This is a genomic window from Selenomonas sp. WCT3 (genome assembly GCA_900100835.1).
GTDB lineage: Bacteria > Bacillota > Negativicutes > Selenomonadales > Selenomonadaceae > Selenomonas_A > Selenomonas_A ruminantium_E.
The window spans coordinates 1-57,671 of record FNCM01000011.1; the positions used below are offsets into that span (position 1 = coordinate 1).

General features: G+C 46.5%; 55 protein-coding genes and 2 pseudogenes (1 of these 57 running past the window's edge). 5 read left to right on the forward strand and 52 right to left on the reverse strand.

Annotated features, from left to right (window positions below; all coding sequences use genetic code 11):
- From BLQ36_RS09775 to BLQ36_RS09915, 31 genes and pseudogenes are all read right to left on the reverse strand, one after another.
- A pseudogene (locus tag BLQ36_RS09775) lies at positions 1–1,292 on the reverse strand (RHS repeat protein); the annotation flags it as partial.
- 148 nt (positions 1,293–1,440) lie between these two features.
- A complete protein-coding gene (locus BLQ36_RS09785) occupies positions 1,441–1,878 on the reverse strand; it encodes a hypothetical protein (RefSeq protein ID WP_143558735.1) in 438 nt (145 codons plus the stop codon).
- Between the two features lie 91 nt (positions 1,879–1,969).
- Entirely contained in the window at positions 1,970–3,196 is a 1,227-nt protein-coding gene (locus tag BLQ36_RS13600) for an RHS repeat-associated core domain-containing protein (protein ID WP_074515421.1), read from the reverse strand.
- Positions 3,197–3,647: 451 nt separating this feature from the next.
- Positions 3,648–4,145, reverse strand: coding sequence for an SMI1/KNR4 family protein (locus BLQ36_RS09795; RefSeq protein ID WP_074515478.1), 498 nt, complete (start codon positions 4,143–4,145; stop codon positions 3,648–3,650).
- Positions 4,146–4,150: 5 nt separating this feature from the next.
- On the reverse strand, positions 4,151–6,475 hold the full coding sequence (locus BLQ36_RS09800) for an RHS repeat-associated core domain-containing protein (protein ID WP_180364859.1): 2,325 nt from the start codon (positions 6,473–6,475) through the stop codon (positions 4,151–4,153).
- Positions 6,476–6,576: 101 nt separating this feature from the next.
- Positions 6,577–6,936: a hypothetical protein gene (locus tag BLQ36_RS09805; RefSeq protein ID WP_074515423.1), complete on the reverse strand. Its 360-nt coding sequence runs from the start codon at positions 6,934–6,936 to the stop codon at positions 6,577–6,579.
- A 100-nt stretch (positions 6,937–7,036) separates the two neighbouring features.
- A complete protein-coding gene (locus tag BLQ36_RS09810; protein ID WP_074515424.1) occupies positions 7,037–7,336 on the reverse strand; it encodes a hypothetical protein in 300 nt (99 codons plus the stop codon).
- 227 nt (positions 7,337–7,563) lie between these two features.
- Positions 7,564–8,337, reverse strand: coding sequence for a hypothetical protein (locus tag BLQ36_RS09815; protein ID WP_074515425.1), 774 nt, complete (start codon positions 8,335–8,337; stop codon positions 7,564–7,566).
- A gap of 188 nt (positions 8,338–8,525) precedes the next feature.
- Positions 8,526–8,678, reverse strand: a complete 153-nt coding sequence (locus BLQ36_RS13440) for a hypothetical protein (protein WP_180364860.1) — start codon at positions 8,676–8,678, stop codon at positions 8,526–8,528.
- An 11-nt stretch (positions 8,679–8,689) separates the two neighbouring features.
- Positions 8,690–9,094 (reverse strand): hypothetical protein, encoded by a 405-nt coding sequence (locus BLQ36_RS09820; RefSeq protein WP_081342308.1) that lies wholly within the window; start codon positions 9,092–9,094, stop codon positions 8,690–8,692.
- A 51-nt stretch (positions 9,095–9,145) separates the two neighbouring features.
- On the reverse strand, positions 9,146–9,559 hold the full coding sequence (locus BLQ36_RS09825; RefSeq protein ID WP_074515426.1) for a hypothetical protein: 414 nt from the start codon (positions 9,557–9,559) through the stop codon (positions 9,146–9,148).
- Between the two features lie 28 nt (positions 9,560–9,587).
- A complete protein-coding gene (locus BLQ36_RS13445) occupies positions 9,588–9,728 on the reverse strand; it encodes a hypothetical protein (RefSeq protein WP_180364861.1) in 141 nt (46 codons plus the stop codon).
- A gap of 121 nt (positions 9,729–9,849) precedes the next feature.
- The gene (locus tag BLQ36_RS09830) at positions 9,850–10,257 is read right to left on the reverse strand and encodes a hypothetical protein (RefSeq protein WP_081342309.1); all 408 of its coding nucleotides are present in this window, start codon (positions 10,255–10,257) and stop codon (positions 9,850–9,852) included.
- Between the two features lie 80 nt (positions 10,258–10,337).
- Entirely contained in the window at positions 10,338–10,700 is a 363-nt protein-coding gene (locus BLQ36_RS09835; RefSeq protein WP_143558739.1) for a hypothetical protein, read from the reverse strand.
- A gap of 41 nt (positions 10,701–10,741) precedes the next feature.
- The gene (locus BLQ36_RS13450; RefSeq protein ID WP_180364862.1) at positions 10,742–10,900 is read right to left on the reverse strand and encodes a hypothetical protein; all 159 of its coding nucleotides are present in this window, start codon (positions 10,898–10,900) and stop codon (positions 10,742–10,744) included.
- Between the two features lie 195 nt (positions 10,901–11,095).
- Complete coding sequence (locus BLQ36_RS09840) at positions 11,096–11,458, reverse strand: suppressor of fused domain protein (protein WP_081342310.1); 363 nt, start codon at positions 11,456–11,458, stop codon at positions 11,096–11,098.
- Positions 11,380–11,679: a hypothetical protein gene (locus tag BLQ36_RS13455; RefSeq protein ID WP_074515429.1), complete on the reverse strand. Its 300-nt coding sequence runs from the start codon at positions 11,677–11,679 to the stop codon at positions 11,380–11,382. Before BLQ36_RS13455 ends, BLQ36_RS09840 begins: the two co-directional genes overlap by 79 nt.
- A gap of 117 nt (positions 11,680–11,796) precedes the next feature.
- Positions 11,797–12,237, reverse strand: a complete 441-nt coding sequence (locus BLQ36_RS09850) for a hypothetical protein (RefSeq protein WP_074515430.1) — start codon at positions 12,235–12,237, stop codon at positions 11,797–11,799.
- A 19-nt stretch (positions 12,238–12,256) separates the two neighbouring features.
- Complete coding sequence (locus BLQ36_RS09855; protein WP_074515431.1) at positions 12,257–12,568, reverse strand: hypothetical protein; 312 nt, start codon at positions 12,566–12,568, stop codon at positions 12,257–12,259.
- A 165-nt stretch (positions 12,569–12,733) separates the two neighbouring features.
- Positions 12,734–13,330 (reverse strand): suppressor of fused domain protein, encoded by a 597-nt coding sequence (locus BLQ36_RS09860; RefSeq protein ID WP_074515432.1) that lies wholly within the window; start codon positions 13,328–13,330, stop codon positions 12,734–12,736.
- 20 nt (positions 13,331–13,350) lie between these two features.
- Positions 13,351–13,929, reverse strand: a complete 579-nt coding sequence (locus BLQ36_RS09865; protein WP_074515433.1) for a suppressor of fused domain protein — start codon at positions 13,927–13,929, stop codon at positions 13,351–13,353.
- An 11-nt stretch (positions 13,930–13,940) separates the two neighbouring features.
- On the reverse strand, positions 13,941–14,714 hold the full coding sequence (locus BLQ36_RS13265; RefSeq protein WP_318260964.1) for a GH-E family nuclease: 774 nt from the start codon (positions 14,712–14,714) through the stop codon (positions 13,941–13,943).
- A 230-nt stretch (positions 14,715–14,944) separates the two neighbouring features.
- Complete coding sequence (locus BLQ36_RS09875; protein WP_074515434.1) at positions 14,945–15,751, reverse strand: hypothetical protein; 807 nt, start codon at positions 15,749–15,751, stop codon at positions 14,945–14,947.
- Positions 15,752–15,753: 2 nt separating this feature from the next.
- A complete protein-coding gene (locus tag BLQ36_RS09880) occupies positions 15,754–16,332 on the reverse strand; it encodes a polymorphic toxin type 50 domain-containing protein (RefSeq protein WP_143558741.1) in 579 nt (192 codons plus the stop codon).
- Positions 16,333–16,376: 44 nt separating this feature from the next.
- Positions 16,377–16,982 carry a hypothetical protein gene (locus tag BLQ36_RS09885; RefSeq protein ID WP_074515436.1) on the reverse strand — a complete coding sequence of 202 codons (606 nt, stop codon included), beginning with the start codon at positions 16,980–16,982 and terminating at the stop codon, positions 16,377–16,379.
- A gap of 162 nt (positions 16,983–17,144) precedes the next feature.
- Positions 17,145–17,741: a suppressor of fused domain protein gene (locus BLQ36_RS09890; RefSeq protein WP_074515437.1), complete on the reverse strand. Its 597-nt coding sequence runs from the start codon at positions 17,739–17,741 to the stop codon at positions 17,145–17,147.
- A gap of 482 nt (positions 17,742–18,223) precedes the next feature.
- A complete protein-coding gene (locus tag BLQ36_RS09895; protein ID WP_081342312.1) occupies positions 18,224–18,358 on the reverse strand; it encodes a DnaJ domain-containing protein in 135 nt (44 codons plus the stop codon).
- A 193-nt stretch (positions 18,359–18,551) separates the two neighbouring features.
- On the reverse strand, positions 18,552–19,511 hold the full coding sequence (locus BLQ36_RS09900; RefSeq protein ID WP_074515438.1) for a vWA domain-containing protein: 960 nt from the start codon (positions 19,509–19,511) through the stop codon (positions 18,552–18,554).
- A gap of 416 nt (positions 19,512–19,927) precedes the next feature.
- Positions 19,928–21,400 (reverse strand): class I adenylate-forming enzyme family protein, encoded by a 1,473-nt coding sequence (locus BLQ36_RS09905; RefSeq protein WP_074515439.1) that lies wholly within the window; start codon positions 21,398–21,400, stop codon positions 19,928–19,930.
- A gap of 314 nt (positions 21,401–21,714) precedes the next feature.
- Positions 21,715–22,095 carry a methylglyoxal synthase gene (locus BLQ36_RS09910; RefSeq protein ID WP_074515440.1) on the reverse strand — a complete coding sequence of 127 codons (381 nt, stop codon included), beginning with the start codon at positions 22,093–22,095 and terminating at the stop codon, positions 21,715–21,717.
- Between the two features lie 139 nt (positions 22,096–22,234).
- A complete protein-coding gene (locus BLQ36_RS09915; RefSeq protein WP_074515441.1) occupies positions 22,235–24,169 on the reverse strand; it encodes an LTA synthase family protein in 1,935 nt (644 codons plus the stop codon).
- Positions 24,170–24,348: 179 nt separating this feature from the next.
- Between BLQ36_RS09915 and BLQ36_RS09920 the strand changes: the two genes are divergently transcribed.
- On the forward strand, positions 24,349–25,275 hold the full coding sequence (locus BLQ36_RS09920) for a ketopantoate reductase family protein (protein WP_074515442.1): 927 nt from the start codon (positions 24,349–24,351) through the stop codon (positions 25,273–25,275).
- Between the two features lie 205 nt (positions 25,276–25,480).
- On the opposite strand, the pseudogene BLQ36_RS09925 reads toward BLQ36_RS09920, so the two are convergent.
- A pseudogene (locus tag BLQ36_RS09925) lies at positions 25,481–25,777 on the reverse strand (helix-turn-helix domain-containing protein); the annotation flags it as partial.
- A 215-nt stretch (positions 25,778–25,992) separates the two neighbouring features.
- Here BLQ36_RS09925 and BLQ36_RS13460 point away from each other — a divergent pair.
- Positions 25,993–26,166 (forward strand): hypothetical protein, encoded by a 174-nt coding sequence (locus tag BLQ36_RS13460; RefSeq protein ID WP_180364863.1) that lies wholly within the window; start codon positions 25,993–25,995, stop codon positions 26,164–26,166.
- Here the strand turns inward: BLQ36_RS13460 and BLQ36_RS13465 are convergent.
- Positions 26,153–26,353, reverse strand: a complete 201-nt coding sequence (locus BLQ36_RS13465; RefSeq protein ID WP_180364858.1) for a hypothetical protein — start codon at positions 26,351–26,353, stop codon at positions 26,153–26,155. The genes BLQ36_RS13460 and BLQ36_RS13465 overlap by 14 nt on opposite strands.
- Between BLQ36_RS13465 and xerC the strand changes: the two genes are divergently transcribed.
- On the forward strand, positions 26,282–27,301 hold the full coding sequence (xerC, locus tag BLQ36_RS09930) for a site-specific integrase (protein WP_074515444.1): 1,020 nt from the start codon (positions 26,282–26,284) through the stop codon (positions 27,299–27,301). The genes BLQ36_RS13465 and xerC overlap by 72 nt on opposite strands.
- Positions 27,302–27,430: 129 nt before the next feature.
- Here xerC and BLQ36_RS09935 read toward each other — a convergent pair whose 3' ends face one another.
- The 18 genes from BLQ36_RS09935 to BLQ36_RS10020 all read right to left on the reverse strand — a co-directional run bounded on the left by BLQ36_RS09935 (position 27,431) and on the right by BLQ36_RS10020 (position 54,236).
- Positions 27,431–28,162 carry a 7-carboxy-7-deazaguanine synthase QueE gene (locus tag BLQ36_RS09935; protein ID WP_074515445.1) on the reverse strand — a complete coding sequence of 244 codons (732 nt, stop codon included), beginning with the start codon at positions 28,160–28,162 and terminating at the stop codon, positions 27,431–27,433.
- Positions 28,163–28,164: 2 nt separating this feature from the next.
- Positions 28,165–28,542 carry a 6-carboxytetrahydropterin synthase QueD gene (gene queD / locus BLQ36_RS09940; protein ID WP_074515446.1) on the reverse strand — a complete coding sequence of 126 codons (378 nt, stop codon included), beginning with the start codon at positions 28,540–28,542 and terminating at the stop codon, positions 28,165–28,167.
- A 55-nt stretch (positions 28,543–28,597) separates the two neighbouring features.
- The gene (locus tag BLQ36_RS09945; protein ID WP_074515482.1) at positions 28,598–29,833 is read right to left on the reverse strand and encodes a glycosyltransferase family 2 protein; all 1,236 of its coding nucleotides are present in this window, start codon (positions 29,831–29,833) and stop codon (positions 28,598–28,600) included.
- A 33-nt stretch (positions 29,834–29,866) separates the two neighbouring features.
- Positions 29,867–30,577 (reverse strand): CDP-diacylglycerol--serine O-phosphatidyltransferase, encoded by a 711-nt coding sequence (gene pssA / locus BLQ36_RS09950; protein WP_074515447.1) that lies wholly within the window; start codon positions 30,575–30,577, stop codon positions 29,867–29,869.
- Positions 30,577–31,209, reverse strand: coding sequence for a phosphatidylserine decarboxylase family protein (locus BLQ36_RS09955; RefSeq protein ID WP_074515448.1), 633 nt, complete (start codon positions 31,207–31,209; stop codon positions 30,577–30,579). The genes pssA and BLQ36_RS09955 overlap by 1 nt, the downstream gene beginning before the upstream one ends.
- A gap of 77 nt (positions 31,210–31,286) precedes the next feature.
- Complete coding sequence (locus tag BLQ36_RS09960; RefSeq protein WP_074515483.1) at positions 31,287–31,964, reverse strand: WecB/TagA/CpsF family glycosyltransferase; 678 nt, start codon at positions 31,962–31,964, stop codon at positions 31,287–31,289.
- A gap of 157 nt (positions 31,965–32,121) precedes the next feature.
- Entirely contained in the window at positions 32,122–33,303 is a 1,182-nt protein-coding gene (locus tag BLQ36_RS09965; protein WP_074515449.1) for an ABC transporter permease, read from the reverse strand.
- On the reverse strand, positions 33,284–34,378 hold the full coding sequence (locus BLQ36_RS09970) for an HlyD family secretion protein (protein WP_074515450.1): 1,095 nt from the start codon (positions 34,376–34,378) through the stop codon (positions 33,284–33,286). The genes BLQ36_RS09965 and BLQ36_RS09970 overlap by 20 nt, the downstream gene beginning before the upstream one ends.
- 92 nt (positions 34,379–34,470) lie before the next feature.
- A complete protein-coding gene (locus BLQ36_RS09975) occupies positions 34,471–34,956 on the reverse strand; it encodes a MarR family winged helix-turn-helix transcriptional regulator (protein WP_074515451.1) in 486 nt (161 codons plus the stop codon).
- Between the two features lie 47 nt (positions 34,957–35,003).
- Complete coding sequence (locus BLQ36_RS09980) at positions 35,004–37,412, reverse strand: ATP-binding protein (protein ID WP_318260966.1); 2,409 nt, start codon at positions 37,410–37,412, stop codon at positions 35,004–35,006.
- 150 nt (positions 37,413–37,562) lie between these two features.
- A complete protein-coding gene (gene aspS / locus BLQ36_RS09985; protein ID WP_033169348.1) occupies positions 37,563–39,368 on the reverse strand; it encodes an aspartate--tRNA ligase in 1,806 nt (601 codons plus the stop codon).
- Positions 39,368–40,633 carry a histidine--tRNA ligase gene (hisS, locus tag BLQ36_RS09990; protein ID WP_074515452.1) on the reverse strand — a complete coding sequence of 422 codons (1,266 nt, stop codon included), beginning with the start codon at positions 40,631–40,633 and terminating at the stop codon, positions 39,368–39,370. Before hisS ends, aspS begins: the two co-directional genes overlap by 1 nt.
- The gene (gene hemZ / locus BLQ36_RS09995; RefSeq protein ID WP_074515453.1) at positions 40,627–42,168 is read right to left on the reverse strand and encodes a coproporphyrinogen dehydrogenase HemZ; all 1,542 of its coding nucleotides are present in this window, start codon (positions 42,166–42,168) and stop codon (positions 40,627–40,629) included. Before hemZ ends, hisS begins: the two co-directional genes overlap by 7 nt.
- A complete protein-coding gene (locus BLQ36_RS10000) occupies positions 42,165–42,614 on the reverse strand; it encodes a Fur family transcriptional regulator (RefSeq protein ID WP_074515454.1) in 450 nt (149 codons plus the stop codon). Before BLQ36_RS10000 ends, hemZ begins: the two co-directional genes overlap by 4 nt.
- Before the next feature lie 182 nt (positions 42,615–42,796).
- Entirely contained in the window at positions 42,797–45,019 is a 2,223-nt protein-coding gene (locus BLQ36_RS10005; RefSeq protein WP_074515455.1) for a RelA/SpoT family protein, read from the reverse strand.
- 12 nt (positions 45,020–45,031) lie between these two features.
- A complete protein-coding gene (gene recJ / locus BLQ36_RS10010; protein WP_074515456.1) occupies positions 45,032–47,002 on the reverse strand; it encodes a single-stranded-DNA-specific exonuclease RecJ in 1,971 nt (656 codons plus the stop codon).
- A gap of 149 nt (positions 47,003–47,151) precedes the next feature.
- Positions 47,152–53,715, reverse strand: a complete 6,564-nt coding sequence (locus tag BLQ36_RS10015; protein ID WP_074515457.1) for an EAL domain-containing protein — start codon at positions 53,713–53,715, stop codon at positions 47,152–47,154.
- A 167-nt stretch (positions 53,716–53,882) separates the two neighbouring features.
- Entirely contained in the window at positions 53,883–54,236 is a 354-nt protein-coding gene (locus BLQ36_RS10020) for an ASCH domain-containing protein (protein ID WP_033169178.1), read from the reverse strand.
- 237 nt (positions 54,237–54,473) lie between these two features.
- Here BLQ36_RS10020 and BLQ36_RS10025 point away from each other — a divergent pair, with 237 nt between their 5' ends.
- Both BLQ36_RS10025 and BLQ36_RS10030 read left to right on the forward strand, forming a co-directional pair.
- A complete protein-coding gene (locus BLQ36_RS10025) occupies positions 54,474–55,187 on the forward strand; it encodes an SIMPL domain-containing protein (RefSeq protein WP_074515458.1) in 714 nt (237 codons plus the stop codon).
- Between the two features lie 35 nt (positions 55,188–55,222).
- Positions 55,223–56,383 carry an acyltransferase gene (locus BLQ36_RS10030; RefSeq protein ID WP_074515459.1) on the forward strand — a complete coding sequence of 387 codons (1,161 nt, stop codon included), beginning with the start codon at positions 55,223–55,225 and terminating at the stop codon, positions 56,381–56,383.
- Between the two features lie 40 nt (positions 56,384–56,423).
- Here the strand turns inward: BLQ36_RS10030 and BLQ36_RS10035 are convergent, their stop codons facing one another.
- Positions 56,424–57,671, reverse strand: the 3' portion of a protein-coding gene (locus BLQ36_RS10035) for a hypothetical protein (RefSeq protein WP_074515460.1). 180 nt of this gene lie beyond the right edge of the window; 1,248 of the gene's 1,428 nt are visible here — the last part of the coding sequence; its start codon lies off the right edge, out of view; it ends in the stop codon at positions 56,424–56,426.

Sequence of the window (57,671 nt, forward strand, 5' to 3'; positions counted from 1 at the left end):
TTGACGGTTTGCTTTGTCAGCCGGTTGTTGACATCGTAGATATACTGTTCTTCGATGTCCTTGACCGTCCGGGTCAGGCGGTTGCCGGCGTTATCGTAGGTGAATCGCTCTGTATACTTCGGGTATTCGGCCTGCTGCAAACGGTTCAAGCTGTCATAGGTGTAGAGCGTCTTGCCTGCAAGTTCCTCTTTCTCGATTCTTTGGCCATTGCCGTCATAGCGATAGGTATTCTGGGCCAGGATTTTATCCGGTGTTGCTACGGTAAGGCTCGTTATGTTTTTATCCGCATCGTAGGCGATGTCCTGCCACATGCCGTTAGCATGGGTTATCTTTTGGATGGCGCCATCGGCATCGCGGGTAAATTTGACAATTGACTTGTCAAGTTCGTTGCATATGTCAACGAGTTGATTTGACTTGTCAAATCGGTAGCTGACTTGCCGGCCTGTAATGTCAGTCTGGCTTATCTTACGCCCCAGCTCATCGTAGGTATAGGCCAGCAGTGTCCTGCCGCTGGCTTTCTTCGTGAGCAGCAGGCCATCTTTGTCGTAGGTGTAGCGGTAGTCCATGCCGCCTGCAATGGCGGCAGTGAGCTGGCCATTGGGTGCATATTCATAGCTATTGCGCAGATTGCCTGCCTTGCGCTCGATAAGACTGCCGTAGACATTCCACTGGTACTCATTCGTTATACCATTGCGGTCTTGGAATTGGATTAGTTTCCCGTCGGCGGTATAGAGATACTCCTCCTGACTGCCATCCGGATAGGTTATGGCTTTCAGCTGGTTGTTGTCATCGTATGCATAGATGCGTTTATTGCCATTGCCATCCACGGCTTCGATGATATTGCCCGCAAAGTCGTAGGCATAGTTTTCTTTGCTGCCATCGGCTTTGCGGATTTCCGTGATGCGGCCCCAGCTGTCGAGGACGTAGCTCGTTTCATTGCCGTTGCCGTCAACGATGCCGGTGACATTGCCCTGCGCATCGTAGTGATAGGTTTGGCTTGCTCCTCCCTTGGTTTCGATATGCGTTTGCCAGCCGGCGGCGGTGTAGGCGTAGCTTGCACCACTGCCGCCAGCTGTCTCGACTTTGATGCGGCGACCCGCACGGTCGTAGGCGACAGTTTCGAGCAGCTTGCCATCGGTGCCGATGACTGCCGTCAGCCTGCCGGCACTGTCGTATTGATAGCGGTAGGACATTTCCTGCGGCAGCTGCCGCTCGGTTATGTTGCCTTCTTTATCGTAGACGAGTTTCTGCGTGCGGCCTTCGCTCGTAGTTGCCTGCGTCTGCTGATTCATCAGGTTGTACGTAAATCTTTCCTCGCGGCCGCAGTCGTCGGTGATACACAGAATGTTACCAGCTTTATCGTATGTAAACCGGGTTGTATTCTGCTGGCCCGTTGCGCTGTCGGTTTCCGGGTCATAAGCCTCGGGATGGACTTTTGAGTTAATACCCTATACTATTAATAAATACCCCATCACCCATATCTCTAACAATAAATCGCAGCTCACTATTTTTAAATATAATTTCTCCCCCTTTTATAGACCAATATATATTATTATTAAATCGTTCCAAGCATTTATATTCTTCAAATATTTCCATCAAGTTTTTAGATGTAATATATGTAACACTAATTTGATTACCTCTCATATTTTCTTTTATAATTTGATTAGAAACAATCTTTGTTAAGTCATTTATAATTTTACCGTAACACACTAATCCAGTTATTTCCACTAGTTCCATAAGCACCCCCCACCAAACATCAGTTTTTAAGTCAGGAATATATATATCACCCATTGCTTTTATATCGCAAATCATTTTTATCATACAAAACACTTTTTCATCAACCCCCATTTTTTCTATATATCCTTCTATCTCATCCACCGAAAAGCATTCATATTTTATCCTATTTTTTATTAATATGTTTTTTATATTTCGTATTTTTTCTAACACTTGACTCTTGTTATATCTCATATTATTCCGTAACATCTTCGATTGCATTATTTCCTCTACCTCCATCAGTTATAATTTGCCATCCTTTTTTTCCATCTCTAGGTATACCATCACCAGCATTTTTAGCCCATTGAGGCTGTGGAGCCACCTTACCTTCTAATAGAAATTGATCACGTGTCAATCTCACTTTTGATTCTATTTGCGCTTTATTACAAGGTGGGAGTGCTAAATTGTTAATTCTTTCAGCCGGCGTGGCCCCAGCTGAACCTCTTGTCACGAAAACGCCTGATGCCAAATGGTCTTTATCATTAGATGTAATGACAAATTCTTCCCCTTTCATTCCGCGTCTAATAAAAATAGGTCCATCGAATGATTTTATAGTATTAGTTGCTATTTCATCGTGCTTTAGCATTCCTTTGTGAGCATAAAATTTTCTAATCCCCTTATGCCCAATTTGTACTAATTGCTGATTTTTACTCTTTGAAAGTGAACATTTTTTATCATAACCACTTGGATCATAATAATCCACTGGGTTATTCGCGCAGTAAGCATATAGATTCAGCCCATCGCCGTGATACTCGTCTTCCTGCGTGAATCTGGCTATTGCTGGATTATAGAATCTGGCGCGCAGGTAGTATTGCTGGGTTATTGGGTCGAATTGCTGTCCTGTGTACTGGAAGCGGTTGGGAATTTGTTCTTCTTTTTCTACGGTGTTGCCGAAGGCGTCGTAGGTGTAGCGATTCTTTACGTTGCCTTCTGCATCTGTGATGAAGATGGTACTTCCCTGTTCATCGCTGGCGTAGTGGTACCAGGTTTTCTCTGGTTCGGATTCCCTTGCCCATAGGTCGCTGGTACGGATTAATCTTGTGATATTGCCGTCTGTTTCTTCGGTTATCACTTCCTTGTTTTCGTTGAAGATAAACTGCACGAGTTTGCCGTTTTCTTCCATTTCATAGCGCAGGCCTTCGGCATCGTAGCGGTTTATTTGGACATCGCCCGCTTTTGTTGTTACTTTGCTGGTTCTGCGGAAGGCGTCATATTCGTAGGTGTTCTTAGCATCTTGGAGCAGGTTGCCAGCATCATCGTAGCGATAGGTTTCCACCTGACCGTTGACGATTTGACTTGTCAACCGGTTGTTGACATCGTAGATATACTGCTCCTCGATATCTTTCGCCGTTCTAGTCAGCCGATTCCCCGCTTGGTCGTAGCTGAATCGCTCCGTATAGGTCGGATATTCAGCTTGCTGCAAGCAGTTCAGACTGTCATAGGTATAGACCACCGACTTTCTTGGCAAGCAGCAGTCAATTGGCCATTTGGCGCATATTCGTAGCTATTGCGCAAATCGCCAGCTTTTCGCTCGATAAAACTGCCGTAGACATTCCACTGGTTCTCATTCGTTATACCATTTCGATTTTGGAATTGGATTAATTTACTACATCTCTTATATCAAAAACAGACCATTGAAGTTCGCATAAAACAATAAACGGCCTGTTTTTTCCTAAGATATGTTGCAGCTAATTTGCCAATTCGTCGGTCTATTTTGAGAAAGTATTGCACTTAGCTTGACAATCCGTCGCCTAAATTATGGCACAGATACCTAGAACGGTGTGCATGAGGTTGCTGTTTCAGCAGCCCTCCCTATGTTACGCTTGATAGAAGTCTTGTTTCGGATGTGCGAAGTTTGAGTAACAACAGTTTTTTCACATATCGTCTTCTATAAAATCAAAATAATAATCATTTTTCTCATCCATACGTTCTAAAAAAGACTGCAAAGATTCCGCTATCATTTCATCATTTAAATACACAGGATATTTTCCCTTTTCCGGAGTAAGACATACTGTCAAAAACAAATCTGAATATATCTCAAAAAAGACCAGTCTTCCATCATTTAAATCGTAGCAATCAACCACCTCATTATATTCATACACATCCTGTTTTAGATAGAACTCTCCAATTTCCATTGGAGGCATAATCCGATCTATACAAGCCTTGTCACACGCACACAAAAATCCATATCCCAACTCTCTGTATATCTCTTTCAACTCCTCAGGAATAACAATACCTAAGTCTCTCTCCGTTTTTTTTACTTCATTATACCAATTATCACGTCTAAAAAAAACATGTTTATACTCTGATGCATTGTATTGTGTATATTCATTAGGTAATACATACTTCTTAAAATTAACGCAAAATGACATAATGTTCACTTACCTTTCCCTCTAAAAAATTTATTCCAAATGCTTCCTGCCCCATGAATTCCACCTTGATGCTCATTTGGATATTTTGCTGGATGAATATTATACCATTCAAAAGGACCCCCAAATCTATTAGGAATAATCTCGTGAGCATCATAGTAATCACCCGCCGATCTAATTTTAATTCCATTTTTAGAATAAACATCTTCGGTATACTTCGGCCATTCCTGCCCTGTATGCTGTTCCCATTCCGTTCTAAGTTTGCTTCTCATTTTTCCAAAAGCCACCCTATGTTTATTGTATTCGCCTACTGCTAGTTTCTGATATCTATTTTTTCTTAAGTCTTCAGCCAGTAAATGAATTTGTTCTCTTGTAAGTTTCCTTCCTGTTTTTGCCTCAATATCACGCACTATCTTTCGTGCATCCCATGCACTATTTAAAGGCTTCCATACCTCTTTATAATACCCACTCGGATCATAATAATCCACAGGGTCGTTCGCACAGTAAGCATAAAGATTCAGCCCATCGCCGTGATATTCATCTTCCTGCGTGAATCGGGCGATGGCTGGGTTATAGAATCTTGCGCGCAGATAGTATTGCTGGGTTATCGGGTCTAGCTGCTGGCCGGTGTATTGGTAGCGGTTGGGGATTTTTTCTTCCGCTTCTATTGTATTACCGAAAGCATCATAGGTGTAGCGGTTCTTTACTTCGCCATTCTTTCCCGTGATGAATACAGTACTTCCCTGTTCATCACTGGCGTAGTGGTACCAGGTCTTCTCGGGCTCAGCTTCCATCGCCCAAAGGTCGCTGGTGCGAATCAGTCGGGTGATGTTTTCCCCTTCCTGTTCCGTTATCACTTCCTTGTTTTCGTTAAAGATGAACTGTACAAGCTTGCCGTTTTCTTCCATTTCGTGACGCAGGCCTTCGGCATCGTAGCGGTTTATTTGCGTTATGCCTGTCTTGGTGGTCACCTTGCTCGTCTTGCGGAAGGCGTCGTATTCATAGATGTTATTTCCATCTTGGAGCAGATTACCTGCGTTATCGTAGCGATAGTTTTCCACTTGACCGTTGACGATTTGACTTGTCAATCGGTTGTTGACATCGTAGATATACTGCTCCTCGATGTCTTTCGCCGTTCGGCTCAGCCGATTCCCCGCTTGGTCGTAGCTGAACCGCTCCGTATAGGTCGGATATTCTGCCTGCTGCAAACGGTTCAAGCTGTCATAGGTGTAGAGGGTCTTACCCGCCAGCTCGTTTTTCTCGATTCTTTGGCCGTTGCCGTCATAGCGGTAGGTGTTCTGCGCAAGGATTTTATCGGGCGTGGCTACCGTCAAGCTCGTTATGTTCTTGTCAGCATCATAGGCAATATCCTGCCACATGCCGTTGGCATGGGTTATCTTTTGGATGGCACCATCGGCATCGCGGGTAAATTTAACAATTGACTGGTCAATTTCGTTGCATATATCAACTAAGTAATTTGACTTGTCAAACTTATAGCTAACCTGTCGGCCGGTGATGTCGGTCTGACTGATTTTACGTCCCAGCTCATCATAGCGATAAGAAAGAAGTGTTCTGCCACTGGCTTTCTTGGCGAGCAGCAAGCCGTCGCGGTCATAGCTGTAACGGTAATCCATGCCGTTAGCTATCGCGGCAGTCAATTGACCGTTGGGCGCATATTCGTAGCTATTGCGCAGATTACCTGCCTTGCGCTCGATAAGACTGCCGTAGACATTCCACTGGTACGTATTCGTTATACCATTGCGGTCTTGGGATTGGATTAATTTTCCATCGGCAGTATAAAGATACTGCTCCTGCGCTCCATCTGGATAGGTTATGGATTTCAGCTGGTTGTTGTCATCGTATTCGTAGGTACGTTTATTGCCATCGGTGCCGATGACTGCCGTCAGCCTGCCAGCGCTGTCGTACTGGTAGTGGTAGGACATTTCCAGCGGCAGCTGCCGCTGGGTAATATGGCCTTCCTGGTCATAGAATATGTTTTGGGTGCGACCTTCGCTGGACACAGCCTGGATGCACTGATTCATCAGGTTGTACGTGAATTTTTCCGCACGGCCGCAATCGTCTGTAATGCTCAGGATATTGCCAGCTTTATCATAGGTGAACCGGGTTATGTTCTTCTGCCCTGAAGCCTGGTCGATGACACATTCTGCCACCAGCCGGTCTGCTGCATCGTAGTCCCGCTGGATTTTACTGCCATCGGGGAGCTGAACCTCTGTGATGTTGCTGTTGGCATCATAGCGGGATACTTCCACAAGACTGCCAGCAACATCCGTTACGGATGTGCGGCAATTGCCTGCGTCATAGGTATTTTTCACATAGACCTTACCAGAGTATATTTCCCCAGTAAAACACATTTAAAAAGGCCATAATCAGTTATTCTGCTTATGACCTTTATGGTAATTAGTCTCTCATCTACTTATGATTTACTACATTTCACATAATACTTCATAAGTATATCATTTAAACATCCTTTAATCTCTTTCAATTCTCCTCCAGGTATTCTGTGTTCTATATACTCATTGAACATAGCATTCAACCATTCATCATTATACCCCCAATATAACGCTTCGGCTATTATACCAAAATCATCAGAAATATATGCATACAAATCATCATAATATATTAATAAATCATCATCCTCACAAGAATTATATACTCTAAAATATATCTCCTCTTCTATAGACTTAATTAGTTTTCTTTCTTTTATCGGAATCCTATATCTAAACTGTCCTGGCGGATCATTTCTTAACTGCTTTATTTTTTCACAAACTTTCAACCAGCTCTTTCAATATCTCAACCGCTTTTATATTTGCCATAACAAAACACCTCCTATTTCCACAACCCATTATTTTTCAACCACATTTTTCCTACTGATATCACTTTACAATGTGTGACCTAATAATCTTACCAGTCTCTATATCTATATCATATCCAACGCCAATAAAATTTGCTGCAGTTATAACATGTCCATGATGACTCATCCCCTCATACGGCATATTAATTTTATCCTTGAACTTTTCTGTTACGCTTTCTACCTGCCATATTATGTTGTCGTTTTTATCAATACAATATATATTGTTTACTGGCTCATCTATAGATACAGGCTCTAATAGAATTACTTTCCTACCTTCATAATATATTGTTTCTAAAACTTTATACTTTTTTGATATATCCATCTTACTCACCTACAAATTATTGACAATTACAATTTTCTCTCATTTTTAAATCCCCCTATTCTCTTTCCAATAGTATCAAATTGTACGCCACCTTCTTTACCCCATCCATCTAATGGATTAACCACACCAATCCTTAGACATTCTCCTTTGGGTATTTCTACATCACAAGTGTAAATAGGCTCTTGAGGCAATGCAAATTTTCCTTAATTTGTGTAGGACTAAGACCTTCAATATCTTCTCATCATCCATCCCCCCTTCATTTGCGATCCATTTTTATCATACACTCTAGCAAAAATTGTATTTTCCTGTAATTTTTCCAAATGGATATCGGCACATAGGATACGCACACGGTTATCCCGTCGTTCCAGACAACTCCCCACGTTGATAAGCCAACGGCGTCCCAGATGCTGGCCGGGATTCTCATAGATGGATTCATAGTAGACAAATACATGATCCCCCACGTCTGGCATAGAGTACTGATAGTTGTTGACGGTATTTTCATACGGTATCCAGCAGGTGTCTTCGATTGCTTGATGTTCATCGCAATCAAATTTTACTTTGACATTTGTTCCCTCAACGGCCAGTATGGTACCAGTAAGCTGCTGGGGCATATTCGTACGGCGAAGTTCCTCCTCGGCCGTCGGACGGCAGCCCTCTTTGGGGCGTATATTCTCTTTGACCTTCCGGCAGGTACTCACGGGCAGAGTAATCGTTTTGATTCTGTCATATCCTGCCAGCTCCCGCCGGGAGAATGGTACAAAGCCTAAACTGAGCTGAATCTGATCGCTCGCGCAGTTAGTAAACAGAAAATGTCCGGTTGTTTCTGCCAACCGCACCAAGAATTGCCAATCCGTTTCCTCGTGCTGATACAGCATACGCGGCAAAACAGGATTATCCTGCACAGCTATCTGTAGGCCATACGGCTGGCCGATGACATTGGCTACATCGCTAAGTGTTTTTCTCTCGGATTGGAACGTACGGCTGTGCCGCTTGATATCCATCGCTTGCGACCCTCTATCCTTTGTACCAAGGACATGTCCGCCGCAGGTAGTGCGATGAATTGCAGGTCACAGATTCCATGCTGGCCTGCCCTGGTATCTATTTGGATTTTTCTATACGCTGATAGGGCAAGCCTTCGACTTTTAGCTGTCCTAATGTAACCTGTTCCATATATCCTCCTGCTAACCTATCATTCGTCACCGTTCGACTCTATTTTCCGTGCCCACCAAGTTGCCAAGCAAACAAACACCAGCGTCCCCCAGGCAAAGATATCATCCGGCGTGCTGATAATCTCAATCAATGTTCTTATAATCACCAAATACAATAAATAGATAAATTTCATAGTCTTATCCTTTAGTATGTATAGAATTTATAGATATGCACCCGATAGGTGTTTTTTTCTTCCTGTATCGATATTTTCCATTTTCCCTTTTTATAAACCAGTCCTTTTCCACCTTGATTTTTTACTTTTTGCCAATCATCATGAGTTAGTTGCGAATTATAAAATTGCATAACTTCTTCGATTGACAATTCAGTATGATAGTAAACATTTAATGATACGGAAGACCTTTCTCTTATTGCTTCATTCTTTTCTACCTCTTCGGTTTTATCTGGGACAGGCAACTCGTCATATATTTCATACATAACTTTGGGGTCACGACTAAAATCATCGCCATTTATCATATAATTTTCAAATGAATCATATACGGATAGCAGCATACCTACAAAAAGCAAATACATTACAATTTTTCTTACCAATCATATCCCCCTACACTGCACAATCAACAAACAACAATCGAATTTTCCTCTCTAATATCTATATATTTTATAAATATTTACTCGATATTTTTCATTCTCATCTTGAACCGCTATTTTCCATTTGTCTTTTTTAAACAACACCATGCAATTGCCATCTTGTTTATCGATTTGTTTCCACCCTTTATCGGTTAAGTACATAATATAAAATCGTTTGATTTGTTCCTTTGATAATCTTGTACAATAATATATATCCAATGACACGGAGTATCTCTCTCTTATGGATTCTTTTTTTTCAATCTCGTTTGTATTATCAGGTATTGGCAACTCGCCATATATCTCATATAAGACTTTCGGATCACGCTTAAAATCATTACCATTTTCCCAATAATTCATAACAGCACTATATAAAAAACACAACAGCCAAAGAACCATAAGATAGACTACGATTTTTTTTGCTCGTTGCATAATAAAAACACCTCTATATTGCAATCAACTATTCATCTCCCTTTTTATCCAAAATAACGCCTGCATTCTGATCCAAACTAAGACCTTCTCCATAGGACAACCCCAAAGACAAATAATAATAGTCATGATCCATATTTTCTGGATTCGGCAATTTCTCTTCCGCTATCATTTTTCTGATATTCTCTTTTGTAAGGCTTTTCTCTTTTCCATTTTGCTGGGCGCTATTTATCAGCTGGGCATACTCGTTATTATCAATCGATTATCATACTTTGCATTGCTTTATCCTCCACTCACGTACTGCTGTAGATTTTGTATATATCCACAAAATATTTATCTACTTCATTATGAACCGATATTTCCCATCTTCCCTTTTTAAAGGCGATTCCAGTTCCGCCTTGATCTTCAATTTGTTGCCAACCTTTATCAACTAACTTTTCGATGTAAAACTGTCTAATATCCTCATCGGATAGACTTGTGTGATAATAAACATACAAGGATAGAGAATATCTTTTTCTTATAAACTCTTTTCTTTCAATTTCCTTCGTATTATCAGGGATCGGCAACCCGTCATATATTTCATACATAACTTTAGGGTCACGACTAAAATCATCGCCATTTATCATATAATTTTCAAATGAATCATATACGGATAGCAGCATACCTACAAAAAGCAAATACATTACAATTTTTCTTACCAATCGTATCCCTCACACTGCACAATCAACAAACATGAGCATATACCCCGAAAAGATTATCTTAGAGGTATTTATAGTATCAATTAATGAAACTCAATCGATTTTATTGATTTTTCCACCAACTCTTTGCTTGTCTTATTGTTTTCGTTATAAATATAAGTAATAATCCAATAATCTTCGCCCGAATGAATACCAAAACATTCAAACGTGTATGGATAACTATTTTTCTTGGCCGATAATTTTGCATAAGTCATATTCTGTCCATAGATGTTTTTTCCTTCTATCTTTTCACAACATTTGTCATCTAAATCACCATAATCCATCAGGAAAGTATCTTGCGAAAAATCGATTTCCTTGTTGGAATCATCTATTACACCATGATCTACCGCTACAGTAATATCATCTACTTGATGATAAAACTTCTCTTCTTTTTTTACACCCTCCACATTGTCAATTTTCGTATATCCATCTAACACAAACGGTAGTTTTATCGATAATTTTTTCCATCCGATTGCTCTAACACTGTACTTTCCCAAGCATCATTACTACTATCTCCAGCGTTTATATCTATATTCAAAACACTACCTCCTAATAATAAAAGAAATAATACAACGACCACGAATAATGCCTTGATTTCAGTCATCATAAGAATACTAACTCCTTAAATTTTTTTACACATAAACTATTTTTTACTAATTTCTCCTTTTAGTCCATTCTTATCAATTGACACACCTTCATGTAATGTTCCATCTTCTACCGACACACTTCCAGAGTATCCAACTTTTAGTTTTTCAATCCGTCCCTCATTTTCTTTCTAGTAGCACCATATCTATCAAGCAATTCATGCCACTGATGGACGATTCAAATCCAAAATATCCATCTCTGATTCTTCCAATATATCTTCAAAAGCTTCACATCCATTTTCTGTAATATATTTTAACACTGAATCTGAAATCGGCAAAATTTCTAACCACGTAACAATACAGTCATCCATTTCGAGATAGAAATCTGTATTCCAGCTAAACGGCCTTACAAATAATATATGTTTCATATTTGTATTTTTGTAATACATTTTCACAACATCTGTATAAATTGCACCTGGATAACAATCATAGTGTGAATTAATTATATTAAAGCAACAAATCCCCATAATATTAGGATATAAACTATATTTTTTCTTCCTACCCCTATAAATTCTACACATACAGGCTTATTATTAAATCTACGATTTATACAATGACAAAATGTACCTGCTGAACCATAATATATTTTATTAGGATAATCCCCAATCGTTTTAATGATTCGGACTTCCGATTGTTCCTTTTCATCAAAAAAACTATTTATTACATAGTCATTATCTCCTTTGCCTTCTAATAAATTCTTCTTATAAAATTTTATAATATCACTATATTTTGTGTAATCCATATAATACTCCCTAATAACCACAAACTTCCATTTTCTTAATATATTCAAGTTCTGCATCCGAACATCGCAGGGATTCAGATATAGTTTCGGCCACACTCTTTGGCAAATTACCAAATTTTAATCAATATTCCAAAGTTCCTTTTTTATTCGATTTGAATCTTCGATATCCGATTCAAATAGCTCCCTCCCTTCGTTTGTCATATTTGTAAAATGCCACCTATCATCTGCATGTTTCAATAAAATAATCTTGCCTGGCCAATAAATCAATTCTTCTCTTTCCTCCCCTTCATTTAAACAATTTATCACCTTACTATACAGGCCAATATGATTCCCAATGATTTCTTCTCCATATTCATCTTCCAACAACCATATATACCTATACACACCTCTCTTCCAAGTAGCATACATGCTTATTCCGTAATCAACATCATGAATTATGAATTTCCTTGCTACTTCCTTTACCACATCTTCTATCTGTTCATTATTATTTATAATATCCGATACATCTATGTCTTCTATTACACTTCCATAACCTCGATATATGTATCCTTTCTCCATTGCACTCCCTTATTTACTATTATTTCATGTCGATAACCTTCATTTCTTTTGCTATAATCCAACCAGATATACCATATGAACCATCAACATTGTATATCTTGTAATCACTCATCTCTAACTTATGCTTTAATTCATCAAAAGATTTATAATAAATCGGCCAATCATCTCCTTTCCCCTGCAATAATACATCCTCATTTAAATTTATAAATGTTTCTACATCAATTACAGATAAATCATATATAGCATTTCCAGGTAAAATATACCCGAACCGACTTGCCATAACATCCTTAAAATCTAGTTTTTTATAGTCATCTCCTGTATCTATTACCATATAAATACTTTCATTTTCTAAATCATACTATATTTTATAACTGATGAATCATGAAACATAACTTAATCCTCCAAAACCATTCCTGTACCAGCTAAAAACTCAAATCTACCGACTGCCATAGCAATTTCATCGCCAGTTAATCTTCTTACCTTTTAAGCAATGAATTCAAACCACCGATGGGCGATTTAAATCCAAAAGATCCACCTCTTGTTGCTCCAGATAGTCTTCAAATGCATCACTGCCATACTCACGAATATATTCATATTCCGAGTCAGATACAGGCAAAGCTTCCAGCCATGTTACCATACAATCTCCCATATCCAACGTAAATTCCGAATCCAAGGTATATGGATTCGTGAGCATCAAATGTTTCATATTGAACTCTGGATAGAATAATTTTATAACATTTGGGTATACAACACCTGGATAGCAAGCAAAATGTGAATTAATAATATGGAAACAACATGTACTCAGTATATTAGGAAATAATTCATACTCCTTTTGTGCCACTGCCACGAATTCCACGCGTAGCGGCTTATTATCAACTTGAAGATCTATACTATACGGAAACGTCCCTACTGTCCCATAATACATTTCATCTAAATATTCTCCTTCTGTCTCTACAATAAAGACTTCACTTGTTTCCCTTTTATCAAGATATAGTTCAACCCGAAAATCCCCCTTCTTTTTTCCTTTTAAAATATTATTGGAATAATATTTTATAATCTCTTTATGTTTTGTATAATCGTTACATTCTTGCATATGCCTATCTCCAATCATATTTACACAATTGATGGACGATTTAAATTTAAAAAGTCAACCTCCTTTTTATCTAATAAATCTTCAAAGGCTTCACTTCCATTTCTCTTAATATATTCAAGCTCTGCATCCGAAATTGGAAGCACTTGCAGCCATGTTACTATATACGGGCCAATATCAACAGTATATTCTCCATCCCATATAAATGGTGTGGCCAAATATATGTGTTTCATATTAACATCCGGATAATACATATTTACCACATTCGGATACACCAAACCCGGTTCAAACCCATATTTAGAATTTATAATATTAAACGAACATGTGCTTATTATATTAGAAAAAGTCTTATCGTCTTCATAAGCCACTCCCAAGAATTCACCACGCAGAGATTTCCCATCCAACGACATCCCGATATCATATTCATAGGTACCGATTGTTCCGTAACTAATTATTCCGTCTTCAGGCGCTTGAAAAAGATCTATCATATGTTTTTCTTTTTCATCTCCATATTTAAACACCTTTATCTTGTCTAAAGAATCATTTTCTACGATATTATCGACATAACATTGAAATATCTTTTTATTAAATTCTATATTCATTTCTTACTCCTTTATTCTCCAAGATATATTCCACTTGACTCTTCCATTTTATGACATCGATTACTCGATGGAAGTTCCGGACGATAATGATTCGGATTATTATATTCATTCAAAAATTGTTTTCTTGATATTCCCCTTTCAGCTGCACTCTGTTGATGCTTCCAAAATTCATAACCAGGTTTATGGCCTACATCCCACGATTTCCCTTCATGAATAATTTTTCCAGTTAAAGGATCTCTAACCTCACCTCCACCAGCTTTTTTAGCTCTGTTCCATACTAACTTTCTTATCTCTTTTCTAAAATGACTTGGTCTCCTATATCGTATCTTTTCTATAAGTGTTAACTTATTTTTATGAATTAACTTTGCTTCGCCTGTTTTAACTTTATTCGCCAAACTTTGCTTCGGCGATGTGTAAATACTTGTACAATCTTGCGTGCCATGAGATGCACTGGCCATAAAACTAGCAGATGATTTTGCAGCCATAGCAGTTCCCGCAGTTGCCAACGCTAATCCACCGGCTGACACCGGGACGCCTACAGCAGCTAACGCACCACCGCTTCCTACACTGGCAACCATGCCTCCTGCCTCTAAGCCAGTGCCAGCCGCAAATTCGCTCGCACCAGCAATCACAGCTAATGCATCGCCAGTCACTCTGCCAGCTTTATAGCCCAGTGTCCATTCTTTTGGCTCATTTGGATGACTAAGACCTAGCGAAAGATTTTCCTGTGCTGAATTGGCCAAGCCATGTATAAATTGCTTTATTGTTCCCAGCACCTGTGACATCAAGTCGCTAAAATCCGGGTCTCTGGGCGTATTTGTTTTCCGTGGTTGCGTTACTGGCTCCAATACCTGTGATGTTTTGCCGATATACCACACTTTCCCATCCGCGCCGTGGTCATGGAGGCTGTTGAGATTTATCTCACTACCTGCCACCATCAGCCGGTTAGCAAATGGCCAATTTTCATCAATATCCCAAGTTCCTTTTTATTCGATTTGAACCTTCGATATCCTATTCAATCTTCAAGACTTTGATTTGTCTTTTTCCTTTTATGCACAATCATTTCTGTCAAGCAATTTAAACTACTGCCGGATGCTTCAAATTCCTTATAATTATTTTTTATTCGATTTGATTCGTCTATATCGCTATATATCAGTTCAAAATCAGTCTTTTCCATTGATGCAAAGCGATTTTCATCGACGTCATGTTTTAGTAATATGATTTTCCCTGGCCAGTAATGCACCTCCATCCTTTCCCCTGCAAGGTCATTGATAAGGTTATTATACAGTCCGACCCGTCTTTCTTTTGTCGTTTCATCATATTCATCCATACCCAGCCAAACATATCGATATAATCGCTTCTCCCATGCCACACAAACGCTCTTGACACTCTTCGCATCTGCTTTTATGAATTTCCTTGCGATTTCTTGGATTTTTTCTTCTACGGTATTACCACTATTTACGATATCTGCGATATCAATTTCTTCGATATCATTTCCGACTCCTTGATATACAACTGCTTTTTTCACATTTGCATCCCAGACTACATTATCATCAGCGTCTAAAATCAAGCATGGTTCATTGAATCTGCTTATTTCAATCAAATCATTTTCTTGATAGTCTCTTTGACCAGTTTTTATAACCTTTTCTACCAAGAACGTGCATGCATAGTATTCTTGATATTCACTATCACATTCATCTAATTCATTATTTGTTTCATAGATCGTATCAATCACCCCAGATAATATCATCCCATCTTTAAATTTGATTACTAATCTATCTCCGTTGTAGTATCTATCAATTTTACATATCATTTCGTCCATTTTCAATCTCCTTTATACCACTCAGGTCTAGCCGGTACTATATGTGCAGCCCCCTTTTTATCATAATGAATAATAGCATTTGTTGTATCATAATAACATTCATCATGAACATTATAGTATTTACCAATGACTTCATCGCAATGTATACGTTGCTTATTGGTTCCTTCTTTTATTTTCGTTCGATCTGCATATTTATCTAATAACATTTGCGCATCCTTAGTTAAAATACTTTTATGATTTCCCTTTGCAACTTCTTGCTTATAATTATTCGTTCCCAGTATATGTTTATCTTGCTGCCCTTGATTAACTCTAATACGAATCGAACCTGTTGAAACTTTATTCTTATCAAAATTTTCTTTTAAAGAATTACCGTTCGTATATTGACTCGACTTTGAAGCATCTGCCATAAAGCTGGTTGCTGATTTAGCCGCCACAGCAGCTCCAGTAGTTGCCAACGCTAATCCACCTGCTGATACAGGAACGCCTACAACAGCTAAAGTACCGCCGCTTCCTATACTGGCAACCATGCCGCCTGCTTCTAAGCCAGTACCAGTTGCAAATTCGCTCGCACCAGCAATCACGGCTAATGCATGCCAGTCACTTTGCCAGCTTTATAACCTAGCGTTCATTCTTTTGGCTCATTGGGATGACTGAGACCTAGCGAAAGATTTTCCTGTACTGAATTGGACAAGCCATGTATAAATTGCTTTATTGTTCCCAGCTCGTGCGGCATCAAGTCACTAAAATCCGGGCCTCTGGGCGTATTTGTTTTCCGTGGTTGTGTTACTGGCTCCAATACCTGTGAAGTTGTGCCGATGTACCATACTTTCCCATCCGCTCCATGGTCATGGAGGTTGTTGAGATTTATCTCACTGCCTGCCACCATCAGCCGGATTTGGGTCAGTGCTGACATGTCAACTTTTTTCGCACAGATATGGATAGCATCCTGCGCTTTTATGGTTACTTTGCCGGTGCTTTGGAATGATAACTTATCGCCGTCCGTCAAGCTAAGAGCTCCACCTGCACCGCTGGCTCCCATATCGCCGGGATTGAGATACAGCTTTTTTCCATGCTCGGTGGTTAGCGACCGATTTTGATAGTCTGCCATCGACTGGCAGGTGCTATCGATACCGCCATTTGTCCGCACACAGCCAATCGCTTCAGCATTTTGCTCATCGTGATTGGGAATGTATAGGATTGCCTTGGTTCCCACCTGCGGCATCAGATACATGAGATTGTTGCTGGTGGGAACCCAGGAATAAGGATATGTGGCCGCCGCACTAAATATGCTTCGTGCGCCAGCAGATAAGTAAATACCACCTCCTCATGCTGCAGCGTTATCTCTTTTTCTCACTTCATTTTCTCTCCAGTAGCATCTTATCTATCAGGCAATTCATACCACTGATGGACGATTCAAATCCAAAATATCCATCTCTGATTCTTCCAATATATCTTCAAAAGCTTCACATCCATTTTCTGTAATATATTTTAACTCTGAATCTGAAATCGGCAACATCTCCAGCCATATAACAATGCAATCATCCATTTCAAGATAAAAATCCGAATCCCAAGTAAATGGATCAACAAGCAAAATGTGCTTCATATTAGCTTTAGGGTAAAACATTTTTACAACGTTCGGATAAACAATACCTGGGTAACAATCATAATGAGAATTGATAATATGAAAACAGCATGTACTCATTATATTAGGATATAATGAGTATGTTTTTCTTCCAATCCCTACGAACTCTATTCGTAAAGGTTTATTGTTATATTTATGCCCTATATCGGAAAGAAACGTCCCAACCGAACCATAATACATTCTATTTGGATTGTCGCCTTCAGTCTCTACAATAAAGACTTCACTTGTCTCCCTTTTATCCAGGTATAACTCTACCCGAAACTCTCCTTTCTTTTTTCCTTTCAAAATGCTATTGGAATAACAATTTATAATTTCCTTATGTTTAGTATAATCGTTACACTCTTGCATATATTCCTCACCTACAATGCTCTTTGCACAATTGACGGACGATTTAAATCCAATAAATCAACTTCATGTTCATCTAACATATTTTCAAAGGCTTCACTTCCATTTTCTTAATATATTCAAGTTCTGCATCCGAACATCGCAGGGATTCAGATATAGTTTCGGCCACACTCTTTGGTAAATTACCAAATTTTAATCAATATTCCAAAGTTCCTTTTTTATTCGATTTGAATCTTCGATATCCGATTCAAATAGCTCCCTCCCTTCGTTTGTCATATTTGTAAAATGCCACCTATCATCTGCATGTTTCAATAAAATTATCTTCCCAGGCTAATAAATCAATTCTTCTCTTTCCTCCCCTTCATCTAAACAATTTATTACCTTACTATACAGGCCAATATGATTTCTGATGATTTCCTCTCCATATTCATCTTTCAACAACCATATATACCTATACACACCACTCTTCCAAGTAGCATACATGCTTATTTCTCAGCAGCTGCGGCGTCTCCAGGGTTAAGGTCCGGATGGTATTTTCGCGCCAGCCGGCGAAAGGCTTTTTTGATTTCTTTTTTGTCGGCCTTAGGCGTCAGCTCTAGTATCTTGTAATAATCTTTCATGCTTTATCTCCAGATAATAGAAACGGGGTGGATTTTTTATCCACCCCATCAACCTGATTTCCTCGAAAAGCATCATGCGGTTTGTTTGTGAAATAATCTTTGCCATGTTTCTATCTCCTTTATATGACTTATCCTAAGATTGCGGCTTTAAATCTTTCAGTACCACCACATAGGCAGAATCCTAGGCTTCTGTTTAGGCAAGACCAGCTATAGCCACTGGCTTGCAATCCACATTCCATCCCCATTCCGAAAAGACCGGAAGAATCACACGACTTCCCTGCCAATCCGACGGGACTTCCACCAAAATTCCATCGCCCTGTACCGTTCCGACATAATAATCGTCATCCATCCAGACCGGGATTTCTTTCCCGTTCCAATAATCATCAGCCAGCAAAGATTGTCCTTCACCATCCACAGTTCGAGGAACAATCTTTACCATGACCTTGTTTGTTTCTTCCTCGTGAATCGTCTCCACCGTAAGCTCTGCTTCCAGCTGTGGGAAAAGTTCTGCCTGCTCACCAGGTTTTAACTCCCGTAACGTCAGATTGTCACCAGGATTTTTGATATCAAAGATTCGGCCAGAAGTGCCATCACATACTTCGTGCCCAGTATCCTTGCCCTCCAGCCGGCCACCGGTTCCATCGCCAAAAGTTTTGCGAACTACCACCCGCAGGTGACGAATAGCCGCTGCGGGCACGGGCAGCGATAAATCCACCTTGCCGCTGGCATCTGCCCTTCGCAGGATTTTCCCCACCGGCCAGTTATCCATCAGCATCTTTTCCCCTAGCACCGGAACTGCTGCTACATTCGGCGCGATTTCATACGTGATATCACTGGCATAGCTGTTAGCCTGCGGTGTGGCCTGTTTGCCGCCCAGCGCCAGCATATACACCTTGATACCAGCCTTGCGGCAATCTGCCATCCCTTCCTGAAAGGATTTCACCGACGCTAAAGTCTGCGCACTGGTTGGCAGCATGATTTCGCCATCGGAGATTATCACGATGCTGCGATTTACTTCTCCATCCGCCGAGAATGTTTCCACCGCTTTTTTCATCGCGGCCCCCGTATTGGTGTAGCCCGCATAGTTAATGCCCTGCAACGGTGCTACCGGCAGCCTAGCATCAGCATGCCAATTACGAGTATCACGAAACATCGCCCTAACATCATGAATCGGATCTTTTTCGTTTTATCTCCCTCCTTATAAAAGATGATTGTTTCAGAATTATCCTATCGCTGAAAAACTTTCATCTTTTTTTCATGGTATTTCCTTTTAAACGATATACCTCTCAATACTAAAAGTCCATTAAGGGATAATGAAAGTTTTTCCCAAATAATATAAATCTCAATTTTCATATATAGGACTTTTTTACCGGTTTTGTTCAAAATTTCGAAAAAAACATACTTAGCCTTGAATTTGGCAGGGTCTTTTTACCCAATGTTATAATTATGTTTTTAATTAAAAAATAATCTAGTATTTTGTAAACCTATGTCTATCATTCTTATACAAAAACAGTTCCATAACGACAAGGAATTATTGCCGTCATGGAACTGTTTACTATTACTTGTTATTTACTTTTGAAATTCTGCCAAAATCGTTTTCTTGGCAATCTTGCCAGTTGTCGTGCGCGGCAGTTTATCCATACGATGGAATTCCCGGGGGATCTTATAGAGAGCCAGGTTATTCTGCAGGAATTGCTTGAGCTCTCGGATGTTTACCTCAGCCCCTTGATTGACGCTGTAGAAGCAAGCCCCCGCTTGTCCACGAAGTTTGTCCTCAATGCCAACGACTGCGGCCTCATGAATGCCAGGGAATTGGTAAATCACCTCTTCGACTTCACGAGGATAGACATTTTCTCCCATGCTGATAATCATATCTTTGATGCGGTCGACGATATAGATATAGCCGTCTTCATCAGCGCGGGCCACATCGCCGGTATGGAACCAACCGCCACGCATAGCATCATGGGTCACATCCGGAAGATTCCAATACCCCAGCATGACGTTCTCCCCTTTGACGATGAGCTCGCCCACTTCTCCCTGCGGGACTTCCTTGCCCTCGTCATCGATGAGTTTCCATTGCAAATCCGGAACCACCGGCCCACAGGAGCCCACCTTGGTCTTCCCCAGTGGTGTCATGGTAACAATGGGCGCCGTCTCCGATAAGCCATAGGCTTCACAGATATCCAAGCCGAATTTCTCCGTGAAATCCTGCTGGATTTTTAGCGGCAATGTCGTACCAGCACTGACTACCAGCCGTACGCTCTTCATATCCTCCGGTGTTCCCAGTTTAGTCAACAGGCTACAGATTGACGGTACGATATAAAGTTCGGTGATGCCTTCCTCACGGATCGTGCTGATGGTCGTTCGCGGTGTAAAAGAATCAAGAATCACGATGGTGGCACCAACGCTCAGGGTATAAAACACCGCACAGGTGAGGCCATAGCAGTGATACATGGGCAGCACACAAAGGGCCTTATGTCCCGGCTGACAGCCCATATAGGCAATCTGCTTCGTATTGAAGATGATATTGTGATGGGAAATGACGGCTCCCTTCGGATTGCCGGTCGTACCAGAAGTATAGATAATCTGACAGGGATTGTCCGCACTGAAATACTCCGAAAGTTCCGGTGCTTCCTCGATTCCCTTCTTGAGCTTGCCAATGGAGCGAATATCATACTGCGCCACTTTAAGCTGGCAGCGCAGCTGCGCCAACGCATCGACAAGATTCAGCGGCTGATAGGTAAGCAGCACCCGTATCCCCGCATCTTTGATGATATAGGCAATCTCGCGGCTGCTCAACTGGAAATTGAGGGGAACCGCGATAGCCCCCAGCGACGCAATGCCCATATAGGCAAAGATAAATTCAGCACTGTTGCGGGTAAAGATTCCCACTCGGTCACCTTGATGTACCCCCGCTGCATAGAGTCTGTCGCGACAGGCTTTCACTGCTGCTTGGAGTTCTTTATAGGTAAAACGGCGCTCATGGTCGACGATGGCCAAATCATTTGGCGCACCTTGATAAATCAAATCATGAATAAGCATTTTTATCACTCTTTTCTCTTTTGACAAAAATTAGTACCTGATGCTAATTTTATACCAGGTACTAATTTTTGTCAAAGAGAAAATAAAAGCGCAGCTGAATCAGCTGCGCTCTTCGAAGTCCAATCTCTCAGTCTTCGTCTTGACCGTATTCTACCCAGTAAGTGATAAGCGTTGCCACTACTGCCAGAATCAGCCACACGTATGATGGTACCATGTTGCTCGTTACCTCCTTGGGTCACTTTGGGCTCGGTGTGATAGCGGGTAATCCCCATCAATTCCATTGTAAGAGATATGGACCTTTTATTCAAGATTTTTTAAGCGTTGAGTTTCTTATCCGCATACTGGAGCAGGATATGGGCGCTCTTACGATTGGTTGCCAAGGGGATGTTGTGCACATCGCAGAGGCGAAGCAGGGCATTGATATCTGGCTCGTGGGGCTGGGACGTCAGCGGGTCACGCAGGAAAATGACGTAATCCACCTGTTCCGTAGCCACCCGGGCACCAATCTGCTGATCGCCGCCTAAGGGGCCCGACATCATGGTTTCCACATTCAGCTGATAGTTTTCGTTAATCAGCGTTCCGGTTGTCCGAGTAGCAATCAAATGAAAATGTTTGAGGAGGTCCTGATGATGACTGACAAAATCGAGCATTTCTTCTTTTTTCTTGTCGTGTGCAATAAGTGCAATGGTCTGCATGAAACCACCCTTTCCAACTAATTTTATTAACTTCTATATTATACCCCATGCCCCCTTGTATTTTCAATGGATATTCTTAATTTTACAACAAATTTGAATAGTAAAAAGAGGCCTTTTCGGCCTCTTCTTGTGATGGTCTTTACTGCGGTGCTTTTAGCAAGCCCTCATGATAGAGCATATTGGCTCCCTGATACCAGGAAACGGCCTGCTGCCGCATTTCCTCGCTGGTGGGAATGGGCGTGTAATCCGCCTTGGACCAATCGTTAATACGATAGGATTTCACCCCTTGATTGGGTGACAGAATGGTAAGCTGGTCATCCTTTACTAACCCCAGCAGCTGATAGGTACTGATGAAAGCCCGGTCCGCTGACTCAGGTACGTTGAACACATCATGACCAAAGAACCGCGAGGTGTACGACATCCCCAGGAGCCCCAGCAAAGTCGGCCCCACATCAATCTGACTCATCAACCGATTGCACTGCCCAGCCTTGATAAGTTTCGGCGCGTAAATCAAACACGGGATATGATAGCGGTTGACGGGCAAATCTGCCTTGCCAGCCGCTAGGGCCTGATGGTCAGCCACGATAACAAATACCGTATTGTCAAACCATGGCTTTTTCGCCGCCTTGTCCAAAAAGTCCTTGATGGCCCAATCGGTATAGCGCACTACACTGCTCCGCACTCCCTGGGGTGCATCAATGCGGCCTTTGGGGAACTTGAAGGGCCGATGATTTGACGTAGTCAGCACCATTTCGAAGGCAGGCTCCCCTTTTGCCTGATGTTCATCCAACGATTTTACCACTTGGTCAAAGAGGATTTCATCGGGAACGCCCCAAACCGTTTCATCGTGGATTTCCTCTTCGGGGATAACATTCCGATCCTTTACGGTATAACCGTTGCCCGCGAAAAAGTCATTCATATTGTCAAAATAGCCATAGCCGCCATAGATGAAGTCCGTCTGATAGCCATTCTGGCGGAACGCATCCCCCAGCCCCTCCATGTTGCTGTTATCCTGACGGCGAACGATAGATTGTCCCGGCGTTGGCGGCACCGAAAGAGACAGTGCCTCAAGGCCGCGGACCGTCCGCGTCCCTGTTGCATAGAGACGGGTAAAGCTCAGAGACTTTTGGGCCACTTCATCGAGATTCGGAGTCAGACTGTTTGGAAACCCAAGGAACCCAGCATAATCGGCGCTGAAACTCTCCACTGTTATCAGCACGACATTAGGCTTCCTACCCGTCAATTCATTCTGGTTCTCGACACGACGCGTCACCCCGTCATCCCCTTGCAGGATCTCATTATTCCCCTTTACTTCACTACGCAGCCGCTGGCAAAGTGCCGTCGTATTGTCCTCCTTGGCATAAAAGGAATCATAATCCAGCTCATTGGTGAAATAGGCACGCACAAATTCATAGGGGCCGTTGCCGGCAAGCTCTTGATTGATTTTATCCGCTGCCACCTGCAGGCGCCATGCCGATTGCGGCATCACTGCCGCCGCTGCGGGCAGCAAAACCACCGCTAGAACCGCAGTAACAAACTGCCGCCAATCCCGCCGCTGAGGAACAAATTCCCGTCGACGAAGCTGGAGCCAAGTTATCCCCCCTGTAAAAAGGAGCATCACGGGCACAAGGATACCCAACGGAAAGGACTCTTGAATCGTCCCCAACATTTCACTGGAATAAATCAAATAATCTACCGCAATAAAGTTAAAACAGGTATGAAATTCCTGGAAATAGAAAAAGAGCGTCACACCGGAGCCAACCATAAAACCATTTAGCAGGAATACCAAGATTCTTCCCAACCGTTTTCCCCAACTAGCCGAGAGAACTTTTGCTGGCAGCAGGAAAAAGAGTGCTAAGGGCAAACAGAAAAAAACGCCAGCGGAAGCATCATATATAAGTCCTAGCAAAAAGGTTCGCAATATATCCAAGGGACTCCAGGATAACTCCGAATAAAACCGCATCCCAATCAGCAGGCGAATCAGGCTCTCCCAAATCAGCCAACTGCCAAACATAATCCGTAACATGCCCAGACGACCCACAGGCCGCAACGAAGGCTGGCAAAAACGAAGCATAAAATAACCACCTTTAATGAAATACAATCTATTAAATTATAACAAAATTTCTCTGAGAAAAAAATGAAATTCAGTTATGATCGGAAAAACCTTCCTCGACTTTGCCTGGACTTTACCTTGCCCCCGTCATAACCATTTGTTACAATGTAAACATACACCAACGAATTGGAGGGATTATCATGAAATTTGCAATTGTCGGCACCGGCGGCACAGGAGGAACTTTGGGCGCTTATCTTGCCAGCATCGGTCAGGACGTAACCTTTATCGCCCGTGGCAGCCATCTAGCGGCCATCCGTCAAAACGGGCTCACCATCCGCACGGAACACCGCGGCGATATTGTCATAAAGCCAGCTAAAGCCTGCACCATGGAGGAGTATACCGACACCCCTGACGTGATGCTGGTCTGCGTGAAATATTACAACATCGACGATGCTATCGCCCTGGCCCGCCGCACCGCCAATGCCGAGACCCTCATCGTCCCCATCCTAAATGTATTCGGCACCGGTGAAGTCATGCAACAAGCTCTGCCTGGCCTCACCTGCCTCGACGGCTGTATGTATATCTTTGCCAAAATCGAAAGTCCCGGCATCATCGTCCAGCCAGAAAAAATCCTGCGGGTATTCTACGGCTTCCGCCCCAGGCAGGACAACTGCCTGGCCAACAAAGCCAAGGAACTGGAACAAATCATGCAGGATGCTGGCATCCAGGCACATTTCACCGAACATATCCAACGAGATGCCTTGCAGAAATTCGCCTTTGTCTCCCCCATGGGCGCCGCTGGCCTCTACTTCGAAGCCGTCAGTGATGACTTCCAGCACGAAGGCCCCTTGCGTGATTTCTTTATCGGCCTGATTCGCGAAGTCGTAGACATCGGCCACGCCATGGGAATCACCTGGGAAAAGGATTTGGTGGAAACGGGTCTAAAAATGATTGATGCCTTCAAGCCCGGCCTCCGCACCTCTATGCAGCGCGACGTCCTTGCTGGTAAATCCTCGGAATTTTCCGGTCTCGTTTCTCGCATCGTAGCCCTAGGCAAAAAATATAATGTCCCCACCCCGCTCTATCAAAAAGTTGACAATTGGGGCCAAGAACATCATATCCGCTAAGCGTATCCTTTGCATACCAAAGGGGCTGTGTTATTTCACAGCCCCTTTGGTATGCAAAAATAAAAGAGTCTCACAGGTTACCAGCCTGAAGACTCTTTTACCGATGCAATTTGATGACCTGCATCATTTATTCCTTTTGTGGCCTTATTATACCATTTTCAGCTAATGCCGACAAGTCAATCCAGCTCAATACTAGCAAAAAAAATTACCGCTTCACTAGCCTGGCCATAAAAATGACCGAATCAATAAGGTCTTTGGCCTTGTCATTCAGCTGCGGGTAATTGTCAATAACATACTGCAGGCGTTTGTCCACTACGGAGGGGCATTTGGTTTTGGTATTTGGCTGCTCCGGGAAAAAATACGCGGGCGGCACTTCCAGCGCCTGCGCAATTTTTGCCAAATCGCCCACGCTGACATTCTGGATATAACCGCGCTCCCAGTTGGAGATTACCTGCGAAGACTTGCCAACCTTCGCCCCCAGCTCAACCTGCGACATCTTTACCTCTTTGCGCCTTGCTCATATATACTGCCCAATGTTTCCAAATTCCATGCCTGCATCCTCCCATAATTGTACTATTTACAGTATACCATAGGCAGACGGTAATTTCCTCTTCAAGAATCCCCCGGCTACAGCTTGCTCATCCCCATACAGGCAGGATTTATCGAGCACGTGTCGAATCCCCACAGAAAATCATTTAGCAACTGGAGGCATCCTATATGATAACGTTCCTTACCATTTGTTTTGTTCTCGGTATCTTCGCCGGCGCCTTTATAATCCTTGGCGCACTTATGGCTATTTTACAAAAGCTCTTTCTATGGGTGCTTGGTTATTTTGGAATCGGCATAGCTGATTCCCATTCTCTGGTTGGAGCTTTTATCACTCAATCCTGAGCACTGCATCCACATCCACGATACCGCAGTCAAGCACGAGCTGCCGCCAGGTGTAGTCGATTTTCTTCAGCCGGCCCTGGACGCGGCGCTGCTCGCCGTACTGGATGCCGACCACATGACTACGGGACAGTGGATTAACAAATGGCTCGACCTCTACGTCACGCCGCGGGTACGTGCCAGCACGCAAAACCTCTATTACGGGATCATGCGGCGCTACGCCATCCCCGAGCTCGGAATGATACCACTGAGCAAGCTGACCGAATTTGACATTCAGGCCGTCCTCTTTGGCCCGCTGCGGCAAAAATACCGCACCGCCTGCATCTTCCGCGTGCTCATGATGGCCATGATGAAAAAAGCCGTCAAATGCCGGCTGATACGATTCAGCCCCGCTGCGGATCTGGAACTGCCGCCCAAGACACCCAAAAAGAAATTCTACAAACCCAGTGCCGAAGACTGGAAAACGCTTATCGAATACCCGAAAACGCCGTTTTACTTCTGGCGCTGGCTGCTGCTCACCGAATACGTCACGGGCGCACGGCTGGGAGAACTTCTCGCCCTCAAATGGGAAGACCTCAACATCCAGACCGACCAAAACGGACATATCAAAGGCGGCACCCTGCACATCCAGCACGCTCTCTACAGCGGCATGAAAAAAGATGAAAACGGCCGCCCGCCACTATATCGCGGCGGCACCAAAACACCGCAGGGCAACCGCATCCTGCCCCTGCCTGTCGACTACTGCTACGAAATCCAGCACTACCGCAAAGTACAGCTGGAACACCGCATGCTCTCCCCTGACTGGCAGGAAAACGGCTTCCTCTTCACCGCGGCCAACGGCAGTCCCCTCCCCCCGAATAAGGTCAGCGTCTTCTTCCTCTGGCTGCGCAAAAAACTTGGCATCAAGAGTACCTTCCACATGCTGCGCCACGACATGGCCAGCCGCATGAAAAACTCCAGCCAGTTTGATTTAAAAGACATCCAGAACCAGCTTGGTCATGCCAGTATCAAAATCACCATGGATATTTATACACATATTGATGAAGAAGCCCAGCAAACTAAAGTCAGCCAATGGCTCGAGGAAGACATTTCCAACCTCATGACTCCACAGGAAAAAACCAAAGCCAAACACTCTTAAAATCGCTGGTTGCAGTACATTTGCTATACAACCACCCAAAAACACAACACAAAAGGCACCACGGAAAACTCCATGGTGCCTTTGCTGACAAGGATTCGTGCGATTTTGGATTTTTCGCCAGACGGAAAATCACAGTTGCGCGATCATTTTGTGGGTCTGCGGAATTACACGGACGTCTTTAAGTTTGGACAGGGCATAATTCTGGCAGATGAGGATTTTTTCAGGGCTCGCCGCCTTACAGCCACCGTATGGGGTTACTGGCTGGATGATGAACAGGGTCTCGGGTGCCGTTTCGGCCACTAGGTCAATTGCCTTACGGAATTCTTCTTCCGTTGTTTCCTCCCCTACCACCAGTTTGATATACAGATCTTTGGCCTTGGCCACTTCGATAAAGCGCTTATGCGCCTCCCACTGTGGTTTGCTGACGATACTGGGCAATTTAATATCCATGCTGATGATATCAACGGCATCGATAATTTCAGCAAGCTGCTCATGCAGGGTGCCATTGGTTTCGAGGAACACCGGTACTTCGATTTCTTTTGCCAGCTCACGAATGTAGTCAGCGTGCAAGAGGGGCTCGCCTCCCGTAAAGCTCACAGCCTGATGGGGAACTTCTTTGCAGAGCCGGTTGATTTCCATGGCCGTCTGCCCCACCGAACGCGGATTGGGGAGTTTGGCAAATTCTCGGCTGCCCGCATAAGTTTCTACCTCACACTGAACATGACTGCCAGGCGTATTTTCCGTATCACAGTAGCGGCAGTCGAGATTGCAGCCTTCAAACCGTACAAATACTTGACGGCAGCCAACGTATTTTCCTTCGCCTTGAATGGACGAAAAAATTTCAATAAGATTCTCTTTCATAGTTAATCCTTCGTATAAGTTACACTGGACTTCGGTGATTCAAAAACTGTAATGGCATAAAGCACGCTATCCCGTTCAAACACCTTACGGCAAGCCAATTCTTCAAAGATAATCCGCGCCAGATTTTCTGCGGTGGGATTTAAGCCATCGGCAAAGGGCTTCAGTTCGTTTAGATAACGATGGTCAAAGCGCTCCAGAACATCTGCCAATTCTTTTTTCATAACTTTAAAGTCAATCAGCATGCCGAGTTCATCTAGTTCTTTTCCCTTAACCACGGCCTCGACGACCCAGTTATGGCCATGCAGGCGGGCGCACTTGCCCGGATAGCCTGCCACATGATGTGCGGCTTCAAAGGCACCTTCTATTTTTAACGTATACATAAAATACTTCCTTTCGAATTTAAGGCAAAACCTCCCTCATAGAGGGAGGCTTTTTTTAACGCCCAATATTTTTGGTGTTTTTGACATTACCAACAATATCATCCATGCTCATAGCACGGGTATGCTGGGTGTGACTCCACTCGTGGTCGTTGCGGTTGATAAACCCAAGGAAAATAATGGGAATCCAGGAGTAGATGAACACCGGATACAGCAGCATGTAGAGCCAGGATTTCCACTTGGCACGAATCTTTATCAAGATAATCATTGGCAGGATGTACTGCCCAAGCATAATAGCCGTCATAAGCTGAGAGGGCATGAAGTTATAAATGTTCGTGTAGAACGGTTCAAAGCCCAGCTGAATATAGCTGATGATGATGAAAATGGTCGAAATCATCAAGAAATGAGGCTGCATCAGATAGATGCATTCGTCCCACATGCGGATATCCTTATGTTTCCACCCCGCTTTGAGCATCTTCGGAATGAAGCGGTTACCTACATCGAACTGTCCCTGGGCCCAACGCTTGCGCTGATTCCAGGACTGTTTGAACGTAAGCGGCTTTTCATCGTAGATGATGGCATCATGAGCCCAGCTGGTCTTGATGCCCTGCGCCATGCACTTCATGGTGAACTCCATATCCTCCGTCAGGCAGGTTGCGTTCCAACCGTGTTCCTTGAGGATATCCGAGGAGAAGCACATACCCGTGCCACCGAGGCAGGCCGAAAGGCCGATGTTGGATTTTGCCAGATGAGAAATGTAGCAAATAACCCAGAAAGCGATGGCAAAGGTACCAGCCACCCAAGTATCGTACGGATTCTTCGCATCCATATAACCCTGAATAACTTTATCGCCCTTGCAAAGGCGATTATTCATCTCCATGAGAAACTGCGGATGAACCAAGTTATCCGCATCAAATACGCAAACCGCATCATACTGTTTTTCCATCTTGAAGAGGCGGTCAAACATCCACTCCAAGGCATAGCCCTTGGATTTTTTCGTTGGATGGGTGCGCTCGTGGACAATGGCACCGGCACTCGCGGCAATCTCAGCAGTGTTATCCGTGCAGTTATCCGCGATTACATGGATATCATACATATCCTTCGGGTAGTTAAGCCCCTGCAGATTCTCCACAAGCTGGCCGATAACAGCATGCTCGTTATGGGCTGCAACAATCAGCGCAAACGTCTTTTTCGGCGTCTTGATTTTCGTCTCACCGCGGCGCCACATGCCACAGAAACCAATGACGAAGAAATACAGCGTAAAGAGGAAAATCATGATCTGCATGGGAACCATGATGATATCAAAAGGATAATTAAACAAAAATCATCAGCCTTCCTTTGCAAAAAGTGCAATCAGTGTGTTTACGATACCAGCTACGGCATAGGTGCAGAAAACTGCCACTGCCAGCGCCGGCAGCAAAGCCTCGCGGCCAAACCAAAGGATAGCGGCGAACATGACTGCCGCCAAAGCCTTTGTGATGAGGAAAATCGGCTCTGCCCCATCCCCTTTAAAGTTCGGGTAATGGACGTGGCTCACCATCAGCCAGCCGACAATTGCCATAAGGACAGGATAAGCCAAACCAAAGCCCATGGGGTCAATACCTAACAGCACAAACAGCAGCGTCGTCATGGCAACAATATTGCCGCCTGCCGGAATTGCCAAGCCCATAAAGTAACCATGAACCACATCGGCATTGACGTTAAAGCGAGCCAGGCGCCACATGCCGCAGACAGCGAACAGGATAACCACTGCCATGCCGAGGAAATCATAGTTATGCAGCACGAAGGCCCAAGCTAAAAAACCCGGTGCAATACCAAAGGAACCCAAATCACAAAGGGAGTCCATCTCTTTGCCCATTTCACTGGACACACCAAAGAAACGCGCCGTACGGCCATCGAGACCGTCGGCCACCAGAGCCAGCAAAATGAAGATAGAGCCCCATATGAGGTCTCCGCGATAAGTTGCCAAAATAGAGCACATACCAAATACCAAGTTCATCGATGTGCAAAGATTAGGTATAAACCGTCTGTAATCCATCAGTCTTTAATCCTCCCAAGTATGGTTTGTCCGCCAGCAACCTTTTGTCCCTTTTCTACCATGATTTCTACATTTTTCGGCATGACTACCTCCAGGCAGGAACCGAACTTAATCATGCCGTAGAGCTCACCCTGCTGGAGCTTGTCATCCAGCGTGACATAGGAAACAATGCGGCGGGCCAAAATGCCGGCAATCTGTTTGACACTGATACGAATGCGGTCATTTTCAATGCCCAGTACATGATGCTCGTTTTCAAACCCAACGGTATCCTTATAGGCCGGGCGGAAACGTCCGCAGAAATACTTCTGCAGCTTAATCTGGCCCTGAATCGGACTGCGATTCACATGCACGTTGAAAACCGACATAAAGATAACGACCTTATTGCAAGGTTCTTTTACAAATTCATCCGTCTCTAAGGGTACGATATCCGTTACCGTGCCATCTGCCGGTGACAGGACTACCGAATCATCCCGCTCAATATGACGTTTCGGATTGCGGAAGAAATAGCAGAAGTAAAGCATTAATACAAAAGGAATAGCCGCTACATAAGGATGCCAGGACAATCCCAATACCACGCCCAATACAGCGCAGCCAAAAATAAACGGATATCCTTCAGATATAATAGGAGCCAAGCTCCCACCTCCTATATAAATACGAAACAACAACACGACAATTATAGGGAAAAAATGCGTCTTTGTCTATGCACACCTTACTTTTTGGCTGCATGAACCTTGAGCACAAACTTCGGCAATGCCATAAGGCGTCCTGCCCGTTTCGGCTGCAGCATACCGCGGAAGAGCCATTCGAGTTTTGCTTTCTGCATCCAAAGCGGTGCCCGTTTCATGACACCAGCCATAACATCCAGGGTACCACCCACACCAATGGATACGGGAACCCCCAACTCCGCTTTATGCTTGTAGAGCCACTTCTCCTGCTTTGGCACCCCTAAAGCCGCCAAAAGCAGATCCGGTTTTGCCGCTTTTATCTGGGCAATGATTTCCGGTTCATCCTTCTCCGTGAAGAAGCCATTGCGAACCCCGACAATCTCAATGCCCGGGTAGAGTGCTTCCGCCTTTGCCTTGGCTTTTTCCGCCACCCCTGGGGCCGAACCGAAAAAGAATACCCGACGCTTTTTCTGCGGGGCGATGCGCATGAGCTCCTGGGCCAAGTCAAAACCAGCCACACGCTCCGGCATATCATGCCCCAAATGATGGGCCGCCCAAACCGTGCCAGCTCCATCGGGAACCACTAAAGCCGCATCGTTTAAGATGTCTCGCAGCTCCTTGTCATGGGTTGCCCGCATAATCATCTCCGCATTGGCAGTCGCAATGAGTACGTTCTGCTTTTCATCCATATAATCCTGTACCTGCGCCACGGCCTGCGACATGGTGACAGAATCTACGTTTACACCTAATATATCGATTTTATCGGACACGCTGTTCCCTCCAATTAATCAAAACACTCATTTTGTTAGTGTACTACAAAAAAAAAGGAGCGTCAACTCCTCGAGACGCTCCCGTATTTTCCTTTTCCCAGTCTCCTCCTTATGAAAGAGCTTCTACTGGCCGGTGTTTTCCTTGTTCGTTCCGTTTTGCCATCTGCCGCATTTTTATCAACGCCCGGCGCGAGGCATAGAACCGCAGGCAAAAGATAATGGCCACGATTCCCATATAGACGAGAAAAGCCCCAAAGGTTTGGGCAATATCCCCCAGCCCCGCACCGCGGGCAATAATATCCCGCTGGAAGTGAAACTCCCAGGTAAGGGGGAATATATGACTAAACCTGACCACCCAGGGGGCAAAAAACGTGGTAGGTCCAGTCATACCACCTAAGACAAATCCTCCCGGAATAAAAAGGATCATGCGGCTGGACGCAATGCCAGGATTAGCCGCCGTCCAACCAAAGAACAAGCTAAGGGCCCCAACTGTCAGGATGTAAAACAACTGGATAAACAAAAAAGTCAACAAATTGCCGGAAAATCTAAGGTCTCCCCAAACGCGCAGGACAGCCAGTCCCAGCACCCAGGACACCAACAGACAGCCACCATACGGTAGAATGCGGACAATAAGGTCCCACGGCGTTCCCTCCAACAGGATTGGCTCTAATTGATGAGAAAGGCGAAGACGCGGTATCATGCCAATGGTCGCAAAGGTAAAAAACATAGACCCGAAGAAGAACAAAAAGCCTAAGGTCTCCCCATTATCCTTGGAATCCTGGGGATTGAACAAGTTGCGCGAGGCAAGGCTGAGCTGCCCGCGGATGCTGTCATTCGTGCTACCGACATCGCCCTGGGCTGCCGCATTGTCCAGTCCAACGATTTCATTTAAGGCTTCCTTGATGTTACTCGTCTGGGCCGTATTGGTATTATCATAAAAGACTCCAATATTCGTTGCGACACCCGTATACCGTTCTTTTTCTAGTCCCTGCGGAAAATATACCACGGCCGCCGCGCGGTCCTGGTAAAAAAGCTCCTTGGGGTCCATGGCTGTATTGATTACCGCCGTTACCTTCATATACTCCGACGCCTCAATGCGATTGGTCAGCTCCCGGGTATAGGCGGAATTGTCCAGGTCGATAATAGCCACCTTGGCATCTTTGGCAAAATTTCCATTTAAAATTACCGACAGGAATACGGTAATGACCATGGCCACCAGGATGCAAACCTTTTCATAGGGCATCCCCTGGCCGGAAAACAAAAACTTTACTTCATCTTTTAGTGAATTCACGTTCGTTCACCTCAATGGTCATTCCCGGGATAATCCCATCCTGGGGGTCAATGTAAACACGAACCTGGAAAGCAGAAAGGTCTGCCTGTCCTTTCTCCCGGGTTGATTTTAAGTCAGCAAATCCCGGCGCCTGAGAGAGCAAACGAACTGTCCCCGTAACTTCGCGCTCGCCAGCAACCGTGGTTCCTTTAATCGCCTGTCCTTCCTGCAGGTTAGCCGCCTGCTTTTCACTGATATAAATATCGTAATAGCTGCGAGTGCTTTCCAACAGCACCACCGGCGTCGATGGGGAAATCATCTCCCCTTCTTTGACCAAAACCTTTAGTACCTTGCCATCTTCTGGTGCCCGGAGCGTCAGCCGCTCCTTGGCTACTTCCAACTCTTTCAATTGAACTTCCAGCGCTTGTTTTTGCTGCTGAAGGGATTCTACATCGTTGCTCATATTGGCCGCCGCTTGACGCTGCTGTCCGACGGTATCGGAAGCACTGCCATTATAGCCAGCCCGCAATTTTTGCAACAGCTCCTGCTGTTGTTCTAAGCTAGCCTTAGAAACCTGCAAGGACATTTCTGCATCATCAAGCTGACTTCTAGAAATTGCCCCCGCATCAAATAAAGATATTTTGCGATTATAATCGATCTGGGAATTGCGAAGGGTTGCCGCAGCGGCCGAAACAGCGGCAGTCTGCTGGTCAATCTGCCGGCTGCTCTGGCTGGCATCCGTATCGGCCTTTTGGTAATTGATGCTCTGGGTGCCACTGGTCGAACGAATCTGCGCATCCATCTGCGCAATTTGCGCCTTGAGCTTTTCCATGGCCAAATCCGTATCCGTGGAATCCAGTTCCATAATGACATCGCCTTTTTTTACATAGTCTCCCTCTTTTACGGACTCTTTAATAAGACGTCCACCAACCGAATCAAAGGACAGCTTGATTTGTTCCGCCGTCAAAATGCCTTCTTTTTTCTCAGTGGCCAGAGCCAGGGCATCGTTCCCTTTATACATCAAGATTAAGCCACCAATAAGCAGCAGCGCGATAAATACGATTCCCGTCCGCGTTGCTTTTCGTTTTGCATTCATTTCTCTTTCTCCTTAAAATTAGTTTGATTACTAACTATATAAGCAGAGAAGTGCCTTGCTTCTCTATTCATGCTCATGGTCTGGCGAAACCATTACAAGGCTAACTTTTTCAGCAGATGTATGAGCTCTTTTTGCTCAGACTCAGAGAGTTTTTCCATCAGCTTGGTAACGCGAAGATAATGCGGCGGCAGGATTTTTTCCATAAAGGCTGTGCCTTCCTCCGTTAAAATCACCAGCTTACCACGTCCATCATCAGCAGCCGGGCGAATCACTACCATCCCATCGCGCTCTAACCGCTGCAACATGTTGCTGATGGTTGCCCGGGTCACCCCCACCTTTTCGGCCAGTTCCGATGGTGCAATACCGGTATCACTGTACTGATGCAATACCACCAATGCACAGAACTTCCCCTCTGACAGGTTGTGTTCCTTCTGCAACACATCCAAAATCGACTGCTGAATTTCATCGCCGACGGTCTTTATGCCCAGCATAGCGATTACTGCGGCAGGATTAATTTCCGGAATGATGCGTTTATGGCGTTCCAGCTCCTCCCAAGTCGGTACTATCTCTCGTTTCACAACAGCGCCTCCACTTAGTTAGTTTGCTAATTACTTATTATAGAGATTTATGAAGAAATGTCAAGCAACGCCGCAATGGAACGAAGCAGTACCGGCATCTCAATGGGTTTAGCAATATGCCCATTCATTCCCGCCGCAAAGGCCTCCTGTCTATCCTCGGCAAAGGCATTAGCGGTCATGGCTAGAATTGGTATCCCTGCCTTTTTCGCGTCAGGCAATGCCCGGATGGCTCTGGCGGCCTCATAACCATTCATTTGGGGCATCTGTACATCCATCAAAATCAAATCATAAGTATCCGCTGGCGCCGCCACCAGCAGCTCCACACATTGCTTGCCATTTTCTGCCCGCTCAATCCGCATCCCCGCTTCCTGTAAGAGGGTCATAGCAATCTCCGCATTAATCTCGTTATCTTCCGCCAGCAAAATCGAAATTCCCGCCAGGGATGCTAGCACGGGCTCATCCTGCTGTTTTCCTGTCCCTTGCTTTTCCTTGGCAAAGCGATGGGGAATGCTTACCACAAAGGTAGTGCCCTTCCCTTTTTTACTGGTAACCTCAATTGTCCCGTCCATAAAGTTCACCAGTTTTTTGACAATCGACATGCCAAGACCCGTCCCTTCGATTTTGGTGCTGGTCGTATTGTTTTCGCGGGAGAATTCGTCAAAGACATGGGGCAGGAAATCTTCTGACATCCCAATGCCAGTATCGGAAATCGTCGTCCGAATAATCCCCCAGCCCGCCTTGTCCCCTGGCAGTTCCTCGCATAACAGCCGAACGCTGCCCCCTGGGGCCGTATACTTGCAGGCATTGGATAAGATATTCAAAAACACTTCCCGCAATTTGGTGGTATCACCATAAAAATACTTATGCTGTACATTAACCTCACAGGAAAAAACCAGCTGATTGGCTTTCATCAATTCCTCGACTACCGAATAAATAGTTTCAGCAAAGTCATAGATATTAAACACTTCATTTTCCAGAGCCAATATTCCCTTTTCAATTCGTGCCATTTCTAGGACGTTGTTGATGATTGACAGCAGAACCTTGCTCGCTTCCTTGATTTTCGTCAGATAGTGACGGCAGCGCTCCGCATCGTTCTGATGCTTTTCCAACAAATCCCGAAAGCCCATAATGGCATTCATCGGCGTGCGAATATCATGACTCATGTTGAATAAGAAATTCGTCTTAGCGGCATTGGCCGCTTCGGCAACCTGACGGGCTTCCGCCAATTCCTGCTGTTTTAATTGCTCAGCCATAAACATAGACTGCACGTCGCGAAACCCCGCAATAAAACACGGCGTCCCTTTGATGCTTACATCCCGGGCGTAGCACGCCTGAAAGTGACAGCGCTTCCCATCGAGATTGGTCCGGGCATAATCAATTCGGTAAACTCCATCATGGGGAATGTGTTTTAGAAGCTCGGCAATACTTGTCTGATGATATAACCGTTTACGATCTTCTGGCACCACATACTTGTCGATATAATTTTGAATCGCCATTTCATAGCTGACTTCCTTAACGCCTTCCAAAACCCGCTTTGTCGTCACGGATTTTGTGTTGCTGCGCACCAGGGAAACCAAATTGAGGGTCGCATCAATATACCAAACGGAACTGTATTCCCGGGATAAGCCATTAATCAGCATATTATACTGTTCGCGCTCATGGGCCGTCTTGTTTTTCTCCCGGGTTTCCTTATCGATGTTTTCGAAGGCACAGACCAGAATAGGTCGTTGGGCCAGCTTCATTATCTTCAAGCGGAAATAGGTGTCGATACCATTTTGACGGGTGCGATACAGCTGAACCACGTAAGGTTCTTTGGTAAGACGCTGATGCAAGTAATCAAGATCGGCCACTTTCATCATATCTGCCGCATCATCGGGATGCACATAGGAATCAATATAGGTCTTCATCAGGGCCCGAGGCGTAAGTTTCTGAGTTTGACTGAATACCACGTGCTTCGCGATATCATTCATGCGTACCGGCTGAACCGAATGGTCGATTACATTCACATAATAGATGGCGCTATAGCATTCAGCCAGCAAATCCACCGTCTGCTGCATCAGCCCCTCATGTTCTTTCTGACTGGTAATGTTCTCAATGGCAAAAATCACCTGGGAAACGGGATTTTTCTCCCCCATGCGGATAAAATCCAGCCGATACCAGCCCTTATCGAGAACTTGCACCACCAAAGAGATTCGCTTGGTGCTATGAAGACGATTGGCTAATGTTGACAGGTCAATAAATTCGGCTACCTCTTGATGGGAACCGCGAACGGTTGCCATGGCAAGTAATGCCGCCAACTGTTCTTGCAGGCTCTTCTCCCCCGACATGACTCGTTCTAACGACGGGTCAGACTTCACCGAATAAAATTTTCCCTGTTGAAGGTCAAGAATTTGAACCAATCCGTATCTTTCCGCCATCGCGACCAGTGCGTCGCTGCAATCTTTCAGCCATTCCATTCTATCGCCCTCTTCGCTTTGCCACCTGCTCCAATCTCCTTATAGTATTCGTTCCCTTCCGGTATTTTCCTTGTTCTTGACTATAGAAAAAGCACCTTTCCCAAACTTCGCTTGGGAAAGGTGCCTTATCAGCCAGCAATAGCGAAATGCTTACTGCTCCTGTTTATTTTCTTTTTTCTTGACAGCCGTGCGGATGGAAAGTTCGCGGAGCTGTTTTTCCTCAACCGGCGACGGTGCAGCCGACATGACGTCACGAGCACTCTGGTTTTTCGGGAAGGCGATGACATCGCGAATGGAATCGCGTTTTGCCATGAGCATGACGAGACGGTCGAGGCCAAATGCCAGACCACCATGTGGCGGCGTACCATACTGGAAGGCATCCATCATGAAGCCGAACTTCTCATGAGCCTGCTCGTAAGTGAGGCCCAGAGACTCGAAGACTTTCTCCTGCAGCTCTGCATTGTAGATACGCAAGGAACCGCCACCGACTTCGACGCCGTTGAGGACCATATCATAGGCCTTAGCTTTTACGCGGCCCGGGTCGGACTGCAGATACTGGATATCCTCGTCACGGGGTGCCGTGAACGGATGATGCATAGCTTTCCAGCGTTTCTCTTCGTCGCTCCACTCGTACATTGGGAAGTCGACAACCCAGAGGAAGCGCAGGGCATCCGGGTCGATGAGGTTGCGCTCTTTGCCCATCTCGAGACGGAGCTGGCCAAGAGCCGTGTCAACGACGAGGCGCTTGTCAGCAACGACCAGCAGCAGGTCGCCCGTCTTGGCACCCGTAGCCTCAGCGATTTTCGCAAACGTCTCATCGCTGTAGAATTTCTTGAACGGGCTCTTGATGCCCTCTTCGCTGTACTGGATCCAGGCAAGGCCTTTCGCGCCATAGATCTGGACAAACTTGACGAGGTCGTCGAGGCGGCGGCGCGGAATGTCAGCATAACCGTCAACCTTGATGCACTTGACCATGCCGCCGTTTTCGATAACGGCGTTGAATACCTTGAAGTCCGAACCTTTGACGAACTCGGAGATATCCATGAGCGGCATGTCGAAGCGGAGATCCGGCTTATCGGAACCGTATTTATCCATAGCCGTATCCCAATCCATACGCTCAAACGGCGTCTCGATCTTCGCACCGATAGCCTTCTCGAACATCTCTTTGGCGAGCTCTTCCATCAGGCCCAGGATCTGATCCTGATCCATGAAGGACATCTCGATATCGAGCTGCGTGAACTCCGGCTGACGGTCAGCACGGAGGTCCTCATCGCGGAAGCAGCGGACAATCTGGAAATACTTCTCGAAGCCAGCGACCTGCAGGATCTGCTTGAAGATCTGCGGGGACTGCGGCAAAGCGTAGAACTCGCCCGGATTTACGCGGCTCGGAACCAGGAAGTCACGAGCACCTTCCGGCGTGCTCTTGCAGAGCATCGGCGTCTCGATCTCGAGGAAGCCGTTGCGGTCAAAGAAGTCACGCATGATCTTCGTGACGCGGTGACGCAGCATGATGTTCTTCTGCATCTCCGGACGACGAAGATCCAGATAACGATACTTGAGGCGAATCTTCTCATCGACATCGACACCATCCTGGATGTAGAACGGCGGCGTTTTCGCCTCATTGAGGATACGCAGTTCAGCGCAAACGACCTCAACTTCACCAGTCTCCATATTCGGATTGATGGTCTCTTCGCTGCGGGCGCGGATTTTACCGCGGACAGCGATGCAGAACTCGTTACGCAGGGACTCAGCCTTGTGGAACGTGCCCTCATTCATGGAAGCCTCATCGAATACGACCTGCACGAAACCAGAACGGTCACGCATGTCAACGAAAATCAGACCACCATGATCACGACGACGGGAGACCCAGCCGCAAAGTACAACTTCCTGGTCAACGTCGGTTTTGCGAAGCGCACCGCAGTGATGCGTGCGCTTCATGCCTTGTAATGTTTCCATTAACCTTTCACCTCAGCACATAGCTTTTCTATTATTGTATCAAAAGAAACCTTCTGCTGCTCACTCTTTTCCATATCCTTGAGCATCACGCAGGATTCCTTGACTTCGTCTTCACCGATGATCAGCGCAAAGCGGGCATTGGCCTTGTTTGCCTGTTTCATCTGGGCCTTCATACTGCGGCCCGCATAATCCATCCCAGCCTTGAGGCCAGCCTGGCGCAACTGGGTCAGCAGCTTGAAGGCAGGGCCCTGGGCCGCATCGCCGAGCGCTACCACATACGCGTCGGTCTTCTTGTCCATCTCTGGCAGCAGATCCTGTTTCTCGAGAGCCAGCAGGACGCGCTCGAGACCCGTAGCAAAGCCAACGGCTGGCGTCGGTTTACCACCGATTTCCTCGATGAGGCCATCGTAACGGCCACCGCCAGCCACAGCACTCTGTGCCCCTAGCGGCGCATACTTGATTTCAAAGGCCGTTTTCGTGTAGTAATCGAGGCCGCGAACCAAGCGCGGGTCAAGCTCGAACTCAATGCCAGCATCGTGAAGGTACTGCTGAACCTTGTGGAAATGCTCCTGGCACTCGTCGCAGAGGCAGTCCGTGATTTTCGGCGCATCAGCCATATAGGGTTTATCCGCATCAGCCTTGCAGTCGAGGATGCGCAGTGGGCTGCGCTCAAAGCGGTCTTTGCAGTCATCACAAAGGTCATCGAGCTTATCGCGGAAGTAGTTCTGAAGAACCTCCCGATACTTCGGACGGCAATGCGGGCAGCCAACGGAGTTCAGGCTCAGCTTAAGGTCTTTAAGACCCAGCGAACGCAGGAAATCGATAGCCACCATGATGACTTCCGCATCCACCATCGGATTCTCTTCACCAAGAGCCTCGACACCGAACTGATGGAATTCGCGCATACGGCCGGCCTGGGGACGGTCGTAGCGGAACATCGAGCCGATGTAGAAGAGTTTAACCAGCGACGAGTCGCCGTATAGCTTATTCTGCAAGTAAGCGCGAACAGCCGAAGCCGTGTTTTCCGGGCGCAACGTAATGCTACGGTCGCCGCGGTCCTTAAAGGTATACATTTCCTTATCGACTACATCGGTGCCCTCACCGATGCCGCGATGAAAAAGCTCCGTGTGCTCAAATACTGGCGTACGGATTTCCTCAAATCCATAGCGACCGCAAAGCTCACGAATCTTCTGTTCAACATAATTCCATTCGCCGACGGTATCCGGCAGAATGTCTTTGGTTCCCCGAGGGGCATTGGTTAACATTCGTTGGTTTCCCCCTGTTTGCCACAGGCTTCCTCTAAGAGCTGCCTGCGTTTTTCTATATAGATATCTACATCACGCAGATATGTTACCAAATCTTTGGCATTAAAGGATGACTTCATGCGTTTGCGGGCAAAGTCTACCACCTTTGTAGTAGCGGAGCCGCCAATGCCGATAATGGTCTGATGTTCTTCCATAATCTGGATGTTATACATGCCCTCTGCCCCCTTACGGCAGCAGCCGACATTTTCCAAATCACCGGACATATAGCCCTGGCGATAAAGGTAATAGGGCTGGTAGCCGCCTTGTTTGATAAAGGACATCGCTACCTCGGACATCTTGCGGGTTTCCGCATCATCCGGCAAGTCCACATGACGTTCCTCCATGATGAGTTTCAAGCGAGAGCCTCGTTTCAAGGCCAAGGCATGCAGGGTAATATCGTCTGGCTTTAGTGCAACGACTTTTTCCATGGTATCCCGAACATCTTCAGCCGTCTCACCGGGAAGCCCCAAGATGAGATCCATATTGATTTCGGGGATGCCCGCTTTGCGCAGCGCCTGATACATGGTCACCACATCCTCTGGTGTATGCTGACGACCAATGATTTTCAGCGTGCGCTGCTGCATGGTCTGCGGATTGACACTAACCCGACTGACATGATAGTCCACCATCGCCTGGATTTTCGCTGGCGTTATGCTGTCAGGACGGCCTGCTTCAACGGTAAACTCCACCAATTTGGGCCCATAAAAAGCATTATATACCATCTGCATCATATTCGCAAAATATCGGTCTGGAAGAGCCGTCGGCGTGCCGCCGCCGATGTAGATATTCTGCACGGTAAAGCCGTAATGTTCCACCGCTTCTTTGGCCGCCATAAGATCCTTTTGCAGCACTGCCATGAACTTGTCCAGCTGCTTTTCCCCCGGCAGAATGTTGGCGGGGAAAGAGCAGTAGAGGCAACGGGTCAGGCAAAAGGGAATCCCCACGTAGATGCTAATGGTCTTTTCATCCGAAGTCTGCAAAAAAGGCAGTTGACGGAAGGCCATTGGCGTAATGATACGGGCTTTTTCCTCACTGCAGGCAAAGTCCGTCATCAAGCGTTTGACGATAGCCTCTTCCTCCATGCCATAGGAAATCCAGCGATGAACGATTTTCGTCGGCCGAACTCCATGGAGAATGCCCCAGGGTGCCTGGGGCATGTGAAGCTCCTCGATAAAGATATCATAAAGATTCCGCTTGATGGTGCGATTTACGGCCGCTCGTTCCAGTTCATCCCCCTTGCCGGCTGACACTCGGGTCCAGCGCTTAACCGAACCCGAGGCATCAAATAGCAACAGGGTGGTTTCCATGCGAACCAGTTCTCCATCATGGGCACCCTCCTCCGTTACCGGCAGCCGGCGATTAACAACGGACAACTGCTCGTAATCGCTTTCCCCGCGCCGCCCGATGACTTCCACCTTAAAGAGGCTCAGGATTTCCCGGGTAATCTTAGAGATGATTTCTTTTTTCGAATTGAGCGTAAAAGTCCTTACCTTCAAGCCTGCTGACACTCCTTGCAGACTCCATAGAATTTCACCTGATGATTTTCCACATGGAAGCCCATCTTCGTCTCGATGTCCGCCTCCAAATCATCCATCAAATCATCTTCAAACTCAATGACCTTGCCACATCTGGTGCAAATCAAGTGATGGTGATGATGCTCCGATGGATCGGTCGTATTGACCTCGTAGCGGCTGCAGCCATCGCCGAACTCCATTTTCTGCAAGATGCCAAGATCCGATAAGAGTTCCAGGCTACGATAAACCGTCGCCAGACCAATCTCTGATTTGCTTTCCCGCAAAATGTTATGAACATCTTCGGCGGAAAGATGTTCCCCCGGATGTTCGAGGAAAATCTGCAGAACCGTCTGACGCTGCGGCGTCATTTTGTGCTGACGTGCCTGCAGACGTTCCTTTAAATCCTCCATTGTAAAAGTTTGTGCCATAAAACCCACCCCTTTATTTCTATCAATAAAACGTACGGTATCTCCGTCATATAACACACAAATTATATGAATCAAATATATTCATTATAGCAGAAATCCCCTCGTATGACAAACAAAACGCCAGTCTCTTTGTCATTTTTAAAAAATACTGTCTCCCCTTGCGGAAGACAGTATTTTCTGCATCAGCTATTGGTATTGCTGCTCATTTTTCGCACGACGCTATAAACATCTTTTACCCGGCGAAGCTTCGTGATAATCTGGGTTACCTGCGTGGAATTGCGCACATCGAGGCCCAGCATTATCGTCGAAGTCTTGTTGCTGCGATTCGGATTGGCATTAATGCTATGGATGTTCAACTTCATCTCGGTGGGAATCGCCAAAACGTTGTTGAGGATACCACTGCGGTCGTTGCAGACGATTTCCAATTCGACGGTATACTGCTTATCCAGACCAATATCCCAGCCCACTTCGATCATGCGGGAAAAATCCGTATCCTGCAATACGTTGGGGCAATCCGTCCGATGTACTGATACGCCGCGGCCGCGGGTGACAAAACCGATAATCGGGTCCCCAGGAATCGGATTGCAACAGCGGGCCAGTCGTACCATAACCCCGCTTTCCCCCTCTACCAGCACGCCATGGCTCGACTTATGCTTCTTGCCATTCTGCTGGGGATGTTTAAGTTCAGCAAGAATCTTGGAGATATCTGGCGGGGTACGCTCCTGAATTTCCTTTTTGTGCATCTCGATGAGCTTCGTCATGATGCCGTGAATTGGAACGCCGCCATAGCCAAGAGCTGCCAGCAAATCATCTTCGGTGAGGATGTTGAGCTTCTTGGCTACTTCCAACAGACGGCCTTCTTTTACAAGTTCCTTCGGCAAATAGCCCAGGCGCTTGGCCTCATCCTTGATGAGCTCAAGACCGCGCTCAATATTTTCTTCGCGCTTTTCTTTCTTGAACCAGGAGCGGATTTTGCTGCGGGTTTCGGAAGAGGCGACGATATTGAGCCAGTCACGGCTGGGGCCATTGTTGGCCTTGTTGGTGATAACCGAGACAATATCGCCATTTTTCAGCTTATGCTCCAGCGGCACCAATTTGCCATTAACCTTGGCCCCGACGCAATGATGTCCCACTTCCGTATGGATGCGGTAGGCAAAATCAATGGGAATCGACCCCTTCGGCAAGTCGATGACATCCCCCTTCGGCGTGAACACAAACACCTCATCGGAGAAGATATCCACCTTCAACGCCTCGAAATATTCCTTCGGGTCCGAAAGTTCCTGCTGAAGATTGACCATCTGGCGAAGCCAGTTCATCTTCTGGTCGACGGCTTTGCCCGCCGTGGCTCCTTTGCCAGCTTCTTTATATTTCCAATGGGCCGCCACACCGTACTCGGATACCTGGTGCATCTGGAAGGTACGTATCTGAATCTCCAGCGGATACCCGCGGGTCATAACCGTCGTGTGCAGGGACTGATAGCCGTTTGATTTTGGCATGGCGATATAATCTTTGAACCGCCCCGGAATCGGCTTCCACATGGCATGAATAACGCCTAGCACCCCATAGCAGTCCTTGACGCTGTCCACCAGAACGCGAACCGCTGACAAATCGTAGATTTCGCTGATATCCTTGTGGTCGCGTTTCATCTTCTTATAGATACTGTAGAAGTGTTTGGCACGCCCTTTGATATCTGCCTTAATATTTGCTTCTTTGAGCTTTTCGGCAATCGCCTCGATGGCCGTGTCAATGAAAATCTGGCGTTCCTTGCGTTTCTGCTTGACATTTTCCACCAAATCGTAGTAAATCTCCGGCTCAAGGTAACGGAGGCACAGGTCTTCCAACTCCCATTTCACGTTGGAAATACCCAGGCGGTTAGCTAATGGCGCATAGATTTCAATGGTTTCCTTGGCGATGCGCTTCTGCTTATCCTCCCGCATGTATTTGAGGGTGCGCATATTGTGCAGGCGGTCTGCCAGCTTTACCATGATGACGCGGATATCCTTGGCCATGGCCAAGAACATCTTGCGGTAGTTTTCCAGCTGGACTTCTTCCTTGGATTTATACTTGATGCGCCCCAGCTTGGTCACGCCATCCACAATCATGGCGACTTCCTCGCCAAACATCTCTTCAATCTGTTCTTTGGTATAGAGTGTGTCCTCAACGACATCATGCAGCAGCGCCGCACTGACCGTTACATCATCGATGTGAAGCTCCGTCAGGATTTGCGCCACATGGAGGGGATGAATGATATAATCTTCTCCCGACACGCGGGTCTGTCCCTTGTGAGCAGCTGCTGCCAAATCGTAGGCACGCTGAATCATCGCTGTATTCGCCTTGGGCTCGTAGGTCAGTACCGACGCGATAATCGATTCAATGGTGACCGGTGCTTTGTCTTTATCGTTCATGTTCGTCCCTCCTTAGCGATGACGTCGATACGTCGGCGAATTATCTAATTCCATCCGCCCAGAAGCCCTGGGCAGGTAGTAGTGATTTTTTTTCAAGTCCAGCCGCAAAAGGCCCAGCTCCTGAAAAATGCGCAGGCCGGTACTCATGGTATACAGGGAAATTCGATTGCCCCAGCGGCAAAAATTCACGGTGAGCTCCGCCGCCGTGTAGGGAATGCCATTTTCCTGCTGCTGAATCCCGTAAAGGAAACGATAAATTGCTACCAATTGTTCCCGTTCTGGGAATACCTTCTCCTTATCGGCAGGCCCTAAAGTATCCACCATGCACTGAAGACTGCGGCGTCCCTGCCATTCGTTGACAGCGGGACTGTAGACCATATCAATAGCCTCTGCATTGACAATACCGGCATATTCGCTCTTGTTCCAAAAGAGCGCATGAATCGGCTCGGAGGGCTTGCCTACTTGGAAACGCAGATGCTGCTTCTGGCTGCCGATTGCCGCCGCCCCCATCGCCCGGATGCCCCGGCAGCCGAAAAGGGGTTTGGGATTGCCCATTCCATAGGGTTCAAAGAGCTCTAATTCTTCCACCAGTTCAAAGGTAATATCTTCCGGTGCCAGTTCAAATTCCACTTTGACTTTGGGAATATAATCCTCGTCCGAAAGCGTCTCAGCTGCCACTTTAGAAAAGGCCGCGCGAAACGCTTCTAGTTCCGAAAGCTTCACCGAAAGACCAGCTGCCTGGGCATGTCCACCGAACTGGATGATGTGCTCCTGGCACTTCTTGAGGGCCTCATACATGTGAAGCCCCTCAATGCTGCGACAAGAGCCCTTGCAAACACCATCTTCCTGAATGCTCAGCACAATCGTCGGTTTATAGTAGCGGTCCACCAAGCGGGAAGCCACGATGCCGATGACGCCGGGATTCCAATTTTCTCCAGCCACCACGATGGCCGGCATATTATCCGGGTCCTTTCCGACCAGCTGCTCTTCTGCCAGCTTCAGAATTTCCTGCTCAATTGCCTGGCGCTGGCTGTTCAGCAGGTCAAGTTCCGACGCCAGCTTATGCGCTTCCTCTTTGCTATCCGAAAGCAGCAGCCGAACTCCTTTGACCCCCGAGCCGATTCGCCCCGCCGCATTGAGCCGCGGCGCCAGCTGAAAGCCCACATGCCCGGTATTTATGGCCTTTTCCTGGATGCCGGCCACCTGGATTAGCTCCCGGACACCAGCAAAGGAAGAATCCTGCATCGCCGCCAGTCCCTCTTTTACAATGCGGCGATTCTCACCAGTCAGCGGAACGATATCGGCAACGGTTCCCAGTGCCACCAATTCCAAATCCTGGGTATAATCTTCCCCTTCCAGTTCACGCCAAAGGGCCTGGCAAAGTTTAAAGGCGACACCAGCACCGCACAATTCCTTATCGGGATAGGGACAATCAGCGCGATGCGGATTGACAACGGCCAAGGCGTCGGGAAGCACATCACCCGGCAGATGATGGTCGGTCACGATGATATCCAATTTTCCCTTCATAGCAGCCACATCATCCACCGAAGCGATGCCGCAATCCACCGATACCAAAAGCGTTACGCCTTTAGCGGCAATCTGCTGAAGTGCAGGCAGATTAAAACCATACCCTTCTTTTACGCGGTCGGGAATATGAAACGATACCGCCGCCCCGAGTTTTTTTAGATTGTGTACGAGCAGTGACGTTGCCGACATGCCATCGACATCATAGTCGCCATAGACCATGATTTTTTCTCCGCCCGCAATCGCTTTTTTGATGCGGACAACAGCTGCATCCATGTCCTTCATGAGAAACGGATCATAAAACGGCTGCTTCTCCGGATGCAAAAAACGCTCTGCTTCCTCTATATTGGTAATCCCACGATGCCACAAAATCCCAGCGGACAATTCCGTAATGCCAAGTTTTTTCGCAAACTCCGCCGACTCAGGCACCGTATCATAAAGTTTCCATTGTTTTAACATTGTTTACAACTCCTACGCTATATATTAACGTATTTTATTACTTTTATCCATATTTTTCTACCAAATAGAACATTTCGCTTTCCCTGTACACAAATATAATACAAAAAGACGACAAACCGTCCATCTACGGACCATTTGCCGTCTTTATCTTAGCCAAGATATTCCTGCAATTTGAGCAGCAGGGTTGGCATGTCAACAGGTTTTGTAATATAGTCATCCATGCCGCTGTCCATGGCTACGCGCCGGTCTTCGGCAAAGGCGTTGGCGGTCATGGCCAGAATGGGGACATGATGCCCCTCTTTCTCCGCTTTTCGTATCAACTTGGTTGCTTCCAATCCATCCATAACCGGCATTTGGATATCCATTAAGATGAGATCGATACGCTTAGGGTCTTTCGTATAAAGTTCCACCGCCAGCGCACCATTTTCCGCAGACACCAGCTCAGCCCCGAAATCGCCCAGCAGGGCCAATATGATTTCCAAGTTAATTTCATTATCCTCCACCACCAGAATCGTCTTGCCAGCAAAATGCCCCGCTTCTGGCAAGTGTCTTTCCTTTTTCGTTATCAGCGGTTCCATTGCATCCTCAGCCAGCCGCAGTACCAGTTCAATATGGAAGGTCGTCCCACAGCCCTGCTCACTGTAAACGCTAATGGTGCCATTCATCATATCGACAATGTTCTTGACGATGGCCATGCCAAGGCCAGTTCCTTGAATCTTGCTGACGGTACTGGTCCGCTCCCGGGTAAATGGCTCAAAGATATGCTGGACATACTCCTCACTCATGCCAATTCCCGTGTCCCAAACCTCAAAGCTGAAATTCCCATAGCCAGCTGGGGCATTATCCATCTGAACGATGCGAAGGCCTGTACTGCCACCACTTGCCGTGAATTTCATGGCATTGGACAGGCAGTTCAAAAGGATTTGGTTAATGCGCAGCTTGTCGCAGATTACCATCCGGTTTTTGACCCCCTCCGTATCGAGGAAGAAATCCAGTCCCTTTTGCTTCATATCGTTTTGCAAAATATCCCGGATCCCCCGGACCAATTCCGGTAGATTCGTCGCTTTTTCCTCCAGCGTCACTTTGCCGCTTTCGATGCGGCTCATATCCAATACATCGTTGATAAGGGACAGCAAATGATGGCTGGCGGTAGAAATCTTTTGCAAATACTCATGCACCAAGTCCAAATTATCCCGGTGTGCCTCCGCCAATTCGGTAAATCCGATAATCGCATTCATGGGGGTGCGGATATCATGGGACATATTCGACAAAAAATCCGTCTTAGCCTTGCTGGCGGCATTTGCCTGCCGCAGTGCCAAAGCCAACTGGTCATGTTGGGTCTCCAATTTCTTCTTTTGCTGTTTGACCTTGCGGTCAAGGGCCAATTGCTCCGCCTGCTTAAAATCGATGGCCATAAAGGACATGATGATGCGGGACACACGGCCATCGGCCTGACGGTCCGTAACCTGCAAAATGACGCGCCGCCAAGTATTGTCAATGCCTGGCACTTCGTAAATATACTCCCGCCGATTGTCCACCACCAGCAGCTGCTGAACATACTGCGAGTCGCTGAGCTGTTCCCATAATTGCCGGTAGGCTGGCGCCACCAGGCTGGCCAGCGGTGCAATAACCGTCCGATAATCTCTCGACTCCAATCGCTGACTCTTGACATAACTGAAGGGCAAAAAGCCACGAATGCGACCGGATTCCAGCTCACAGACATAGATAGCACTATACTCCTTGACCAATTGCTCATTGACGTAGCGCAAGCGGATTTCATCGTCACGGTCCAGAAATCCCAATACCACTTGGCGCGGATTTCCCGCCTGGTTCATCCGGACAAACTTTAACTCACGGAACCACAGCATTCCCTCTTGCCAGACACTAAAGATGACCGAATAGGTATTTTTCTTTCCCAGCTCCCCTTGGACCTTTTCCAAACTGCTTGCCGACAGCACCCGCAGCCTCTCCGGTTCATAAACCCGTTGCTCCACAAAGGTCTGCATGGCCATGCTGTACCCCTTGCGAAGAGGAAAAACATCCTCCATCAAGCGGGACTCCTGCCGGAAGGGCACCAATCCTCCCGTATGCAAATCCAGCAAGTAAACGGCTGCATATTCCTCAGCCAAACCGGCAATCATATCCGTGCTTTGCCGCTTTTCCAAAGCATTGGCCCGCTCCCGGCGAATCTCTTCATCTTTATCCGCCAGCGCCAGCAGGACATGATTCACCTGGCTTTCTGCCATGTCAATGCGAACGGCCTTCCACTCATAATACCGCCCGCCGCGGCTTTCAAAACTGCCACGGATACTGTGCTTCTTCTTGAGGACACGCTGCAAGTTTTGGGCGGACAATTCATTTCGCATTTTTTCGCGATATTTTTCCTTCACGGCCTCCTGACAAAAGTCAATCAATCCTGCCGAATAGCCATCGGCCGCCAGGAATTGGGGATAATTGAGCAACGCCATGTTTTCCGCCCGATGCAAGCAGCGCTCCACCTTGTCCTCCTGCAATTGCAGTTCGAGAATCAAGCCGTATTCCTGGGCAATGGCCTGAATGATTTGCCGGTCATACATTTCACGGCGCGAATGTTCATCACACTCGGCAAAACCGATGAGGACCTGCATGGTCTCCCCTGCTCGGCTTTCCAGGGCAATTTTTATTTCGTAATACACCTGCTCATCATTTAGATAAATCTGACTGTAGTAAGGTGCCTTGCAAAGCTGCTCGAACATATACCGCGTAGACATGGCCTGACGAACCGCCTTGCGGTCACGCGCACAGACAATAGTATTGATAAAGCCATCTACAATCTCGCGGTATGGTCTATCCAACAGCAGCCGGCCCACTTTCGCCTTATGCCGGTCATCCAGCTTGAGGATTTCGAAGGTCTCCTCGGGCAGCCGCAACAAGTACACCGTCAAGAACTCCTGGGACAGGGTCATAGCAATGCCAGCATCATAGGGCATCGTCTGATAATCCATGAGCTGTCGCTGCTGGGCATCATCGTAGAGGAAGGTATAGAACACCTCACCATGCTGAAGATTGCGCACCAGCCTGCCAATCGCGTGCACATAGCGGACATTTCCCTTCCGCGTTACAATTCGGAAAGCCGCAAAGTCAATGCGGCTGCCTTCTTGATGCATAATCTGATTCCAGATGCTCTTCTCCACCGCATCGCGGTCTTCGGGCAAAATGAGATTGCGGAAACTCCCCTGCACAAACAGCAACAGTTCCTCCAGGTCTTTGCACTCAAGCATTGCCACGATGCCCTGATTGCCGTAAAGGATTTCTCCCTGACCAGTCGCCCGGTACACCAAAACAGCACCTGGCAGCCCATCCATAATGGCAATATCTTCCAGCCCTTGAGTCGTACATAGCTGACTGTTGACCGCTGCATCAAACAGCAGATAGGAATGCTTTCCCTGCCCCTTAACCTGATAGAGGGCCGCATCGGCTTTGCGCCCTAACACCGGCAGGTTGGCACCATGAACCGGATACACTGCCGCGCCAATGGAAAGGGTGACCGCAATCTCACTTCCTTCAAAGGTGAAAGCATGCAATCCCATCGCACACATCTCCACCCGGGATTCTACCTGAGACCAATCGGCTTCTTTGATAAGCACCAAAAATTCATCGCTGGCATTGCGGCCCACAATGCTATCCCCACCGAATAAACATTTGAGGTCATCAGCTACACAGCGGATGGCTTTATCCCCCACCACACAGCCATAACGGTCATTGATGAACTGCAGATTGTCGATATCTACCACCAGCAGAACAGCCGGCACAGCAGAATACTGCTCCAAATACTCGTAAGCATAACGGTCAAATCCCGTGCGGTTCAGCAATTCCGTCAGCTCATCCACCTCATGATAAGCAGCCCGTTCATACTGCGCGTATACATAGTTGAAATAATCCGCCAATCTATCCTGGGGCAGTTCCTGAATGCAGAACAAAAACCGTTTATTAGACTCCGTTGCGATGATGTTAAGCGCCACCCAGCGGCTGCCACCTGCGGGTAAATTGATGCGGAAAAATTCCCGCAAACAGCGCTGCTCCCTTTTTTCCATCTGCGCCAGCCAATCCAATTCCATAAGGACCACAAAACGCTCCCGGTCCTCTGGATGAATCACCTGCTGGGCAAACATACAAACGACGGCCCGCAAAGACAGCGTTTCTTCAAAACCACTCCAATGCTTTTGCGAATAAACTTTTTCAAAACTGTCCTGCTCCACATCGACGAGGGCAATATCCTGAAACATCTCGAGCAAATACTGGGAAGAGGGATGGAACTTCGACAGCTCACAACTGGAAAAATTATTGGTCGCATTATGGGTCATGAACCGGTAATACTGCCGGCCGCCCCGTTCCCCAACAAATTCGATTTTTAGCAGACAGAGATTCCCCTTCAACAAAAAGTTATGCGAAACCACCTGTCCCTGGCTGCGCGCCTCCTGGCAGTATTCATAAAGCTGTCCCATCCAGTTCATCACGCCATTATTTAGGACTATTTCGGCAGCCTGCAGTCCCTCAAAACCAAACAGTTGCAGCAACTCAGTATAATACCCATTGGCGCCAAGATAATGAAGCCGCGCCCGCCGCAATTCCACCACCGCAATGCCATCGTCAATCAAAAAATCCGTCCGGCTAAGTTCCCGAAATAGCGGGACGTCCGTTGTCTGCTCAATCTCAATTCCCTGTTGGCGAATGGACTCAAAGGCACTAAAGAGGGCCTGGGGCCGGCCATAGAAATAGCCCTGCACCATTTCGCAGCCCATTTCCCGCAAAACCTGCAGCTGTTCTTCGGATTCAACTCCCTCCGCCAAAGTCTCAAACCCAATTCGCTTCGCCATCGCCACCGTATAGCGGATGATTTTCTGAGACCGCTCATTGAGATTTGTAACAAAGTGCATATCCAATTTAAGCACATCAAAATCGCAGTCTTTTAACGTATGAAGCGAAGAATAGCCATTGCCAAAATCATCCATCCAAACGGCATAGCCCGCCGCCTTAAAGCGGGCAATCTGCTGCCGAACCGTCTCCTCTCCCGCCAACAGGCTCTCTGTCACCTCGATATGCAAAAGATTGCGCGGAAGGCCATAGTCTGCCATGGCTTCCTCAACTACATCAAAAATATCACAAAGCAAAAAATCCAGCCGGGACAAATTGACAGAGACCGGCACCACCGGCCGCCCCATATCCATACAAGTACGCAAATCCTTGCAAATCTGCCGGATCATATAGCAGTCCAGCTTGTGAATCTGCCGCGTGTTTTCCAGCGTGCTGATAAACAGTCCCGGATTTAACATACCCCGTTGGGGATCCTGCCACCGGGCCAAGGCTTCAAAACTACAAAGGGTTCGGGTAAGGGTGCGGATTATCGGCTGATAATACACCTGAATATATTCCCGTTGCACCGCTTCATCAATATGGGCGGCAATATAATCATAAAGCTCTGCCTTATGCTCCATCTCCGGTGCATAATACGCACAATCCCGCTCTGGCGATGAGCGCAAAAAATCCGCGGCCAGCTTTGCCCGGTCACAGGCATGCAGGAACTCTTCCTCGTCACCGCCATCGAGACAAATCCCGGCATAAATCCGAAGCACATCGCCCTTCTCTTGCTCCATGACCTGATGCTTCAAATCCGCAAAAACAGCCTCTACCCCACTGGCAGCACTGAGCACCACAAAGCGCTCGTCCCCAAAACGGCAGACCAATTCCCCAGCGAATTGTTGGCGGATATGATTGGCAATGCGCACCATGAGGTCATCATCTTCGGAAAAATCATACCGACTGTTGCGAGATGGCATTCGGCAAACGCGAATATCCAGAACAGCCGGCTGCCTGCCATCCCGCATCATCCGCTGGGCAGTCACATGACCGCGCAGGCGGAAGTAATTGCCATTGGGAAGGTTAGTCCGTTCATCGTAAAAGGTTTCATCCCGCAGTGCGGCTCGCAAGAGGTAAGCTGGCTGTCCTTTCCAAAGGGTTCGTATCACCTGCAGCAGGATTTCCGTCTCGCCTCCTGGCAGCGGTACAATCGTCTCGGGGCCATCGGCCAAATCATCGAGCGGAATGATATTCCGGTCATCCGCCGGATAAAAATACTCCTCAAAGGTTATCCCACTGTCAAAAAAACGAACCGGCGGCCAAAGGACTCGCATCTCCTGGTTGCACATAAAAAGCTCATGACCTTCCGCGCCCACGATCGCAAAGGCCTCGCCATTGCTATTGATTAATTCTTCCAAGGTGTGGATATAAAGTTTCTCATGGGAATGGGATGTATCGATAGCTTCGGTAACATCATCGTAAAACACCACAGCGTACTCTGTGCCATCTTCTAGATAGCAATGGGTTCCACGGGCATGCAAAATGCGGTATTCTTCCCTGCCATAGAGCCGTTCCCGATACAGCGCATCATAAATACCGCCGTGGGTACGAGCAAAATCCATCGCCGCCACCGCCACATGCACCGTATCATCCGGATGGACATTCTTATACATGTCATTTTCAAATTGCGCCACCAACTCTTCCCGGGTATAGCCAGGAGGCTGCAACGCCAATAGGCCATCGGATACCAACAGCACACGAATCTTGCCCTGCAAAAACTGATACATCGCCAAGGGAATCGCCAGCCGTTCCAGCGCCTCCCGCATTTCCAATGACATAATATAAGGCCGATTTACAAACTGGTCTTTCTTGCTCATAGTAAGATTCCTCTCCCCAGTCAAGCCCATCAAACAAAAGTCCGTATCTCCATTTCTGCATACTTCGTTTTTGACAAGTCAAAATCCTGCCTGACATTTGACAAATAAGCGGCCTAAGCGCCAGAAAAAGCGGCCCTTTCGGACCGCTTCTCTTGTCGTAAAATATATCACAAATCTTCATGTACCTCTGTAAAGTAGATTACCGTTACGGTATCTTCCATAAGGATACGGCGCTGGTAGATTTTTTCGAAATCGGCTACCAACTCTTCCTTCGAGTTGATTTCCGGATTCTGATGACCTAGGTCATTCGAGGTCAGCGTCCCCATGGTCTTTACCCGTACTTTATCGAGATAGGCGGAATAAAGTTTATGCTTGGGTTCGCCTTTTTTACCCGTGGTAATCCATACGACAGAGCCTTCCGGATAAAGTTTGGATACATCGCCAAGACGTACCGTACAGTTTTTTGTGCGTTCCATGAGCATTTTTTTGTGTTTTGCTGCCTGGAAGTTCAATGCCATCATACTAAAGCACTCCAATCTACCCTTGTTCCTAGTTGTTACTTATTACATATAATCTATGAATATTATTATATGTTCTTTTAATTATAGCAAATCTCCTGCCAGAAAGAAAACTTTTTCTGTAACTTTGTAAACATTTTGCACCATTTGCCAGTCAAAATCCCCAACATGTTTTTTACGTAGGAAATATGTTAGAATAGAACGAGAAATTTGTTATCCACTTCTTGAGGAGGTTTTCTTATGAACTGCAAACGCATTGCTTTTGTTTTCATGGCCCTTACGCTATTGGTATCCAGTGTTGCCGCGGCTGCACCAGCAGCCAACAATGCGCCGACTTTGTCCGTAGATGGTGAAGGCACGGGCATTGCCGCACCAGACCAGGCCACCATCACCATTGGCGTAACGACCCAGGCCGCTGATGCTGGCAAAGCTCAGAACAACAACGCTTTGACCACAGAACAGGTCAATAAAGCCATCAAGGCTTTGGGTATCGAAGATAAGGATATCCAGACCAACAACTATTCCTTCCGCCCCCACTACCGCACCTCGGACAATCGCCGCAATGAAATCAGCGGCTACACGGTGAATAATTCCATCATCGTCTTTGTCCGCGATATCCATAAGACTGGCAAAGTCATCGACGCCGCCCTTAGCGCCGGAGCTAACGAAATCCACTCCCTGGACTTTACGGCCAGCAACCCCCAGTCAGTCCGCAAAGAAGCACTGATGAAGGCCGTGCAGGACGCCCGTGATAAAGCGGATGTTTTAGCCCAGGGTCTTGGCAAGCGCATCGTTGGCATCAAGAATGTGTCCGAGAGCACTGGCTATCTTGAATCCCGCCGTTATGACAATGCGATGCTGGCCGCAGCGAAAACCACAGCAGCCACGACCATTGAACCGGGCAGTTTATCGCTTACCGCCCGCGTCCATATCGACTACATTCTCGAAAATTAATCGCAGCTTTTACGAAATAAGGAGTTTTTTATCACATGCAAGAACAAGCAGTACCGGCAGCTAAGCCACGCAAACCACGGCTGGCCGCCATCGAATATATTCGCGGAATTTCAATGATGGGCGTTATCGGTATCCATGTCGGTTCCCAGTATCTAAGCAATACTGCCGCCAACGTCGACCTCGTTGCGCTCTTCGAGGTTGCCACACGCTTTAGCGTGCCGATTTTCTTCTTCATCTCCGCCTTTGGCCTGTTCTACAATCTGGATTTGACGGCCCCCTTTGACTTCCGCAACTTTATGAAGCGGCGCTTCAAGACCGTCCTCGTTCCCTATCTTGTCTGGTCCTTTTTCTATCTTCTCCACGATGGCTGGCTATACGGCGTAGGCTTTCCTGACCCGTTGCATCTCCTCGTATTACTGTTCTTCGGCAATGCGAAGTATCAGCTATACTTCCTCGTCATCTTGCTCTGGTTCTACCTGTTGATGCCCCTTTGGATTTGGATGGTACGGCGCGCCGGGCTGGTAAGCCTCACCCTTTTGCTGTTCGCCCAGATTGGCTTTGACTATTGGTCAAGTTTTGCCACCAGCTTCAATCTCTTTGTTTACGGACTGCCTGACAACTCCCTGCTCAAGCCGTTTTTGCTGTATCGTTTGAACTACTGGGTCATGCATTATGTGTTTATCTTCGTGCTTGGCGGCTATCTGGCCGTCCATATCGATTCGTTCATGAAATTCATGAAGAAACACCGCCTAGGCATCACGGCCTTTTTCTGGGCCAGCCTGGCTTCCCTGCTGGCCTACTACTACCAACTGATTGCTGTCGATGGCTATACGCCCCTTGAGGCTATCAATACCGCCCATCAACTTTGTCCGGCTGGTATTTTCTACACCATTACGGCTTCGCTGTTCTTCTTTACGATTTTCACCTATCAAAACTATCCTGCCATCCTCAATCCCCTGTTGCATCAGCTTGGCAAACATTCCTATTTTGCCTACCTGGCCCATCCGATTGCCATTACGTACCTGGCCATGATGCTTCAGCATAGCGGACGCATTATGACGGCACCGATTGCCATCGCTTTCTACTTTGCCACGCTGACGCTTGCCATGCTAGGCGCAATAATCTGCCGCAAAATCGGCGAACAGCTGTCAATCCTCAATGAATTGACCATTGGCGTGTATCCTAAGAAAAAATAACGACAAAAATGCCGCTGGCACTTACGCCCAGCGGCATTTTTTATTTTCGCCCAAATTCTAACATACTGATGTCCTTACCACTGCTATCCTTTACGAAAATGGGGCCAAGAGTTAGTTTTTTATCCTTAATCTCCAGTGCGTCGGTAGCTACACGAAACCCAGCAAAGTCAATGGTAACATCATAAAAGCGCAAATCCCGGTAGGACTGCTGAAAGGAACCGGTGATGCGTTTAACCGGTATCCTTCGATATCGCCCTTCACCGGAGGTAAAATTTCCCGCTGCAGTGGCTTCCTTGGCACTGCCCTTTGATTCCATATGGATATCCACCATGACATTGCAGTATAAATGACTATTGGGTAATGCCTTAGAGGATTGCAAGTCTTTCCCTATTGCATGTATCTGATAATAGCGGGTATCTAGGTCATAGGTGCCTTCTGCTTGCAACTTGCCGCCGTATACATTCCCCGTCACATCGCGAAAAACCAACTTCTCGCCATCGTAGCTTATGCTTCCATTGACCTCTTGGAAATAAAGCCCCGGGATATGGAGTTCTGCCATCTTCAGTCTTCCCTCTCCATGAATCCCATTAAGCGGGCCGGTTAAATGGCTATCCAGGGTCATTTTGTCATGAATCTGAACGCCCAACCCCAGCGAAGAGGGATCGACATCCACAAAACTCAGCTGCAAATCCCCCACCGGCACATCTTTATCCTGAAACTCCACCGTCCCGCGTAAATTTACATTACTGCCAATCATCGTACCACCGAACCGTCCCGTATTAACGTCAATCTCCATACGCTTATCCGTATTAATCGCAGTCTTTAAATTTACTCCGGACAACAAATAGTGACGGTCTTTGTAAAAGACTTCCAAGCGGCAATCTTCGAGCTTTAAGTCCATTCGGATTTTTTTGCCCGTACGGTCAAAGTTTTTCCACTGCTTCGCCATTTTCTCCGCCCGCTTCCGGCGGTGAAATTCGCCTATCCGCTTGCGTTCTTCCTCACTTTTCCCAACTAAACTTACCTTTTGCTGCCAATCCTCATCATCCCGCTGAATCTTTTGCATGTCCTTGGAATTGCGGACGAAATCCACCGTCATATCATCAGCCAAATGAATCGACACCTCGGCGTCTTTAAGGGTCAATTCCTGAAGGGTAGTGGATTTGATATGCCCGGTCACCACATCCCATAGGCGCACGTAAAAATGACCTTCCGGTACCCGCAGAATCAGCCTGCCTTCCGTATCGCGCCACTCAAGACCCGTAAAGTCCACATCCCCGGTAACGTG

Bases quoted from the DNA above. Each gene is read 5' to 3' on its own strand.
- BLQ36_RS09900 (WP_074515438.1), bottom strand. From the start codon at position 19,511: ATGTTTCGTGATACTCGTAATTGGCATGCTGATGCTAGGCTGCCGGTA.
- BLQ36_RS09825 (WP_074515426.1), bottom strand. From the start codon at position 9,559: ATGCAACGAGCAAAAAAAATCGTAGTCTATCTTATGGTTCTTTGGCTG.
- BLQ36_RS13265 (WP_318260964.1), bottom strand. From the start codon at position 14,714: ATGTCACAGGTGCTGGGAACAATAAAGCAATTTATACATGGCTTGGCC.
- BLQ36_RS13440 (WP_180364860.1), bottom strand. From the start codon at position 8,678: ATGAAATTTATCTATTTATTGTATTTGGTGATTATAAGAACATTGATT.
- BLQ36_RS09840 (WP_081342310.1), bottom strand. From the start codon at position 11,458: ATGTGTAGAATTTATAGGGGTAGGAAGAAAAAATATAGTTTATATCCT.
- BLQ36_RS13445 (WP_180364861.1), bottom strand. From the start codon at position 9,728: ATGATAGCGGAAGAGAAATTGCCGAATCCAGAAAATATGGATCATGAC.
- BLQ36_RS13455 (WP_074515429.1), bottom strand. From the start codon at position 11,679: ATGGATTACACAAAATATAGTGATATTATAAAATTTTATAAGAAGAAT.
- queD (WP_074515446.1), bottom strand. From the start codon at position 28,542: ATGTATACGTTAAAAATAGAAGGTGCCTTTGAAGCCGCACATCATGTG.
- xerC (WP_074515444.1), top strand. From the start codon at position 26,282: ATGACTACGGGACAGTGGATTAACAAATGGCTCGACCTCTACGTCACG.
- BLQ36_RS10005 (WP_074515455.1), bottom strand. From the start codon at position 45,019: ATGAACGATAAAGACAAAGCACCGGTCACCATTGAATCGATTATCGCG.
- BLQ36_RS09810 (WP_074515424.1), bottom strand. From the start codon at position 7,336: ATGGATATATCAAAAAAGTATAAAGTTTTAGAAACAATATATTATGAA.
- BLQ36_RS10015 (WP_074515457.1), bottom strand. From the start codon at position 53,715: ATGAGCAAGAAAGACCAGTTTGTAAATCGGCCTTATATTATGTCATTG.
- BLQ36_RS09905 (WP_074515439.1), bottom strand. From the start codon at position 21,400: ATGCTTATTCATGATTTGATTTATCAAGGTGCGCCAAATGATTTGGCC.
- BLQ36_RS09920 (WP_074515442.1), top strand. From the start codon at position 24,349: ATGAAATTTGCAATTGTCGGCACCGGCGGCACAGGAGGAACTTTGGGC.
- BLQ36_RS09910 (WP_074515440.1), bottom strand. From the start codon at position 22,095: ATGCAGACCATTGCACTTATTGCACACGACAAGAAAAAAGAAGAAATG.
- BLQ36_RS09855 (WP_074515431.1), bottom strand. From the start codon at position 12,568: ATGGTAATAGATACAGGAGATGACTATAAAAAACTAGATTTTAAGGAT.
- BLQ36_RS09960 (WP_074515483.1), bottom strand. From the start codon at position 31,964: ATGTCGCAGGCCGTGGCGCAGGTACAGGATTATATGGATGAAAAGCAG.
- BLQ36_RS10025 (WP_074515458.1), top strand. From the start codon at position 54,474: ATGAACTGCAAACGCATTGCTTTTGTTTTCATGGCCCTTACGCTATTG.
- BLQ36_RS09935 (WP_074515445.1), bottom strand. From the start codon at position 28,162: ATGAAAGAGAATCTTATTGAAATTTTTTCGTCCATTCAAGGCGAAGGA.
- BLQ36_RS09970 (WP_074515450.1), bottom strand. From the start codon at position 34,378: ATGAATGCAAAACGAAAAGCAACGCGGACGGGAATCGTATTTATCGCG.
- BLQ36_RS09945 (WP_074515482.1), bottom strand. From the start codon at position 29,833: ATGGTTCCCATGCAGATCATGATTTTCCTCTTTACGCTGTATTTCTTC.
- hisS (WP_074515452.1), bottom strand. From the start codon at position 40,633: ATGTTAACCAATGCCCCTCGGGGAACCAAAGACATTCTGCCGGATACC.
- recJ (WP_074515456.1), bottom strand. From the start codon at position 47,002: ATGTTAAAACAATGGAAACTTTATGATACGGTGCCTGAGTCGGCGGAG.
- BLQ36_RS09885 (WP_074515436.1), bottom strand. From the start codon at position 16,982: ATGTATCTGATGCCGCAGGTGGGAACCAAGGCAATCCTATACATTCCC.
- BLQ36_RS13460 (WP_180364863.1), top strand. From the start codon at position 25,993: ATGATAACGTTCCTTACCATTTGTTTTGTTCTCGGTATCTTCGCCGGC.
- BLQ36_RS09875 (WP_074515434.1), bottom strand. From the start codon at position 15,751: ATGGACGAAATGATATGTAAAATTGATAGATACTACAACGGAGATAGA.
- BLQ36_RS09895 (WP_081342312.1), bottom strand. From the start codon at position 18,358: ATGAAAGATTATTACAAGATACTAGAGCTGACGCCTAAGGCCGACAAA.
- BLQ36_RS09890 (WP_074515437.1), bottom strand. From the start codon at position 17,741: ATGCAAGAGTGTAACGATTATACTAAACATAAGGAAATTATAAATTGT.
- BLQ36_RS10000 (WP_074515454.1), bottom strand. From the start codon at position 42,614: ATGGCACAAACTTTTACAATGGAGGATTTAAAGGAACGTCTGCAGGCA.
- pssA (WP_074515447.1), bottom strand. From the start codon at position 30,577: ATGGATTACAGACGGTTTATACCTAATCTTTGCACATCGATGAACTTG.
- BLQ36_RS09850 (WP_074515430.1), bottom strand. From the start codon at position 12,237: ATGGAGAAAGGATACATATATCGAGGTTATGGAAGTGTAATAGAAGAC.
- BLQ36_RS09915 (WP_074515441.1), bottom strand. From the start codon at position 24,169: ATGCTTCGTTTTTGCCAGCCTTCGTTGCGGCCTGTGGGTCGTCTGGGC.
- BLQ36_RS09815 (WP_074515425.1), bottom strand. From the start codon at position 8,337: ATGGATATCAAGCGGCACAGCCGTACGTTCCAATCCGAGAGAAAAACA.
- BLQ36_RS09795 (WP_074515478.1), bottom strand. From the start codon at position 4,145: ATGTCATTTTGCGTTAATTTTAAGAAGTATGTATTACCTAATGAATAT.
- BLQ36_RS10030 (WP_074515459.1), top strand. From the start codon at position 55,223: ATGCAAGAACAAGCAGTACCGGCAGCTAAGCCACGCAAACCACGGCTG.
- BLQ36_RS13450 (WP_180364862.1), bottom strand. From the start codon at position 10,900: ATGATGACTGAAATCAAGGCATTATTCGTGGTCGTTGTATTATTTCTT.
- aspS (WP_033169348.1), bottom strand. From the start codon at position 39,368: ATGGAAACATTACAAGGCATGAAGCGCACGCATCACTGCGGTGCGCTT.
- BLQ36_RS09980 (WP_318260966.1), bottom strand. From the start codon at position 37,412: ATGGAATGGCTGAAAGATTGCAGCGACGCACTGGTCGCGATGGCGGAA.
- BLQ36_RS09865 (WP_074515433.1), bottom strand. From the start codon at position 13,929: ATGAATATAGAATTTAATAAAAAGATATTTCAATGTTATGTCGATAAT.
- BLQ36_RS09860 (WP_074515432.1), bottom strand. From the start codon at position 13,330: ATGCAAGAATGTAACGATTATACAAAACATAAAGAGATTATAAAATAT.
- BLQ36_RS10020 (WP_033169178.1), bottom strand. From the start codon at position 54,236: ATGATGGCATTGAACTTCCAGGCAGCAAAACACAAAAAAATGCTCATG.